General features: G+C 44.1%; 53 protein-coding genes, 1 tRNA gene and 2 pseudogenes (1 of these 56 running past the window's edge). 29 read left to right on the forward strand and 27 right to left on the reverse strand.

The window, feature by feature from the left end:
• The 3 genes from HGH47_RS10605 to HGH47_RS10615 all read left to right on the forward strand — a co-directional run.
• A partial coding sequence (locus tag HGH47_RS10605; RefSeq protein WP_432912278.1) for a hypothetical protein occupies positions 1–182 on the forward strand: 182 nt, incomplete at its 5' end.
• A gap of 71 nt (positions 183–253) precedes the next feature.
• Positions 254–2,347 carry a methyl-accepting chemotaxis protein gene (locus tag HGH47_RS10610; protein ID WP_432912281.1) on the forward strand — a complete coding sequence of 698 codons (2,094 nt, stop codon included), beginning with the start codon at positions 254–256 and terminating at the stop codon, positions 2,345–2,347.
• 67 nt (positions 2,348–2,414) lie between these two features.
• Positions 2,415–3,152, forward strand: a complete 738-nt coding sequence (locus tag HGH47_RS10615) for a rhodanese-like domain-containing protein (protein WP_212565741.1) — start codon at positions 2,415–2,417, stop codon at positions 3,150–3,152.
• 244 nt (positions 3,153–3,396) lie between these two features.
• Here HGH47_RS10615 and map read toward each other — a convergent pair whose 3' ends face one another.
• The 3 genes from map to HGH47_RS10630 form a co-directional block, all read right to left on the reverse strand.
• Positions 3,397–4,161, reverse strand: coding sequence for a type I methionyl aminopeptidase (gene map, locus HGH47_RS10620; protein WP_212565740.1), 765 nt, complete (start codon positions 4,159–4,161; stop codon positions 3,397–3,399).
• A 77-nt stretch (positions 4,162–4,238) separates the two neighbouring features.
• A complete protein-coding gene (locus HGH47_RS10625) occupies positions 4,239–5,159 on the reverse strand; it encodes a J domain-containing protein (RefSeq protein ID WP_212565739.1) in 921 nt (306 codons plus the stop codon).
• Positions 5,128–5,538: a hypothetical protein gene (locus tag HGH47_RS10630; RefSeq protein ID WP_212565738.1), complete on the reverse strand. Its 411-nt coding sequence runs from the start codon at positions 5,536–5,538 to the stop codon at positions 5,128–5,130. Before HGH47_RS10630 ends, HGH47_RS10625 begins: the two co-directional genes overlap by 32 nt.
• A gap of 337 nt (positions 5,539–5,875) precedes the next feature.
• Here HGH47_RS10630 and HGH47_RS10635 point away from each other — a divergent pair, with 337 nt between their 5' ends.
• From HGH47_RS10635 to HGH47_RS10660, 6 genes are all read left to right on the forward strand, one after another.
• Positions 5,876–9,103, forward strand: coding sequence for an adenylate/guanylate cyclase domain-containing protein (locus HGH47_RS10635; RefSeq protein WP_212565737.1), 3,228 nt, complete (start codon positions 5,876–5,878; stop codon positions 9,101–9,103).
• 131 nt (positions 9,104–9,234) lie between these two features.
• Positions 9,235–9,783, forward strand: a complete 549-nt coding sequence (locus HGH47_RS10640) for a glutathione peroxidase (protein ID WP_212566501.1) — start codon at positions 9,235–9,237, stop codon at positions 9,781–9,783.
• A gap of 21 nt (positions 9,784–9,804) precedes the next feature.
• Positions 9,805–10,014 carry an N-6 DNA methylase gene (locus tag HGH47_RS10645; RefSeq protein WP_432912286.1) on the forward strand — a complete coding sequence of 70 codons (210 nt, stop codon included), beginning with the start codon at positions 9,805–9,807 and terminating at the stop codon, positions 10,012–10,014.
• A gap of 305 nt (positions 10,015–10,319) precedes the next feature.
• On the forward strand, positions 10,320–11,798 hold the full coding sequence (locus tag HGH47_RS10650) for a C69 family dipeptidase (RefSeq protein ID WP_212565736.1): 1,479 nt from the start codon (positions 10,320–10,322) through the stop codon (positions 11,796–11,798).
• Between the two features lie 447 nt (positions 11,799–12,245).
• Positions 12,246–12,458 carry a GNAT family N-acetyltransferase gene (locus tag HGH47_RS10655; RefSeq protein ID WP_230974523.1) on the forward strand — a complete coding sequence of 71 codons (213 nt, stop codon included), beginning with the start codon at positions 12,246–12,248 and terminating at the stop codon, positions 12,456–12,458.
• 511 nt (positions 12,459–12,969) lie between these two features.
• Positions 12,970–13,434, forward strand: a complete 465-nt coding sequence (locus tag HGH47_RS10660; RefSeq protein ID WP_212565735.1) for a hypothetical protein — start codon at positions 12,970–12,972, stop codon at positions 13,432–13,434.
• Between the two features lie 111 nt (positions 13,435–13,545).
• Here HGH47_RS10660 and HGH47_RS10665 read toward each other — a convergent pair whose 3' ends face one another.
• The 10 genes and pseudogenes from HGH47_RS10665 to HGH47_RS10710 all read right to left on the reverse strand — a co-directional run bounded on the left by HGH47_RS10665 (position 13,546) and on the right by HGH47_RS10710 (position 19,548).
• Positions 13,546–14,172, reverse strand: coding sequence for an endonuclease (locus HGH47_RS10665; protein WP_230974522.1), 627 nt, complete (start codon positions 14,170–14,172; stop codon positions 13,546–13,548).
• 96 nt (positions 14,173–14,268) lie between these two features.
• Entirely contained in the window at positions 14,269–14,520 is a 252-nt protein-coding gene (locus HGH47_RS10670; RefSeq protein ID WP_212565734.1) for a BrnA antitoxin family protein, read from the reverse strand.
• The gene (locus HGH47_RS10675) at positions 14,501–14,773 is read right to left on the reverse strand and encodes a BrnT family toxin (protein WP_212565733.1); all 273 of its coding nucleotides are present in this window, start codon (positions 14,771–14,773) and stop codon (positions 14,501–14,503) included. Before HGH47_RS10675 ends, HGH47_RS10670 begins: the two co-directional genes overlap by 20 nt.
• A 423-nt stretch (positions 14,774–15,196) precedes the next feature.
• A complete protein-coding gene (locus tag HGH47_RS10680; protein WP_212565732.1) occupies positions 15,197–15,769 on the reverse strand; it encodes an SAP domain-containing protein in 573 nt (190 codons plus the stop codon).
• Entirely contained in the window at positions 15,766–15,873 is a 108-nt protein-coding gene (locus tag HGH47_RS10685; RefSeq protein WP_212566499.1) for a DUF3781 domain-containing protein, read from the reverse strand. Before HGH47_RS10685 ends, HGH47_RS10680 begins: the two co-directional genes overlap by 4 nt.
• 2 nt (positions 15,874–15,875) lie before the next feature.
• Positions 15,876–16,373 (reverse strand): annotated as a pseudogene (locus HGH47_RS10690) (SPL family radical SAM protein); the annotation flags it as partial.
• A 156-nt stretch (positions 16,374–16,529) separates the two neighbouring features.
• Positions 16,530–17,420 carry an Rpn family recombination-promoting nuclease/putative transposase gene (locus HGH47_RS10695; protein WP_212565731.1) on the reverse strand — a complete coding sequence of 297 codons (891 nt, stop codon included), beginning with the start codon at positions 17,418–17,420 and terminating at the stop codon, positions 16,530–16,532.
• A 216-nt stretch (positions 17,421–17,636) separates the two neighbouring features.
• Entirely contained in the window at positions 17,637–17,837 is a 201-nt protein-coding gene (locus HGH47_RS10700; RefSeq protein ID WP_212565730.1) for a hypothetical protein, read from the reverse strand.
• A 37-nt stretch (positions 17,838–17,874) separates the two neighbouring features.
• Positions 17,875–19,098: an ATP-binding protein gene (locus HGH47_RS10705; RefSeq protein ID WP_212565729.1), complete on the reverse strand. Its 1,224-nt coding sequence runs from the start codon at positions 19,096–19,098 to the stop codon at positions 17,875–17,877.
• Positions 19,099–19,326: 228 nt separating this feature from the next.
• Positions 19,327–19,548 (reverse strand): adenine-specific methyltransferase EcoRI family protein, encoded by a 222-nt coding sequence (locus HGH47_RS10710; RefSeq protein WP_212565728.1) that lies wholly within the window; start codon positions 19,546–19,548, stop codon positions 19,327–19,329.
• 274 nt (positions 19,549–19,822) lie between these two features.
• Here HGH47_RS10710 and HGH47_RS10715 point away from each other — a divergent pair, with 274 nt between their 5' ends.
• From HGH47_RS10715 to HGH47_RS10730, 4 genes and pseudogenes are all read left to right on the forward strand, one after another.
• Positions 19,823–20,194, forward strand: a complete 372-nt coding sequence (locus HGH47_RS10715; protein WP_016522542.1) for an ArsR/SmtB family transcription factor — start codon at positions 19,823–19,825, stop codon at positions 20,192–20,194.
• 165 nt (positions 20,195–20,359) lie between these two features.
• Complete coding sequence (locus tag HGH47_RS10720; RefSeq protein WP_432912296.1) at positions 20,360–22,669, forward strand: heavy metal translocating P-type ATPase; 2,310 nt, start codon at positions 20,360–20,362, stop codon at positions 22,667–22,669.
• A 223-nt stretch (positions 22,670–22,892) separates the two neighbouring features.
• The gene (locus HGH47_RS10725; protein WP_432912299.1) at positions 22,893–23,948 is read left to right on the forward strand and encodes a hypothetical protein; all 1,056 of its coding nucleotides are present in this window, start codon (positions 22,893–22,895) and stop codon (positions 23,946–23,948) included.
• Between the two features lie 268 nt (positions 23,949–24,216).
• A pseudogene (locus HGH47_RS10730) lies at positions 24,217–24,710 on the forward strand (AAA family ATPase); the annotation flags it as partial.
• A gap of 41 nt (positions 24,711–24,751) precedes the next feature.
• On the opposite strand, the gene HGH47_RS10735 reads toward HGH47_RS10730, so the two are convergent.
• The 7 genes from HGH47_RS10735 to HGH47_RS10765 form a co-directional block, all read right to left on the reverse strand.
• Positions 24,752–25,621 (reverse strand): 1-acyl-sn-glycerol-3-phosphate acyltransferase, encoded by an 870-nt coding sequence (locus HGH47_RS10735; protein WP_212566498.1) that lies wholly within the window; start codon positions 25,619–25,621, stop codon positions 24,752–24,754.
• Between the two features lie 93 nt (positions 25,622–25,714).
• The gene (locus HGH47_RS10740; protein ID WP_212565727.1) at positions 25,715–26,368 is read right to left on the reverse strand and encodes an HAD-IA family hydrolase; all 654 of its coding nucleotides are present in this window, start codon (positions 26,366–26,368) and stop codon (positions 25,715–25,717) included.
• A 24-nt stretch (positions 26,369–26,392) separates the two neighbouring features.
• Positions 26,393–27,460: a hypothetical protein gene (locus HGH47_RS10745; RefSeq protein ID WP_212565726.1), complete on the reverse strand. Its 1,068-nt coding sequence runs from the start codon at positions 27,458–27,460 to the stop codon at positions 26,393–26,395.
• A gap of 18 nt (positions 27,461–27,478) precedes the next feature.
• Complete coding sequence (locus HGH47_RS10750; RefSeq protein ID WP_256478592.1) at positions 27,479–27,613, reverse strand: hypothetical protein; 135 nt, start codon at positions 27,611–27,613, stop codon at positions 27,479–27,481.
• Entirely contained in the window at positions 27,613–28,932 is a 1,320-nt protein-coding gene (locus tag HGH47_RS10755; protein ID WP_212565725.1) for a threonine synthase, read from the reverse strand. The genes HGH47_RS10750 and HGH47_RS10755 overlap by 1 nt, the downstream gene beginning before the upstream one ends.
• A gap of 4 nt (positions 28,933–28,936) precedes the next feature.
• The gene (locus tag HGH47_RS10760) at positions 28,937–29,827 is read right to left on the reverse strand and encodes a DUF2156 domain-containing protein (RefSeq protein WP_212565724.1); all 891 of its coding nucleotides are present in this window, start codon (positions 29,825–29,827) and stop codon (positions 28,937–28,939) included.
• 197 nt (positions 29,828–30,024) lie between these two features.
• On the reverse strand, positions 30,025–30,414 hold the full coding sequence (locus tag HGH47_RS10765) for a hypothetical protein (RefSeq protein WP_212565723.1): 390 nt from the start codon (positions 30,412–30,414) through the stop codon (positions 30,025–30,027).
• Positions 30,415–30,595: 181 nt separating this feature from the next.
• Here HGH47_RS10765 and HGH47_RS10770 point away from each other — a divergent pair, with 181 nt between their 5' ends.
• Complete coding sequence (locus tag HGH47_RS10770) at positions 30,596–31,270, forward strand: B3/B4 domain-containing protein (protein WP_212565722.1); 675 nt, start codon at positions 30,596–30,598, stop codon at positions 31,268–31,270.
• Positions 31,271–31,341: 71 nt separating this feature from the next.
• On the opposite strand, the gene HGH47_RS10775 is transcribed toward HGH47_RS10770, so the two are convergent.
• Positions 31,342–33,597 carry an MFS transporter gene (locus HGH47_RS10775; protein ID WP_432912353.1) on the reverse strand — a complete coding sequence of 752 codons (2,256 nt, stop codon included), beginning with the start codon at positions 33,595–33,597 and terminating at the stop codon, positions 31,342–31,344.
• Between the two features lie 23 nt (positions 33,598–33,620).
• Here HGH47_RS10775 and pepF point away from each other — a divergent pair, with 23 nt between their 5' ends.
• The 4 genes from pepF to HGH47_RS10795 all read left to right on the forward strand — a co-directional run bounded on the left by pepF (position 33,621) and on the right by HGH47_RS10795 (position 38,137).
• Positions 33,621–35,453, forward strand: a complete 1,833-nt coding sequence (pepF, locus tag HGH47_RS10780; RefSeq protein WP_432912310.1) for an oligoendopeptidase F — start codon at positions 33,621–33,623, stop codon at positions 35,451–35,453.
• 18 nt (positions 35,454–35,471) lie between these two features.
• Positions 35,472–36,455, forward strand: a complete 984-nt coding sequence (locus HGH47_RS10785; protein WP_432912312.1) for a M28 family peptidase — start codon at positions 35,472–35,474, stop codon at positions 36,453–36,455.
• A 437-nt stretch (positions 36,456–36,892) separates the two neighbouring features.
• Positions 36,893–36,981 (forward strand) — tRNA-Sec (locus tag HGH47_RS10790).
• A 22-nt stretch (positions 36,982–37,003) separates the two neighbouring features.
• Positions 37,004–38,137, forward strand: a complete 1,134-nt coding sequence (locus HGH47_RS10795) for a sigma 54-interacting transcriptional regulator (RefSeq protein WP_212565719.1) — start codon at positions 37,004–37,006, stop codon at positions 38,135–38,137.
• Here the strand turns inward: HGH47_RS10795 and HGH47_RS10800 are convergent.
• Complete coding sequence (locus HGH47_RS10800; protein ID WP_212565718.1) at positions 38,064–38,864, reverse strand: RNA methyltransferase; 801 nt, start codon at positions 38,862–38,864, stop codon at positions 38,064–38,066. The two genes, HGH47_RS10795 and HGH47_RS10800, sit on opposite strands and share 74 nt — an antisense overlap.
• 107 nt (positions 38,865–38,971) lie before the next feature.
• Here HGH47_RS10800 and HGH47_RS10805 point away from each other — a divergent pair, with 107 nt between their 5' ends.
• The 3 genes from HGH47_RS10805 (at position 38,972) to HGH47_RS10815 (ending at position 42,147) form a co-directional block, all read left to right on the forward strand.
• Positions 38,972–39,688, forward strand: a complete 717-nt coding sequence (locus tag HGH47_RS10805; protein WP_212565717.1) for an SDR family NAD(P)-dependent oxidoreductase — start codon at positions 38,972–38,974, stop codon at positions 39,686–39,688.
• 82 nt (positions 39,689–39,770) lie between these two features.
• Complete coding sequence (locus HGH47_RS10810) at positions 39,771–40,328, forward strand: STAS domain-containing protein (RefSeq protein ID WP_212565716.1); 558 nt, start codon at positions 39,771–39,773, stop codon at positions 40,326–40,328.
• Positions 40,329–40,641: 313 nt separating this feature from the next.
• The gene (locus HGH47_RS10815) at positions 40,642–42,147 is read left to right on the forward strand and encodes an IMP dehydrogenase (protein WP_432912318.1); all 1,506 of its coding nucleotides are present in this window, start codon (positions 40,642–40,644) and stop codon (positions 42,145–42,147) included.
• Positions 42,148–42,228: 81 nt separating this feature from the next.
• On the opposite strand, the gene HGH47_RS10820 is transcribed toward HGH47_RS10815, so the two are convergent.
• Positions 42,229–43,599 carry an ATP-dependent 6-phosphofructokinase gene (locus HGH47_RS10820; RefSeq protein ID WP_253675911.1) on the reverse strand — a complete coding sequence of 457 codons (1,371 nt, stop codon included), beginning with the start codon at positions 43,597–43,599 and terminating at the stop codon, positions 42,229–42,231.
• A gap of 179 nt (positions 43,600–43,778) precedes the next feature.
• On the opposite strand from HGH47_RS10820, the gene HGH47_RS10825 reads away from it, so the two are divergent.
• The 4 genes from HGH47_RS10825 to HGH47_RS10840 all read left to right on the forward strand — a co-directional run bounded on the left by HGH47_RS10825 (position 43,779) and on the right by HGH47_RS10840 (position 48,234).
• Entirely contained in the window at positions 43,779–45,314 is a 1,536-nt protein-coding gene (locus HGH47_RS10825) for a DUF5312 family protein (RefSeq protein ID WP_432912321.1), read from the forward strand.
• A gap of 60 nt (positions 45,315–45,374) precedes the next feature.
• A complete protein-coding gene (locus tag HGH47_RS10830; RefSeq protein ID WP_212565714.1) occupies positions 45,375–46,913 on the forward strand; it encodes an NAD(P)H-hydrate dehydratase in 1,539 nt (512 codons plus the stop codon).
• 37 nt (positions 46,914–46,950) lie between these two features.
• Positions 46,951–47,412, forward strand: a complete 462-nt coding sequence (locus HGH47_RS10835; protein WP_212565713.1) for a hypothetical protein — start codon at positions 46,951–46,953, stop codon at positions 47,410–47,412.
• 63 nt (positions 47,413–47,475) lie between these two features.
• Positions 47,476–48,234, forward strand: a complete 759-nt coding sequence (locus tag HGH47_RS10840; RefSeq protein WP_212565712.1) for a glycerophosphodiester phosphodiesterase — start codon at positions 47,476–47,478, stop codon at positions 48,232–48,234.
• Here HGH47_RS10840 and HGH47_RS10845 read toward each other — a convergent pair.
• From HGH47_RS10845 to gltX, 3 genes are all read right to left on the reverse strand, one after another.
• Positions 48,191–49,213 carry a CDP-alcohol phosphatidyltransferase family protein gene (locus HGH47_RS10845; protein WP_212565711.1) on the reverse strand — a complete coding sequence of 341 codons (1,023 nt, stop codon included), beginning with the start codon at positions 49,211–49,213 and terminating at the stop codon, positions 48,191–48,193. The two genes, HGH47_RS10840 and HGH47_RS10845, sit on opposite strands and share 44 nt — an antisense overlap.
• 97 nt (positions 49,214–49,310) lie before the next feature.
• Entirely contained in the window at positions 49,311–50,663 is a 1,353-nt protein-coding gene (locus tag HGH47_RS10850) for a glycine--tRNA ligase (RefSeq protein ID WP_432912327.1), read from the reverse strand.
• Between the two features lie 19 nt (positions 50,664–50,682).
• Positions 50,683–52,206: a glutamate--tRNA ligase gene (gltX, locus tag HGH47_RS10855; protein WP_212565709.1), complete on the reverse strand. Its 1,524-nt coding sequence runs from the start codon at positions 52,204–52,206 to the stop codon at positions 50,683–50,685.
• Between the two features lie 320 nt (positions 52,207–52,526).
• Between gltX and coaD the strand changes: the two genes are divergently transcribed.
• From coaD to brnQ, 3 genes are all read left to right on the forward strand, one after another.
• Positions 52,527–53,012, forward strand: a complete 486-nt coding sequence (coaD, locus tag HGH47_RS10860; RefSeq protein WP_212565708.1) for a pantetheine-phosphate adenylyltransferase — start codon at positions 52,527–52,529, stop codon at positions 53,010–53,012.
• A 252-nt stretch (positions 53,013–53,264) separates the two neighbouring features.
• Positions 53,265–54,929 carry a formate--tetrahydrofolate ligase gene (locus tag HGH47_RS10865; protein WP_212566496.1) on the forward strand — a complete coding sequence of 555 codons (1,665 nt, stop codon included), beginning with the start codon at positions 53,265–53,267 and terminating at the stop codon, positions 54,927–54,929.
• A 22-nt stretch (positions 54,930–54,951) separates the two neighbouring features.
• Positions 54,952–56,292, forward strand: coding sequence for a branched-chain amino acid transport system II carrier protein (gene brnQ / locus HGH47_RS10870; RefSeq protein WP_212565707.1), 1,341 nt, complete (start codon positions 54,952–54,954; stop codon positions 56,290–56,292).
• A 91-nt stretch (positions 56,293–56,383) separates the two neighbouring features.
• Here the strand turns inward: brnQ and HGH47_RS10875 are convergent, their stop codons facing one another.
• The gene (locus HGH47_RS10875; RefSeq protein ID WP_212566495.1) at positions 56,384–56,806 is read right to left on the reverse strand and encodes an ATP-binding protein; all 423 of its coding nucleotides are present in this window, start codon (positions 56,804–56,806) and stop codon (positions 56,384–56,386) included.
• Positions 56,807–57,052: 246 nt separating this feature from the next.
• On the opposite strand from HGH47_RS10875, the gene HGH47_RS10880 reads away from it, so the two are divergent.
• Positions 57,053–57,671, forward strand: the 5' portion of a protein-coding gene (locus HGH47_RS10880) for a peptidoglycan DD-metalloendopeptidase family protein (protein WP_212565706.1). The gene runs 539 nt beyond the window's last position; only the first 619 of its 1,158 coding nucleotides appear in the window; its start codon is at positions 57,053–57,055; its stop codon lies off the right edge, out of view.

Genomic DNA, 57,671 nt, shown 5'->3' on the forward strand with positions numbered 1-57,671 from the left:
AAAAAAAAAAAAAAAAAAAAAAAAAAAAAAAAAAAAAAAAACCCCCCCCCCCCCCCCCCCCCCCCGCACCTACCTACCGTTTAATTGGTAATACTGGATGGGTGATTGGTAATCGAAATTCCTACAAAATAATCTACTCTTTAGATTCCTTCTCTGGGAAAGAATTTTATATGCGTTTGTAAGGTTACCGCAACTAATACCCTGTATCATCATCTCAAATTACTATATCCATTATTTTATTGGGAGGTTTACAATGAAAAAACGTTTTTCGTTAAAAAAGAAATTCATTCTTATTTTTGGTATTCTCATTGCTGCAGCAGGAGTTATTGAAATTGTCTTAGCAGTTATGATTGCCAGAAGGGCAGTCACCGAAAAAATAGAGGATCATCTTATTGATAAGGCAAATGATACCGCCGAAATCATTAACGGAAGGGTTACAGCCCTGTTGCAATTTATCGAAGGTATTTCCCGAATGCCGGTTTTGCGAGATGCAACCGCTTCATCCACTGCACGATTAGCGTTCCTTGCAAATGAAGTTTCTTTTAATGAAACAATAATCGAATTGAATATGACTGATGCACAAGGGCAGTGTATGCTTGCTAATGGAAGCGTATTATCCGTTGTGAACAGAGATTGGTTTCATTCCGCCATTAGTGGGAAATCCTTTTTTTCGGAGCCATACATCTCTCGTGCAAATGGACAATTAATAAACACCCTTGCTGTCCCTATCTATGATGATAACAAAACTATTGTAGGAGTGTTATCTGCCGATATCCCCGGTTTGCTGTTATCCCAAAATATTGCTGATATCGTCGTAGGAGAAACCGGCAACTGTTATATTATGGGGGCAACGGGAATTATCATTGCAGATAGGGATACCGATTTAGTACAAAGTCAAGATAATATCATTGAACAAGCAAAAACAGATCCTTCACTCACATCGACCGCAGCCTTTTTACAGTATGTGCTTGATACTGACGAAGGAGAAGTCTGCTACTATGACTATCATGGCATTGAATATATTGCATCATTCGCAGCGGTTAAAACTACTAATTGGTCGATTATCATTCGAGCGCCTGTCAACGAATTCATGGGAACGGTCAACACACTTCGCAGCACAATGATTGGAATTGGTATTAGTGTACTAATTGGAGCGCTGATTATTGTCTATTTTGTTGCCCGTACAATGATAAAACCAATTCAAACGACGGTTTCGGCTTTACAAAATATTTCACAAGGTGATGGCGACTTAACAGTCCGGCTGCCGGTATACGGTAATGATGAAATCACCGATATGGCAAAGTATTTTAATGAAACAATCGCTAAAATCGGCGCTTCAATACAAGCGGTTGGAACAAGCAGCAGCGAAATGGAAGAAATCGGTAATGAACTTGCGTCGAATATGACCGAAACGGCAAGCTCCGTCAACCAAATTAGTGCAAACATTGATGGTGTTAAACAGCAAGCCTTAACTCAGGCTGCCAGCGTTACCGAAACTGCAGCAACTATTGAAGAAATTGTTCGGACTATTAAGCAACTAAATGCCAGTATTGAAACGCAAGCTGCAAGTGTCGCACAATCTTCATCTTCCGTAGAAGAGATGGTTGCAAATATTGCATCTATCGGTCAAACACTCGGTAAAACCGATGACGTAATTAAAAGCCTTACAACAGCAACCGGCGACGGTAAAGCAACGCTTGTTACTTCTAACACGGTAACACAGAAAATCGCAGAAGAATCCGGTTCCTTGATGGAAGCCAGCAGTGTTATTCAGCATATTGCTTCACAAACGAACCTGCTCGCAATGAATGCTGCAATAGAAGCGGCTCATGCGGGAGAAGCAGGTAAGGGCTTTGCTGTTGTTGCAGATGAAATTCGCAAGCTCGCAGAAGAATCTTCGATGCAAGGGAAAACCATCACCACTACATTGAAAGCGCTCAGTGGTGAAATTGAAACACTCTCTACTTCATCCAAAACGGTGGAAGAAAAATTTAATACAATCTTCAGCCTTGCAGAGAAGGTAAAAGAAATGAGCACCAGTGTTACCGAATCGATGCGAGAGCAGGAAAACGGCAGCAAGGAAGTTCTAGCGGCGATAAAAAGCATCAACATGGTAACCGTAGAAGTGCAGGCGGGTTCGGAAGAAATGCTAAAAGGTGGAGAGAGTGTTGCACAGGAAATGCATACATTGGACGACCTTACGCGCATTATTACGGAAAGTATGAACGAGATGGCTGCGGGTGCGGTGCAGATTAACAATGCCGTGCAGGAAGTGAGCGAGATTACGCAGAAAAATAAACGGAGTATTGAGCGTTTGGCGGAAGAGGTCTCAAAGTTTAAAGTTTAATAGGTAAAACATAAGCATACAGTAGCTCCTAATTGTTTTACTATATCCCAACGGGGAGGAGTTGAAAATGTATAGTCGGAAAATTGATCCTAAAAGGATCAGCATCCTTATCAGTGCACTAATTTTGATTGCATTGTTGGGAAATGCCTGCACAACGCAGAAAAAAAAGAATGATATACAAGGCGCGGACATCGTGGATATGAAAGGCTCCGAGCTTGATAGTATTATGAACGATAAGGCAGAAAAAGAGCAGTATCTGGTTATCGATGTGCGTGAAAAACACGAGTATGAGGCGGACCACGTCCGCTATGCAATCAATATCAGCCTCAACGATATCGAAAACAGGCTGAGCGATATTGCCGATTTCAAGGATAAAAATATTATCGTTATTTGCAGAAGCGGACGCAGGAGCCGCGCAGCTGCGGAAATCTTACAAAAAAATGGGTTCAAAAAACTGTTCAATGCGGATGGAGTCGGACGTTATTCTTATAAGTCGCTTACCAAAGTGACAAATGTACGCGGAAAACAGATGCAGGAGCTCGCGAATACAGGGAACTACTCCGTTGTCGATGCCCGAGAACCCGCTGATTATGCCGCTTCGCATTTAAAAGGTGCAATATCGGGGAATGCGGATGCTATTGCTGAGTTACTGCCCAAATTACCTAAGAATAAACCGGTACTAACCTACTGCTATTCCGGTAACCGCTCTTTTGCCGTTGCGGAAAAACTAGCGGATGCAGGATACACGGTGATAAACAGTTTAGATGGAACCAACGAATACTCAGCCTTTGAATTGGTAAAATAACAAAACTATCCTTAAATAGCCGCTAAAAATTTAACCTTTTAGCGGCCTTTCTTGGGCACCTCTAAAAACTCGGTTAGATTTTTAGAGGTGCCCGTCGAGTTTTTAATAAGTCTATAAATATAAATGACTTATTAAAAACATCGCAAATTAAAATCAAGGAAAACCTCTAAAAAACTGAAGTTTTTAGAGGTTCCCCTTCTGTTTAACTTATAATTAACGTATGATAACTATGCGCCGCGTTTACTTACGCTTCTCCGGGATTCAGCTGCGTTAAAATTTCGGTGTGGTCTTCAAAGATGGCAACCGTGTGTTCCATGTGACAGGAACAGGACTTGTCGGCGCTAACAACCGTCCATCCGTCGGCGCGGGTTTTAACATCTGCCGTACCGAGGTTAATCATCGGTTCAATCGCAATCACCATACCGGGTACTAGCCGCGGGTTTGGTGCGCCCCGCTCCGGTACATTCGGAATATTCGGTTCTTCATGTACTTTAAGCCCGACCCCATGACCGCAGTATTCATATACGACACCGTATTTATACTGCCGCGCCAAGTCGTACACCGCGCGGGATATTGCATTTACACGCTTACCTGCCTGACAGGCGGCGATTCCCGCATAGAGGCAGTCGGTGGTAACCTTTAAAAGTTGTGCGCGTTCGGGGCTTACCTTTCCAACCGGCACCGTTACGCACGAATCGCTGATGTATCCGTTAAGGTCAATACCGATATCCAGCGATACGAGGTCTCCTTCCTGTACGATTTTCTTTTTACTGGGGATACCATGTATAACTTCCTCATTGATGGAGATACAGGCTGCCCCCGGAAAATTTTCCGCATACCATGCGGGAACGCCGCCGATGCTCTTAATGTACTCAACACAAAAGTCATCCAGTTCTTTCGTGGTTACGCCCGGCTTCACCCGCGGCGTTAATTGCTTAAAGAGCCGCGCCAATGCTTTACATGATAGGCGGATACCGTCTATCTGTTCCTTTGTCTTAATTCGTATCATATATTCCTTACCCTTTGCGCAGCCTTATCGTCTTAGGATTTGCCGGTTATCTTATGTTAAGGATAACCGGAGCACCTTTAACGCCAAAGCTGCTCCTGATAGTTTTTTTTCAACTTCGTTATGCCGCGGATGCGGGGATTCATTCGCATGGACGCCTCCGCACATCCGTCGCCGGTAGTAAAATCACCCATCCGGTAATAAATTTCCGCCATCTTTTTTAATATTTCTGCATTATCCGCTTTACTTAGCCCAAAATCCAGCGCGGCTTCGCAACAATCAAGCAGTAAATCGTCTGCAAGATTGTAGATGAGTTTTTCGCGGATAAGCTTGCGGGCTAGAATAAGCACTTCGGGAAAAAAATGGCGGAAATATGCCTGCTTCTGCTCTTCGCTGATAATTTGGTCAAGCAGCAAAAAAGACTCATAATAGTGATCACGGAAATAGAGTTCCTCTGCAAGCACAAATCCGCAATCCATAAAGTCTCCCCTGCTAAAGTACCGGCGAAGCGAAAACGAAGGCTGTACCGAGCGGAGCCGTAAAAATTCCTGTACCGCTTCGTCCTCAGCATTATGGAAAAGGTCAAAAAAAATTAGCGTCGCCCTGCTTTCGGGATCCGTCCGCTCTTTTAGCCATGTACGGTAATCAAAACTTTCACCTTTTTTCGCGGTCTTATTATAGAAAAAATCAAACTCCGCCCGGCGCTTCGCATCAAGCAAGGCTTCATAGGCACGGATAAGCCTCATCATCGCCTGCTCATTAGCCTTTTTGCCGTCGGTATTCCGAACATTATGGGGAATATCGGGATGCAGTTCTTTGGCTTTTTTTCGGAATGCCCGTTTGATTTCGGAAGTAGAAGCGGAAGGAGAAACACTTAAAATCTTATAATAATCTTCTATTATTATGGATTGATGTGTTGAACGATCTCCGCGTCCTTCTTCGCTATCCTGCCGTCCGCTTTCCGCCTTGCTACCCAATATTTGCCCCCGCGCGGCGAGCATCCGCTACATTCCGCAAAGTATCGAAGTAGTCGATCATAAAACCGCAGCTTTCTAATGTATTCATCAGATTTCGAATAAATTTACCCGAAAACAGCCCACGGTTTACGGTAAGAACGCAGCCTTTACAACCCTCTTTAAGGCCGTGATCTCTGAGGATTGTTACGACGGCAGGATTTGGTTTTGATGTAAAAAACGGTTTTTCGGCGCAGAAAATAGCAATATATCCGTACATATTAAGCCGATCCGTATCGGTCAACGTATGCCCATTCAAAATACGAATATCATCGCACCGATTATGGGCGCCTTCTTTTAGGGCTGCCAGAAAAAGCTGTGTTTGTGCTTTTTTCCCTTTATCAAAATACACCAATGCGGTTGTCATGGGGATATAATAGAAAAAATAAATCTCTTATGCAAGCGGACGCCTAGTTAGGAAAGGTTGATCCAAGTCTGTAAAGGAATGAGCAATACAATAATTGGTTTCAAATTGCCAATTATTGCATGTCGTTACGGGAACCTTTTCCTCGTCGTACCTTTTGCGGGAAGCTTGTATGAGGTACGGCTTTTCGGTGCTTTAATAACGTGAGTTCTTTTACGGTAACTATGGTTCTTTGTGGTAAAATATATGGTTTTTTCACTTCGATAGTGTATACTGTGTTAACGAATAAGCCTATCGGCTTGTAGTTTTTACACGTTCCTGTTAAATCCTTGAGGTACTTATGTTAAAAAAATGCTTTTTTGTACTTGTACTTACACTTATGGCAATTTTTCCACTCGCAGCGGAGATATCATTTAACAGTCTTGCAGGCTCTGTCCAGACTTTCTGGTCGGATACGAACGGGTTACCTTCAAATAGAATATTGGACGTTTTGCAGGATGGAACGGGTTATATTTGGCTTGCCTCCTATGACGGCCTTATCAGGTTTGACGGAGAAACGTTTACCGAGTTTACCGAAGCCGAACACGGGTTTACCGGCATAGCGCCGCGTGTTCTATGCGAAGATGCATACAGTACGCTCTGGATAGGAACCAATTCCACCGGTTTATACGCCTATCAAAACAAGATATTTAAGCGCTATGCCGAAGAAGATGGTCTGCCGAATCTTTCAATTAGAGCGATAAAATTTGATAAAGACAATGTGCTGTGGGTCGGAACGGCAGACGGACTCGCGCGGTTGGAAAAAAGCGGCCGTTTTGTCCCTATCCTTGATGAACGCAATAAAAGTTTAGGGATTATTACGTTTATCCTTCCGGTAAAGGACAGGATATATGTCGGTTCAAATCTGCAGGGGATTACAGTCATTCAAAATAAAAAAGTAGCCCGGCTCCCGTATTTGGATGCCATACAGGATTATACTTTTTCGGCTGCATATTTTGATTCCGATAACATACTGTGGCTCGGTACAAAAAACGGAAAAATCATCAAGATAAAAGAAGAAAAAGACATTGAATTTATTGACGCAGAATATCTGAAAGGGATGAGTATTAACGAATTTTTGCGTACTGTGAACGGAACGCTGTATGCGGCGACCAATAGAGGTATTGTTACGATCAAAAAGGGTAAGCCGGAAATATTTTCGGAAGAGAACGGCTTGCCGAATAATATCGTTTCATGTCTCTGTCAAGACTTTGAGGAAAACCTTTGGGTAGGTATGGAACGCGGCGGCGTCGGGAAATTCAGTAAAGGAAAATTTCTTGATTTAACCAGCGCAGAGTCCCTGCCACCAACCGCGGCAAATTCCGTATTGGAAGATTTGGATAAAAACATTTGGATTGCAAAAGATGACGGCATTGTGTGCTTAAAAAGTTCGGCGCTCTCTCCTACAAGAGCAAGGCAAATTGATGCCCTTATCGAAAAGCTGCATGCCGTCCGTGTCCGGCAAATCAGAGAAGAAGCGGACGGAACATTATTTTTTGCTACCTATTCCGATAACGGCCTTTTGATTTTTAGGAAAGACGGAAGCATGCAAGCGCTATCAAAAAAAGACGGACTACCGAACAACCGTGTACGTTTTTCGTACCGCAGCTCGGATAATCTCCTGTGGATCGGCACAACGGCAGGACCCGCCGTCTATTTTGACGGTACGATAACAACAATTACGCAGGAAGACGGACTCCCTAATTTATTTATTCTTTGTGCGGAAGAAAGCCGCAGCGGAAAGATATGGCTTGGTACGGACGGCGGCGGGGCGGTCGTTTTAACGGTGTCGGGTTTTTCTGACGGCAGACCGGTTATCAAGGTGGAACACGTTTTTACCAAAGATGATGGACTGCACGGCAATATTATCCTTAGAATTATTGAAGATACGGAAAATAATATTTGGTTATGCACAAGCGAGGGGCTAACACTGTATAAAAACGGCGGATTCTATTATGCCAATAAAGCATTCGGTGCAGGAGCTATCAGTGTGTTTAACATCGTACAAGACACAATGGGAAACCTCTGGATTGTAACGGCAAAAGATTTGCTGCTGGTAAAAACGGATGTTTTTGTAAAGGCAGTGCTGAACGGTCTCCCAGCTGAATTTCTTGTCCGCTACAACCGGCTTGACGGCCTAACAGGTCAATTAGCGGCGAATGCATGGGCGCATGTTACCGCCGAAAATACATTGTTTCTGCCTACGCTTAAGGGAGTTGCCGTCTGCGCTCCTTCTTATTATGTTACCAATAAACATGCTCCACCGGTTGTTATCGAGAGCATTGTTTTAGACGGCAAAAACTATGATGTAACGGAAGAAAGACTGAAGGTCGCGGCCGGAATAAAGCGTATTCTGTTTAAATTTACCGCTTTAAGTTTTACCATTCCGCAACGGGTTCAGTTTGAATATAAACTTGAAGGATATGATAAAGAGTGGCGTAGCTGCGGAACTACGCGGGAGATTGCCTATACGAACCTCAACCCCGGTAATTACGTGTTTAAGGTAAGAGCTGCGAACAATGACGGCATTGTAAACAAGAGCGGTTCCAGCGCCGCTATCTATAAGAAGCCGTTTTTTTATCAGACTATCTGGTTCTATCTTTTACTTGTATGCTGTATCGGAAGCGGTATTTTCTTTGCCGTCCAACTCCGTTTTAGAAATTTACAGCGGAGGGCAGATGAACTTGACCGGAAGGTAAAAGAAAAAACAAAAGAACTCGCCGGCGAAAAAGAAAAGAGCGACAAACTTTTACGCAATACTCTGCCGCCCTCCGTTATCGACGAACTTATCAGTACGGGAGCGTCAAAGCCTAAAGTGTATCCTGCGGTAACGGTACTGTTTGCAGATTTAGTCAGCTTTACCGAATGGTCGGGTGGTACGGCGCCGGAGCATGTTATTAGGCAATTAAATACGATGTTTACTCAATTTGACGGTATTATGGATGTTTTCGGCTGTGAGCGGATAAAAACACTTGGAGACGGATACTTAGCATGCTGCGGCCTTAGAGGGGAAAAAGACCATGCACTCAGGCTTACCGGCGCCGCTGTCGAAATGCTACGAAGCTTTGAAACAATTAATAAAGATAATAACAGCCATTTTAGAATAAAAATAGGCATCGATTCGGGAGCAATCACCGGAGGTATCGTCGGCGTGCATAAATATATTTTCGATATCTTTGGTGACACGGTTAATATGGCTTTCCGCCTTGAATCGGTAACTGCTCCGATGGCGTGCACCGTTTCGATGAAAACAGCGGCGCTCATTTCCGGCAGCTATCGGCTCTATAAACGCCCTCCACATCTTTTAAAGGGAAAAGGAAAGGTGCCATGCTATTATATAAATTATCAGGATGTCGACTATACGATGGAATTCGAAGAAATAAAAGAATGTTATGATCAACTGACCAGAGCATTTAAAGAAAACCGACTCTCCGAATGCCGTGCCCTTATCAACAGGTTGGAGCCGACGCTATTGGAGCCTGAGATGGCAAAAGGAATTTCTATTATAGAAAAAAACATGTGCAGGTAGCATGGGGATGCTCTGCAGCGGGGAATAGATTGCATCTTTCAAATAATTATCTTAAAATCGAATGACCTAAGAGACGTTTCTTAGAACTAACGTTTTCAGAGATGGTTTCTATTTTTTTTCGGAGGTAAATGATGACTATCTATGATTATTCGGTGCAAGATGCGCAAGGAAACGATGTTCCGCTCAAGCAATACAAAGGCAAAGTCTTGTTGATTGTTAATACGGCGACGGCTTGCGGATTTACACCGCAGTATAAAGAGTTGGAAGAACTATACGAAAAATATCACGATAACGGTTTTGAAATAATCGATGTGCCGTGCAATCAATTCGGCGAGCAGGCTCCCGGAACCGATGCGGAAATTCACCAATTCTGCACACTCCGTTATCACACAACATTCCCTCAGATGAAAAAGTCTGATGTAAAGGGTGAACACGCGCTTCCGCTTTTTACCTATCTAAAATCTCAGAAAAAATTCGAGGGTTTCGGCACAGGGAAGATGGCGGAAACGCTAAGTGATTTTATTCAAAAAATAGACAGCAATTATAAAAATAATCCTGAAATTAAATGGAATTTTACCAAATTCGTTATTGCCCGGGACGGCACTGTTGTTGCCCGCTTTGAACCGCCCGCTCCTATGGCTGATGTTGCGGCATGTGTGGAAAAGTGTGTAGTGGGGTAAAGTAACTCAAAAAAAGGAGCCGTGCCCCCGGCAGGCAATGCGAACTACGCTTGGATCCAGCACATGATACACCATCTTTCTGCAAACGGTAAAATCGGACTTGTGCTTGCCAATGGCGTATCCGCTTTACTTAGCCCAAAATCCAGCGCGGCTTCTCGAATAAATTTACCCGAAAACAGCCCACGGTTTACGGTAAGAACGCAACCTTTACAACCCTCTTTAAGGTCGTGATCTCTGAGGATTGTTACGACGGCAGGATTTGGTTTTGATGTAAAAAACGGTTTTTCGGCGCAGAAAATAGCAATATATCCGTACATATTAAGCCGATCCGTATCGGTCAACGTATGCCCATTCAAAATACGAATATCATCGCACCTAAAGCCACAATGGAACAACAAAATAGTACGAAATGCACATTTATTTTGACAAGTACTGAATCGCATGATATAATCCTTTTTATATTTATTGCCTTTTTTAAGGTAAGTGTGATTTTATTCGGTAGTGTTTGCCGGATTATTTTTAACAGGGAGTACATTATGAAAAAAATGTGTCTGTTTTTATTGGTTGCCGTGGCCGGCGTATGGACAGGAATGTCTAATGCTTTTGGCTGTACGGGGTTTGTTGCAGGAAAGGATGCAACAGCCGACGGCTTTCGTATCATTGCGCGTACGGAAGATTTGAGTGGCGCCCATAACAAAACCTTTAAGGTATATCCGCATAAGAAAAACAGAAAGCCGGTACAGTTTACCGACTCAATCGGCTTTAAAATCGAATTACCGAAAGAGAGCTATCGGTATACCGCTATTTGCGATGCCGAACAATCCGAAGGCATCTACGACGAAGTAGGTTTTAACGAGCACGGCGTTGCGATGAGCGCAACCGTTTCTGCCTCTCCGGGAAAAGCTGCAGAAGAAGCTGACCCGCTTGTTGAAAACGGACTTTCGGAAGCATCTATGACAACGGTTGTGTTGCCGTATATTACCACAGCCCGGGAAGGCGTTGAACGGATTGCAAAGATTGTAGATACCTACGGTTCGGCAGAAGGCAACATCATTTTTATCGCAGACGATAAAGAAAGCTGGTACATGGAAATTTATACCGGCCATCAGTATGCAGCGGTTAATGTCCCGGATGATATGTATGCGGTAGTACCTAATTGCTTCTTGCTCGGTTATGTCGATACGACAAGTAAAGATGTTATCGCATCAAAAGATTTAATCAATTTGCCTAAGTCGAAAGGCTTTTATAAAGAAGTTGACGGTAAATTCCATGCAGCGCTTACTTATGGAGAAGAAATGAGCGACTACAACCGTGTACGGCTTTGGGGAGGACAAAATAAACTCTCACCGTCCGCTAAGGTTGCGTATGACACGAAGCTATTCTCTTTGTGGAGAAAGGCTGATAAGAAAATCGCCCTTGAAGATGTAATGGAATTGCAGCGCTATCGCTATGAAGATACCGATAAAAATGCAAATTTACCGGAAAACGCAGGAGTTCGCGCAATCGGTACACCGACTTCTATGGAATGCCATATCATTCAGATGAAAGACACCTTACCGAAAGCTGTCGGCGGTGTGATGTGGATGGCGATGGCAAATGCAGAACATTCGGTGTATCTGCCCTTCTACGGCAACATTACGGACACCTACTCTGCGTATAAAGTAGACAATGAAATGTATACTCCCGATTCGTTTTACTGGCTGATGCGGACAATCAATGTCTTTTCAGCATTAAACAGGGATATGTACGGAAAGAATGTCCGCAGCTATTGGAAAGCGTATGAGCAAAAGCTGATTAAAGAGCAGAAAGACAAAGATGCTGAAATTGCACGGCTCTATACCAAAAAAGGTGAATCCGCCGCAGCAAAATATGCAACCAAATTAGGAAACGACCAAGCAGCCGATGTGTTTGAAAAAGCACAGAAAATATACCCGGAACTGGTAGGTTTTGCAGCAAAGAACGAAGGCAGAACTCCTAAAAAAGCCTTTGAACCGTCAGTAGCAAAAGAAAAATAAAAGTTTATTTTAAGCAACTTAAATATCGCCGCTTAAAAACACACCGAGTTTGCCGTCCGGTAAACATCGCTTATTGACGTGTGCGCTTTTCGCGCACTAATGCAACAGTTTCCAAAGTGCATACTTTGTTCAACTGTTGCATTTTAAGGAAATCAACACCCCCGACGCAAGCGTCGGGGTATGTTGTTCTCATAAGGTGGTTGCAGTCGGCTTTAATACCCTTTGTTACGACGCAAGCGTCGGGGTATTAAACCCTCCGCACGAATAAAATTTCGCACATTTTTCCAGCAAGGGGTAAATGCATCAGGCAAAGTAGATATAAATCGCGGAAAAATTGAGACTGTGAGACCATTTGAACCGCGAAGAGGTTCAACTCTGGTCGAATAGTTTCAATTTTTCCGCGGGGATATAAAAAAATCAGACTGATGCGTTTACCATGGTGCCATATTGGCAGGAAATGACGGAAGGCGAGGTTACATATACCATACTGCTGTACATCCGAAATGGCGGAGACAAAGGGTTGCTTCCCAATTGATCACCACGGCGTTGAATGCTTTAAAACATATTGGTATTCACAAAACCGCATTAGTTGTATTCACTAAAAATAAAGACGGTAATGCCTTTTGGGAAAACGAAGGTATAACTTCGGCAACCAAATAAGGCTGCCTCGTTAACCGATGAGTTTGCCACAAGGCAAACTCACTTATTGACGTGTGCGCTACCGCGCACGAATTGAACAACTTCCAAAGTTGATACTTTGTTCAGTTGTTCAATTTTAAGGAAGGTTTTTCCGCTAGAGACGATTTAGTTTATCGCAATAAAGCCCTTACAGAATTAAAAAGAATAGACACCTAGCAGAAATTTAAACCACAAATCAGCTTGACCGATTAATCGACTTTGAGAACTAAGGTATGTATTTCCTCTATAATAAATATTTTTTTTAATTCAAGCCAATCCTATAGCCTAAAGTAAACTGGATTTTATTGCATCCCGCATACGGAATATAGAATCGCAACCGCTGCTTACGGATAAAGATAAAGAACTATATTTTTTTAACAGTATATGTAATTCAGAAGCACTCGGTAAATACGTACCATTCTGTGAAGCATGGTATATAGCTGCACTAAAGTATCTTGACTGGGTTCAAAATAGCGATAATTTGACGGATGTTATGACCGCATACGAAAACGTCCTCCTACTTGGTACAAATATTTCCAAAGAAGATCTCAAACACATATTTGAGCATTTACTTTATCTTTCGTTTTGCTATTTTAATACGACAAATGATACTGAAAAAGTTTTAGAAATTTATAATCAAAGACATAAATATCTTACTAACGATGAGTATACGAATACGTATCAACTGATGGTCAAGTTTAATTTTTCTACGGAGGAATTGAATCCTATAAAATATATCTGCGAACTATGGAATGAACATTTCAATGTTCAAGCTGTTGGAAGTATTATTGGCTTAGATATTCTGGAAACTCAAGCACTTTTACAAAAAAACAGAAAATATTTACAAAGACAAGACGGAGATGATCTTGATTATGATTGGGAAGAACAGCTTGAAATGGTTGACTGGTGTTGTTCATATATTTATTTGCGGGATATACCGATAGGCTTACCGTTTTAGAGGCTCAAGAAACCGTTCTCCAGTCAGCTGCTTTTGAATAAATGCACATCGGAATTATGCAATTACCAATCAAAATTAACATCTCCCGATGCAGAGTATCACGCCCACATTTCACTTTCTCTTACTTTTTATTCCCGCATAATACGCAACCGCTGCGAACAGCACAAGTATTGAAAGATAATCTACCGCGAACAAAACATAGCCTCTGTCAAAATCGAAGAAGAAAAACTGCTGCTGCAGGAACATATATTGTACAAGACCGCGGGAGATAAACGCATACACACCGTAAGCGGAAATCAGCAGAACGAGCACCCTCAAAATCCGCAGGGTACGGGGCTTTGCTTTAAGTCGGGAGGCAATCATATTTGCGTGCATTCTTAAATGGAAGCACATAAAAAGATAATACCAGTGCGAAGCGATAAGATGAGCAATCCGTGCAAAGCCGAGCATATCGCCCACGGCTTCCGGCGGAACAAACCACGCCATCATAAGACCGCTCATCATCAGAAAAAGTGCGCAGAGCAATATCCCCATATTTACCGCAATTTGCATGATTCTGTGTGCAGAATATTTCCCGCGAAATAATGCCCCGTACCATCTGCGGTTCAGCACGATGTGAACCGCCCATAGTACGAGCAGCGGCATTCCTAAAATCTGGTGAATCTTATCGTCAGGGAAAAGTACCGTGCCTCCCATCAGGATTATAGAAAGCACGGTCATCATCATATCAAGCGGCATTCTGATTTCGTTTAGTTTTATTATTGTATTATTCCTTAAACTCTTTTTCCATTATAGATATTACTATATAAGTTTCCCATACTCGTAAATATATGCTTAACCATTTACAGCATAATGCTTTGCATATTGAGAAAGTACTTCATTCATCATAGTCTGATATTTTGTATGATTTTTCTTTGCTTCTGTTTTAAAAAAATTAATACAATCAGAATCTATTGAAATGGTTATTTTTTCTTTTGCTGGTTTCTTTACAAGCTCTGCCGGTGAAGGAAGAAAATCCGTCACTAATACGGCAGAATCCAATGCTTCCATTACTGATTTTTCGGGGTTACTGTAAATGCTCTTCATAGAGTTTCTTTCCTTGACGCCAATATCCTGCGCCGAAAATCCTAATATTTTGACCACGTATTGTAAAACGCACGGTCAAAATTCCTTTATCTGTTTTTCCAATACAAAAATAACGTTTTTCTGAAATGGAATGCTTTACATCTTCTAAAATCATACGGTTTACGTCAAAAAAAGCATCCTGCGCCTTTTCAAAAGAGACCTTATGCTTCCCTATGTTTTCAGAGTTTTTATTTTCATCCCATTCAAATGTCATATACCTCCATATTATACATACTATTTTATGTATTCGTCAACATACAAAATATTTTATTGAAAAAACTAACAGCACGCTCATAACCTCCGTCCCCGATTTTCATCATTTTACCGCAACTCCGCTCTTATTAAGCCATTTTGTCACATATTTGCCAAGGGATGAGCCGCCCGAATAATGAACCGACAGCCCTTCACCGAGTTTAGCATTCGGGGCAAGCAGAGGGATTGCAATCCCCCTGGAATAATCGGAAAGATTAATGATTATAAACGAGAGCTGTTAACATGGATTTTCGGTTTTGCTGCAGTATAAAGCGGCGGCAAAGTTGACGCGAAGGCTGCCTAAAAAAGGGAGATGCACCGGCATCGACGCCTCAAACAACTTTCGTGATAAAACAAACGTCAGGTTAAAGTGGGTCAAAATTTTCTATGTATGTTTATTCTTTTTCCACGTTATATAATCTTTTTTTATCTTCATATTTTTTAGTTTATTCCATTCTTCCAAAGCATCTTCTCTTATCGCATCTTTTTCATTTGCTAAATAATCACTTATAAAGTTATTAAATTTGCAGGATGGAATTTGCGGAAGTTTTCCTTCGGTTTTATTTAAACGAATATATTCACAAATGACATCATTATAAGTTATTTTTTCATCATGAGAAAGTTTATTTTCAATCCATCGATTAAGCCAATATTTTGCCCCTGATTTCGGTTTTAGTCCCGGAACTCGGCTATTCATTTGACTATGTATGAATTCCCATGTTTCTTTTTTATTGCTAAAATTTTCAACATAACTGCTATTATTCAAAATTTCTATATTCCGGCTTTTGCTCCTAAAACTATTCTTTTTATTCACCGTCCCGGTTTCCAAAAATTGAATAATCATTTCTTCAAGCTGATCCTTTCGTATTTTTGAATGAAAAGGAATTTCAAGCGATTTTGCCAATGCTTTGAGTTCACTCATATACCAATATTTATTTTCAAATTCTTTTATCGTCATATAGTCTTTTGCTTATGTGCGGTGATTATTGTATAACTGTATGCATTAATGGTGATAATAACATCATCAATACTTACATACCAATTTTTTACTTTTTTGATTATTGTGGAATGCCCGCATCGTGCAGCGTTTTAAGCACCGCAAAACGCTCACTCGTAACGGCAACATTCGGTTCAAGTATTTTGCAGAGCTTATCGTTATATGTGGTGAGCGTCATCTGCACAACACACTTTGCTTTTTTGTTCACCGCCTGCAAAAGTTCAAGGTCGCGCAAAATCAGCGGCGATTTTGTTATCACGGTAAAGCCGAACCCATACCGGTACACGTTTTCTATCGCTTTGCGCGTCATACCGATTTTTTCTTCAAGCGGCATATACGGATCGGTCATAGAACCGGTGCCGATCATGCACTTATTTCGTTTCCGCCGCAAAGCAGTTTCGAGCAGTTCTATTGCATTCTCTTTTATTTCTATATCTTCGAACGTATGCTTTATTTGATAGCAATCGCTCCGCGAGTCGCAGTAGATGCACCCATGAGTACAGCCTCGGTACAGGTTCATTCCGTTTTTAGCCGATAAAATTCCTTTTGCTTGAACAAAGTGCATACGAATACGACTATTTCTCTCGCCACTTTTTCAGCGCCTTTTTAATATCCTTGATTGTCCAATCGTAATGGCTCGATGTTAAAGCCGATAGGCGATTCTGTCAGTGCATTTTAATTTAATATTTGTAAGGAGAATATCCGGCGCCGCTAAACCGAATTACAGTTTTTCAATTTCTTCAACGGAAAGACCGGTTCCTTCAGCTATCTTGTCAATGTCAAAACCGAAACGTTTAAAAGCCTTAGCTGTTTCAAGCTTTGCTTGGCGCGATCCGTTGGAAAAGCCTTGTTCAATACCTTGTTCAATACCTTCGGCAAAGGCAATTTCTCGTTCTTCAGCACGTTGTACGGCTATATCGGTTTCATAATCATATTCAGCTAATAGCATATTAACGACCTCCTTACTCTTGCGTTTTAGATATTCACGCAAAATATTGTTCTCTATACATTCTTCAACGGCTTTTTCAAAACCGTTTTGAGGGTCTATTTCTTTCCATTTTCGCACTGTTTCCACAAATATACTGTATTCCTGTATCGTTTTACAGTTTTCCAATACAGGATGGCGGTTTTGGCGGTTTATGTTTATTACTTTAACGGTCAACTCAAGATTAGGTTCCGCTGCCTTTTCTATGAAGGCCTCCGAGAGTTTAAGAGTCTTATCACAAGGATAGTCTTCTTCTCCATTGTAAAAAACATAGAATTCAGGACTCGGAATTTTCAGTAGTTTACGGCTATATTTTTCTTTTGATTCAAAGAGGGTTTCATACAAGCGGCTGATGTATTCAAGGCAGCGTAAAGGCATATTCGGGTTGATTGTTGACTGGTGTTCTGCAAGCACTATTATTTTGTTATCTACAAGGTAGGATACATCGTTATAGAATGTCATGTACAAGACTTGATCAAGGCGGATATTTTTCAAAAGCTCTATAGCCGTAAGTTTGGTATTATGCAAGGCGTTATACAGTGACAAAAAGTTTTCTTTTGCTTTTTCGTCTTCACTGAATAAATCGACAAAGACAGAATCTTTATATTTTCTGTTTGAAGTGCTCATATCACAACTCCTTAACATACAATTATACCACATTTACCGCCGTTTTGTAAGAATACCGTGACGTATACCGCACGTATATACACAAAAAAACGCCTCAAGCCAGAGATATCTCCGACGTGAGAGCGGATAGTTTAGTTGACTGTGTTATTACCTATTAATCGGACTACTCTGCAACAAACCTATCGGCCTGTGTTCCCATGTCATCGGCATTGAACATCAGTCTTCAATATCATTTTCCAGCTGTTTTATCACCTTTGCGGGAACACCGGCGGCTACGCAGTTATCGGGAATATCTTTTGTTACCACCGCACCCGCCGCGATGATGACATTGTTGCCGTTGGTTACGTCCGGCAAAATCATACAGTTACAGCCGATCCATACATCGCTTCCAATAATAACGAGTTTTGAGTTCGCCATTTTTATTTCATATAAATAGTTGTTCACTCTACAAATTTCAAATCACCCAAACCGGCACGATGTAGTTTTCCCTATCAATTGCTGAAAGCTCCGGTTTCATGCAGATGACCGCGCCTTTAGAACGCGGAATAGAAGCGTTATCCAGTAAGCTGAATACTTTGACAAGCTCGGAACCCGGATTTGCGGATTTCTTAATTTCTATCGGATTAAGTACGCCGTCATGCTCTAATACGATATCGATTTCTTTCGCGTCTTTGTCCCGATAGTAATACATAAAGGGCGCTTTACCGTTATTGAGATATGTTTTCATTATTTCGGAAACAACATAATTTTCAAGTATGGCTCCGTTCATAGCGCCGCTTTCCAGCGTTTCCGCACTGCTCCACTTTGTCAGATAGCAGACTAATCCCGTATCATAAAAATACAGCTTGGGAGTTTTTACGAGGCGCTTTAACATATTATTTGAATAAGGGTGTAAGTAAAAAATAATTCCTAACGTTTCAAGAATACCCAGCCAGCCCTTCACCTGCTTTTGATTAATATCCGCGTCGCGTGCTATGTCGGCGATATTGAGCAGCTGTCCGCACCGTGCGGCAACGGCAGTTATAAACCGCAAAAATTTTAAAGAGTCAATCGAATCCGAAAGCGCTCTTACATCTCTTTCAATATATGTTGTTACATAACTGCTGTAAAAAATGTGAGTGTTTTTATTTTGACCGCTTATGACCGCAGGCATGGAGCCGTTATAAATTCTGTTAAAAATTTCTTTGATATTCGCAGGTTTTCGTTCTCTGCTCCGTGCGGAAAGTTTTTTCATATCGAGCACAAACGGCTCAAGTCTATTTCCGTAAATCTCTGCTTGCGATAAAGATGTTAATGAGAGCACCGCTACTCTTCCTGCCAATGACTCTTGCATTCCCTGCATCAGCTTAAAAGCTTGAGAACCGGTAAGCCAGAAATCACCTTTGCTGCGCTTTTTATCCGCATATATTTTTATGTAGGTGAATAATTCAGGCGCATATTGAACTTCATCGATCAGTATGGGCGGTTTATGCAGCTGCAAAAACAGTTCCGGATCGGTCTTTGCAAGAGCTCTCTCATGCAAATCATCGAGCGACACATAACCTCTGTCTGTGCCCTCCATAAGTTTTTGCAGCATGGTAGTTTTCCCAACCTGTCTTGGGCCTGTTACCAATACTACCGGATATTCTTTTGTTACCTCTAAGACTATCTTTTCCAAACTTCTGGAAATATAACTCATACAGCATCCTTTCGGCTAATATGTATTGTGATTACATTTTAGCCGAAGGCTATAGACCTGGCAAGTACAAGGCCTCCCATACGGAACAACACTCGAATTGACAGCCCAATATATGCGAATTATTGCGTTAGGTGCAGTCTTTCAGCTTTTAGCCACCGGTCTTATACCTTTTATCCGCAATAGGAAGCAAATATTTTCTCTTGCTGTTTTTGTACAAAATAGTGTACATTATAAGTAAATAGGAGTTCTTAATCCTAAAAGATTAAAATTTTGAATAAAGTATTTAGAAAAATTTGATGTAAAAGGATTATCACAATTGCAAAGAACTGTTTTATTCTTAAATTGACCGATATAATGAGAAAGTTCGTTTTCTACAGTTTCATAAGTTGTATAAAACTCATCATCTTTAAATCGCTTTGCTTTATGTAAATTTGTATTTTTATTAGCCATTTTCCCTTCACACCTTGGTTAATAATTAATAATAATAGCACATTTTACAAAAAATTTATAGAGGGCGGTCGTTAATTTTTTAATATTTATATAACAATGCTAAAATACAAAGTTTAAAAGCCACTCTTGACACTGTTTTTAATTGTACATATAATCAAATAAACATCTGAACATTTGTTCATATATTGACAGATAAAACAATCCTGCTGTTTTGAGAAGACGAATGACCAAGGTGGGCAGGCATGATAATCAGAATACGTAAGGAGGCAGCATAATGGAAAACCAAGAAGAACCGATGAGTGACGAAGCGGCGGAGTATTTTAACCCCGATGCCGTGGCTCATGCACGCTCAAAGATCCCCGACGAGGACACGATGACCGCATTGAGTGATTTTTTTAAGAACTTTGGCGATTCAACCCGTATCAAGATTGTATCCGCGTTAATGGCGGGTGAGCTGTGCGTTGCCGACATTGCGGAGGTACTTGAAATCTCCGCTTCGGCAATTTCTCATCAACTGCGTATCCTCAGACAGGCAAAAATAGTGCGTTCGCGGCGGGTGGGAAAACAAATCTATTATTCCATAGAGGACAATCATGTCGGCATCTTATATAGCGTCGGCATGGAGCATATTCTGGAAGGCCGCTAGACCAAAGGAGGAGAGATGACAAAAAGCGCTGTCTAAAATATCGCCAGCGCTTTTTGTCTCAAGTTTGCGCTGCAAACTTGATTATTTACGTGTGCGCGCAACGCGCACGACTAAAAACTTTTTCGGATGTTTAAACATCCTGCAAAAGTTTTTATAGGAGGTAATATGGCTTGTAGTTGTATGGCATGTAATCATATACACGAAACGCATAATCATGATGAACATCATCATGACAGTTTGTGGAATAAACACGATATTATCCGTTTTAGCGTAGCGGCGGTGTTTTTTATCGCCGGGATTGTATTGAAAATTGCTTCCGAACCTTTCAAAATAACCGTTCAGTTCAACGGCGCTTCTTACTCCATTGCACTTTCATCACTGCTTTTTGTCGGTTCGTGGCTTGCTGCGGGACTGGAAGTTATCCAAACCTTGCTGAAGACCATCGGTAAAGGAAGTATTTTTGACGAAAACTTTTTGATGACCTTTGCGACACTCGGTGCATTCATACTCGGAGAGTGGTCGGAAGGCGCCGCGGTTATGCTGTTTTACAACTTGGGTGAGCTGCTGCAAGCCGCCGCCGTTCAGCAATCCCGCCGTTCCATTACCAACTTGATGGATTTGCGCCCCGAATTTGTCCGGCTCTATCATAATCCTGCCGACTCCGAATCGGGACACAGCGATGCACATAGTTGTTGCGGTCATGAACATGAAGATGATGACCACCATCACAGCCATGAGCACATTCACGCCGAGATGTGCAAATGCGGGTATGAACACGGTGAACATCACCATACCCATTCGGAAAACTGCGAGTGTGGACACGAACATAGCCATGAACATCATCACGCATATGAAGAATGCGAGTGCGAGCATGAACACGAACATACGCATAATCATGCCGAAGAGTGCTGCTGCGGGCATCATCATGAAGGGGATGACCCTGACATTGTAGCCCCGGAAGATGTTCCTATCGGTACGCTGATCCTCGTAAAACCGGGAGAGAAGGTTCCGCTTGACGGGATACTGGTCGAAGGGGCGTGTTCTTTTGATACCTCTTCAATGACGGGAGAGAGTGTTCCGCGTTTTATTGAAGCAGGCGGTACGGTACTTGCAGGATTCGTCAATACGGACGGGCTTGCGGTGATTAAAACCACCGTAGCGGCGGAAAATACCGCTGCGGCAAAAATGCTACAGTTGGTGGAACATGCGCAAGACCGCAAGGCAAAAACGGAGCGGCTTATTTCGAGCTTCGCACGAGTATACACTCCGATTGTAACGATCGGTGCAGTCGTGCTGGCGCTCCTTCCGCCGCTTGTACTTTCAGCTGTACATGGCAGCCCGCTTTCGTGGAACGCCTTTGTTCCGTGGATTTCGCGCGGATTGGTATTCCTCGTCATCTCTTGCCCATGCGCCTTTGTTATCTCCGTTCCGCTCGGCTACTTCGGCGGACTCGGCGGGGCGGCAAAAAAAGGTATATTGATAAAAGGAGCGGATTTTATCGACTCGCTTGCCAAAACGGACAGCGTTGTATTCGACAAAACCGGCACACTGACCGCCGGTGTTTTAACGGTACAGCATATTCTTCCTGCCGAACAATTCAGCACGGAGGAGTTGCTTGAGCTTGCCTATATCGCCGAGTATCATTCCGGCCATCCGATTGCCGTTGCGATAAAAGGCGCTATTCAAGGGCAGCTCGGTAAAGAGAAAATAGCCGTGTTTGAAAAAGAAGCTGCCGAACTCCGGCAATACACGGAAAAAGCCGGTTCCGGCGTTAAAATGCTGCGGAACGAACAGGAGCTTGCGGCCGGTTCCGCGCTGTTCATCTTCGGCGATGCGGAAAAGCAGCCTGCTTCCATCGCTCAAATCGAAGGAACAAAGGTATTCCTTTCCTACGGCGGGCGTTATGCCGGCTGTATTATTTGCAGCGACAGCATTAAACCGCAATCCGCACAAGCGATACGGGAACTGCGCGGCGTCGGCGTCGGATACCTTGAGATGCTGACCGGCGATACGAAGCGTACAGGCGAAAAAATAGCCGCCGAATTGCAGCTTGACCGCTGCAGCAGCGAACTTTTGCCGCATGAAAAGGTCGCCCGCTTTGAAGCTATCAGCGACGAACGGAAGAAAGGCAACGCCCGCGCCGTCTGCGTGTTTGTCGGAGACGGAATTAACGATGCGCCCGCTCTCGCCCGTGCGGATGTGGGTATCGCGATGGGCGGAATCGGCAGCGACGCCGCAATCGAAGCCGCCGACGTCGTTCTTATGACCGACAACCCGCAACTTATTCCGCAGGCAATCAAGTCGGCACGTTTTACACGGCAAATCGTCAAACAAAATATCGTTATGTCGTTTGTTGTTAAAATCGCCTTTTTGGCAGGCGGCGCCTTGGGCATTATCGGATTATGGGCAGCGGTGTTTGCCGATGTCGGCGTCGCACTTCTTGCCGTGTGCAACTCGCTGCGCGCACGGAGATAGGAAGTTCCTAAAAGATACAACAGTGCGGGAATATATTCAGCTTTTACTTTTAAGTCCGCAAGATCGATTTTGATAAAATCTTGCGGATAATCAGCGTCTTTATATTTAATGTCAGACCTCCTAAAAAACAGCAAAATTATTTTCTTTTCTCTTAAATTCTTAGCCAAAAAGCCGCGCGTGTCGCATATAGAAGGTAGCTTACAAATACTTAGGAGACGAACCGATGAAAAAACTCTTTTTTGTTATGCCGGTTATCTGTGCGCTATGCGGAGCAGGGTGTGCAGGTTTTTCTCAACAGCCGATTTTTACCGATATTCTCGGAGGAGAAGCTGAACCCATTAAAATAGTAAAAACCGTACGGATGGAAACCAATACTATACAGATATACTTTGCCGGTACGGCGGAATTTCTTTCAGCGGAAATTTTTATCCCCGAAACGGGAGAAACGCAAACGTGCAGCGCCGAGCCGATGGATATCCCCGACAATTTTACCGATTCCGACGAACAATCCGGCAAGGCTGATACCTACACCGCCTTTGCGCTTAGCCCAACTGCCACGATCGGTATCGGAGTTCCTTTTGTATTGCGCGGTTCCGTGTCGGACACAAAGCACAGCGTTCTTGATTTTGCGCTGCCGTTTGAGGGAGCCAATACGCACCCTGCAAAACTGCGGATAACCGAAATCCGTCCGCTATACAGCAGCAAACCGAAAAGCGAATTTATCGAGTTTATTGTAATGGAAAGCGGCAACCTTTCCGGCATCACCATCACGAATGTCGGAGATAAGCAAAACCCGCACTATCGGTTCCCCGCCGCAGAAGTTTCCGCAGGCGAGACTATTGTATACCATTGGCGTTCCGTCGAAGAGGGTATCCGCGATGAAACAACCGTTAAAATTATTTCCGGCGGAACACAAGCTTGTGCGGCTGCGCGGGATTTTTGGGGACCGTATACGAGCATTCCCAAAAGAAACGCCAATGTCATTCTGATAAAAGCCGGAGTGGACGGCGATATTCAGGATGCCATTCTCTACTGTACCGAAAAAGAATGTGCTAAACGGGGCGCAGCTCCTGCATGGAATGACGAAGAGCTGGTACGGGAAGCGGAAGCCGCCGTTGCAAGCGGTGCATGGCGAGGAGGCGCCGTCTTAAAGTCAGCGGTTATCGCGCCGATAACCGCCTCAAAATCGCTGGTACGCGATGCAAAAACCGCTATTAATAAAGCAGAAAGCTGGACACTCCGCGATTCAAAAAAGGTTACTATGGGGAAACCGTATTAACACCAGCTTTTAAGAATATGCGGAGCATCTACGTTGTCGCATCTAAATTTAAAGGAACTGTTCAAAAACTGTTACGCAATCCGCTTTAGCGGATATGATAAATTATTTCCTTACAGAAAAGGCCGATAGGCTTTCAGTTTTTGGACAGCCCCTTGTCGTTAAGCGGTGTATACGAATGTACATTTCAGAACCGCCACGGATGGCGGTGGTTCCAAGCAGTAACCGGTTTGCTTGCAAACCGGCGCTGGCTTACAAGCGAGGATTTGACTATCTGCAAGCGATAGCAGCATTAAAACAATGGTATGACGCTACCTGTTCCATCCGGCAGGGGAAGGAATGTACAATCCATTCAGTCTATTAAATGCTTTTGATAATAAAGAAATTAAAAGCTACTGGTTCGGGACGGGAACACCGACCTTTTTGGTGAATTATCTGAAAGAAGCTCATTTTTTTATCCCTGACTTGGATGGGAATATTGAATTGAATGAAACCGGATTGGAAACATACAGGGCTGTAGCGCAAGATGCCTTACCTATTCTGTTTCAATCCGGTTATTTAACCATTAAGAAATACGTTACAGAAGAGCGGATGTACCGGCTTGGTTTTCCGAATGATGAAGTGCGGTACGGGTTTTTAGAAAATTTGATGCCTGCATATACTACAATACCGTTTACAGACACGGGAAAATCAGTATGGAGCTTTGTAGAAGATATCCGTAAAAGCAATGTAGACAGCTTTATGGAACGGATGCGGTTGTTATTACAGCTGATATTGAGGTATGTTAATGGAAGCCCGAAAACAGCCTATACATTTCGGTTGTGCATAATCTCCAGTTCTTCCATAACGAGATCGACGACGGCCTGTTTTTTGTCATCTCCGTCACGGCAGCGTTGTTTCGCACGCTCGCGGAATTCGTTACAGTCGATAACCGGACTCATTTCCATTACAACCTTGTCTTGGCACACAATGTCTCCCAGCATATTGGATGGGTCGTCCGAAATGCGCAAACAGTTACCGTTAATAGACACCAACAGCATCACATCGGAGGTTCGGATGTATGAGTCGATTTCGCGGACACCCCGTTTTGTTTCGGGCTTTCCCGGGCGGTAGCGGGTACCTGCCGGATATACGATAACGGCTTTTCCTTCTTTTCGCACTTCTTCCAACGTCCGCATCGAGGCGATATTGATGCTGCGGCTCCGTTTTTTCTCTTCTTCCAGTTGTACGGGGTCGGTAATGCCGGCAAGTGTTCTGCTCGGATAAATGACAATGCGCTCATAGCCTTCGGTGAGAGCGGCTATCAGCGGATCCTCTTCGGTAAGCTTCATCCCTGCCATTGCAATCGAACGATGAGCAAGCTCTTCTCCTGCCGGTCCTGTTTGTTCCATTAAATATAAAAAAATCGGTAAATCGAGGTTGCTGTAGTGCTCGGAGAGGATAATGCCCTTCTTTCCGGCTTTAATTGCCGTTAAAAATTCGGCAATGTGTTTTTCCGGGTAGAGTTTTGAACCTTCCAACAAGAGTTTTTTTACGGCCGATTCTAAGATTGATCGAATTTGAGGATTTTCCAGTTTGTGTACATTTTCTTCGGTGATAACATTATCCTTGCTTGCGTATTGTTCGAATAATGGCCTCAAGTTTTCAAGCATATTTTTTAGTACAAGACCGTCAATTTTTTTCTCTTCCATAATGCGCTCCTCAAAATAATACAATTGTCTCGTCGACCTATTCGAAAACGAAAGTTTCAGAATAGGTCTAATATACTCCTATATGGAAAGACGTTCCAACAGCGGCGGCAGCTCATAAATTGATTTGATCGACGGGATACCGGACGCTTTGGTAAAATCCGTACATCGTTCTTTTTCGTCGATCAGTACGCTCCTGCCGCCAATTTTGACAAAACCCTCAACGTAAGCGGGGCAATCATCCAGAAACAACGTTTCTTCAACCGTTTTATGCACAGCGGCAAGCGGCTTGGTAAAGGCTTCCGGTTGCGGCTTCCCTCTCCCTTGGTTATAGGAAATGTCAAAAACAGCGAGGAATAAATCACTGATATTAAAGAAGTTCAAAACCCGTTCGGCATGTGCCATCGGTGCATTGGTCAAAACCGTCATCGGCATCTGTAACGAAAGTAAAAAATTCCGCAAATTCGGATCCGGTTGTAATTCGGCAATTTCCGAAGCGGGATGCACTGCTTCAAAATACGTGTCTCTGTCATTAAAATGATATTCACATTCAAGCCATTCGAGCGTCGTACCGTAATTGTGCCGCCGTGCACGTTGCAGTTTTATAGCCTCTTCCAACGGAAGCGATAAGAAATCGGCAATAAATTGAAACATCCGTTCGGAGATTCTCCGTTCCATCAGATTGGATGCAGAATAAAGCGTATTATCAATATCAAAAAGTAAATGCCCTATCATCTCTGTTGCAGTATAGCACAAAAACTAAAAAAGTCCATTAAAATAGGCTTGCTCTGCGCTATACGCAGCGCTGTTAACTGTTAGGCTGACAATGGTAAAGCTGCCGTCTTTATTTTTAATGCATCGTTTTATGTCTTTTGAAATCTTTTTTGATTCGATGTCGTATACGGATTGCTTGAGCGTAAAGGCTGTTTGCTTCCCTTCGACAGTCGTATACGGCAGCAGTGTTTTGGCATAAGGACTTGAAGCTGTTAGCAATCGAAGCAAGCGTTCGGGTACGGATAACGGATTCCCATTTTCTGCCGACGGTATATTGACCGTACTTACCGTTAAAAAGGCGGTATCCTCGCAAAGAAATGAATTATCTGCAATTTTTTTCCACTGGCTATCCAAATGGAGCTGCACACCTGATACGGTTACCGTTTCTTTCTTTGCCGCTTTATCGACGGTAAATACGTTTGTGTTTTGCTGAGGTTCTGCCGGACCATAACCATAGAATACCGATTCCCCGTTGCCATTAATGGAGCCTATTTCGGTTAATTCCAAAACCGGTTCTTTTTTTGCGCCGGTTATCGCTTTAAGGTGAAAGAGGGGCACAAAAGATTGAAAGTCCAGTGTAACTGCTCCGCCGAATTCTTCCATTTGCTTGCGTACCGTTGCCGTGCCGAACGGCGCTTTTCCTGCACGAGGGAAAGTTTTAATTTCATAGAGCTTGGGTAAAAGCTCCATCAGATAATTAACGCCGAATGTATCATCCTGCGTAATAGAAGAGATAATTTGCTGACCGGTCAGGACTAACCGCCCCTTTTCAACTTGAGCGCTGAATAGGATGGATACGGTACGGGAATTTCCCTGCTCATCGGTACGGATAAAAGCACCGTAGGTTTCATCGTTATAATACAAAAAGCCTATCCATGTAGGGATTTTCCATGAATAATCACGGTAAATAACGTAATCACCGGAAAAAGTACCTTGCGCAGATTCTTTTGTAGGTTTTTGCGTTGCAAAAAGAAGTGTGGGAACAAATACCGACATACAGCATACGATAAACCATGCTGCACTTCGCTTGAGGAAGGCGTGATAATAATCCATTATAATCTCCCCAAAAAATTAACTTTTTTCTGCGTTTTCTTCTGCATATTTTTTGAATTCTTCTTCGCTCATTTTATCGGCATAGAGCGGATAGAGCGCTTCGACTAAATCTTCCAACGTAGGGAATTTTGCACCGTCTAATTTGTATGGCATTATTGTACCTCGCTTACTTTATTGAGAATTTTGATGAGTTCTTCTTTTGTTCCGTTGATGAGCGGTACGTTCGGAATAGGGGTATCGATATCGCGGAGATATTCGGGTATTATCGGAGACTCGCCGCATATCCGGGTAAGAATTTTGCTTTCAAAGGCAGGATGATCCTTCGAGACCAACACGAGAGATTCTCCGCCGCTCCTTTGGCATATATTCCGGTTTTGTGCTGCTGAGTATGCATGAGCGGTCGCCATATCGAACATAATACCGTAACGCCGATAGGAATCGCTGATGAGCATTTCCGCTTCGGCATCCGAGACCCATGCAGGGAAAATAATCGATTTCATAATCGCAGGGCTGAGTGTAAAAATTTGTTCAAGTCGTTCGATGCTGGAAGGTACGGCAGGATCGGCGGGGCCGCGTTCCGAAAGTGGGATGGACGAATTAACGCAGCGGCAGCTACCGGTTTCGTCACAGTTCAGTGCATCCGTTGCGTCCGTGATAAAACCGTTTACCGGCAAGCAAAACTTCCATGCGTATAAGCCTGCCGTAAGATTACCGTAGTTTCCCGACGGCACTGCATAGAATATCTCCCCTGCCGTTCTTGTTTTTATGCGGGTAAAAGCAAACATATAGAAAAACACCTGCGGCAAAATGCGCCCGATGTTGACCGTATTTGCCAATGTCAGGTTATAATCTTTTACGAGCTGCCGCTCTTGATAAATAGACCGGATGAGATTCTCGACTGTGACAGTGTCTCCTTTAACCTCTACGGGATAGACGGAGCCGCCGTTCTGAAACAAATGCTCCGGTTTTAGCCCCTTTGCATAGCCTTTCGGATATAAGATAATCAATTTAAGATGTTTTTTATTTCCGAATGCTGCCGCCATACTTCTGCCGCCGACTCCGGTACTGGGGGCGATGACAATGGCTTTCTTCTCATCTATTGTTAAAAGGTGTTCCAGCGCGGAAGCAAGCCATAGAAAGCCGAAATCTCGATGATTGCCGGTCGGCCCGTGGAACAGCTCCAGCAAAAAGAGGCGGTCATCAAGCTGGCGAAGCCGCGGGCTATAGGATTGAAACGCCGTTGCTGCAATCCGCTCGGAAATAACCGGACTAATCTCTTCTTTGAGCAGTGCAGATGTTAGCGAGCCTGCTATGGTCGAAAAGGTTGTCTGCTCATTCATATGCAATATCCACGAGCGTAAATCGTGTTCGGAGTACGGAACATATAAACCGCCGTCGGCAGGCATACAATCAAAGATCGCATGTTTAAAGGAAACAGCGAGATTGCTGTTTCGAGTGCTGACTAACTTCATAGTTTCAAAGCGCTCCTTTATCAAGTCGGTATTTTTTAACAAAACCTTCCGGCTTGTAGCTCATTTTTGCATGGCGCAGCCCCTCGTCGCCCAAGTCTTGCTCACGGTTGATGTAGATAACCTGTTCGGGAAGCGATTGGGCAAAGGCATAGTTGATGTATTGATAGCTGCCTCGAAAATCGGTTCGTGCTTTTTCAAAATGGACAACGGCGATAGTTCCCTGACCGGCCAATTCAGCTAAACACCATGCAACCGGCACACCTTGTACATACAGGATAAGGCTGAGAAAATTCGCTATTTCCGGCAATGCCAAGGCTTGTTGTGCAGCCTCGTAGTCGGTTTCTTGGATGTTGGTTTGCTCCGTCGCCCAGATGTCTAAAATTTTAGATGCGTCTTTTTTGGTATCCGTATCAAGCTTTTTCAACGTAAAATCAGGATAATTGCTTAAAAAGCCATTCACATGGTTTTTCTTTTTATGTAATTGCTTACCGGAAAGCGTACTCAACGAGAGGCGGGTGTAGAGGTAATCGAAATTATCCCTATCTTCGGTAGGAGACTCTTTAAAGTTTTGGAAAAAAGCTGCATTATCGGTTAAATATGATTCTGAGATCAACTTCCAGTAAGCACAATCGTTGTACAGTTCTTTAAGTGTTGCAAGCGGAAGCGGGTCTCCTATGGAGAAAAAAAACGCTTTTTTCTGTTCTTCCCCTAAAAAGATCAGGGTGCGCTCATTAAATCTGCTTATTTTATATTTATACGTATTTCTAAAAAAATACAAACTTCCGAAGGTTAACTCCGACATACCGTCTTTCAGCGGCTGTAAATCGGATTGAATCGCTTGTACAGCTTCAAGAGATAGCGGAGAAAATTCAGGATACCGCGCAATGACGTCCATGGCCGCTATGTTACTCTTTTATCAAAAAAATCGCAAGTTCTTTAGCAAATATAAAGGGTAGCGGATATGCAAGTTTTCGATAAAAAACTTAGTAATTCAGCACCGCCACGGATGGCGGTGGTTATAACAGAAGCGATATTTTGGCTTTGCCAAAATTCGCAATCAAGTGATGAACAAGGACGTTCATCACTTGATGATTAAGCCGTCAGATCCAACAGATATGCCGATTCCGGTAAGGAAGAAGCATACCCGATGCTTTTTGAAAGCGCTATTTCCGTATGGATTTTATTGTTGACATATTCAATCATCGTGTCCAGCGTTTTTTCATCGGAAGTGCCCGTTAATAGCTTGTTTTCCCGTTCGTTTTCGCGCATTCTCACCAGCTGATCGATGAGCGTATTTAAAATCTTGAGCTTTCCGATACTGACGCCGTTTTGATCTTTGGTTCGCGGCACCCCGGAAACATATTGAAAATGAGAATAAACAACTTGTTTGGTATCGACCGGAAGATATGCACGCCCTCCGGCCGAAATGCTCGTCATTGCCGCATAAGACAATGATGACAACGGTACATAATTCGATACCATACCGATCCCTCCACTATTCTAATAATCGGTATTTTTTTTTTGTACTTTAGAGGAATTTTATAACGAAGGTTATCTTTTAGCCGTAATGACACAAAACAATATCGGATTCTTTAAAAATTTTAAAGTCAATGGTATAATCAATATACTTATACTGAATAAAATAGTATGGAGGCTCTCTGCTATGAAATTTATTATGGATGAAAGTATTGCCGCGCTTGGGATTAAAAGCATTGTGATCGGCATTGCAAAAAATGTAGACCCGCAAGCTCCCTTATCAGAGGCTTTTTTAAAGAAGCAAAAAGAGATGGAAGAATGGGCATTGAAATGCGATGTTGATGAAGTATTCAATCATCCGGTCATTCAGGGATACACTGATATGCTGCAAAGCGTGGGGCGCAGTATCAAAAAATATATGCCGACCGTTCCGGCTCTTATCCGAAACATTCAGCACCGCGGCTCTATTCCGCACATTAATAGCGTTATCGATATTTATAACGTCGAGTCGTTACGTTCGCTTTTGGCAATAGGCGGACATGACCTTGCTAAAGTAGACGGGCAGATAGAGTTTACCGTCAATAAAGAAGAAGGCGTTTTCCTTCCCATCCTATCCACGGAAAAGCATGTCGCTAAAACCGATTACGTGTACCGCGATTCAAAAGGTATTATGGCATGGCTGGATGTCCGGGATGGGGAACATTATAAATTTGATGACGGGACAAAAAATGCAATCTTTATCATTCAGGGAAATGCCAATACGTCCGTCGATATGCGTGTAGACGCGCTCAAACGGATTCAAAGTGATTTAGCGGAATGTATGCCTCGGTTGGAATTTGAGATACAGATTATCGAGGGGTAATTTATAATGAGAAATTGAGCTTCTCCGTTTCCTGTACGGTTAAGCTGAATTTCAGAAATCGAAGGAGAGTTCTACCGTTCCGCAAGTTCCGGTTTTTTGAATAAGGAGATAGCCCAAAACGACAAAAAGAAGCGGAACGCTTCCCGATGAATTAAGCCGATATCAAGGGCAACGGCGACCAGAAGAGCCGACCGTATGCCCAATTTGTTTTTGCCGAATCCGATGAGCCAGCGTACAAAGGCTTCATCGTATTGGTAGTCTTGAATAAAATCGATGACGGTCTTTTTCAGTACAGGATCGCTCGTTTTTTTTGTTTCAAAGATTTCATCGAGTATATCGATGAAAAGAATAGACGGCGATTGTTTTTCGTTCCGGTATTTTTCAAACATATAATAAAAGTCGTTTTGGATACCCATTAACGATGCGAGTGCAAGCAGCGCTTCGTTTTCGATATAGGGCGGAACGGTGTCCCTGCGGAGAATATCCAGAATAAACATAGGGGAATTATCTGCATTAAAAAGCTCCAGCGCACGTATTCCTTTCAGTATCAGCGCGGGGTTTTCCGCTTGGGAAAGAATGGTGCCGATTTTAGGCTGGCTATAACTGTCGTTTAGCCGTGCAAGGGCGACCATCGCTTCTCCGGCAAGATAGTAGTCGTCGCTGTCGAGCGCTGCCCGTAACGGGGTAACCGCTTGCTGCACATTGAATTTGGCGAGTATCCGTGCGGCGAGCGGCGCGGTAGTAAACGCCCCTTGTTCAAGCTCTTTCAACACCACATCGCGCACTTTCGAATTGATGGTATTCATCGAATAGAGCGCCCGTAATGCGTTCATCCGAATTGTAAACCGCGGAGATTCAAGGTAGTGCAGCAGCTGATCGCAGGATACCGATGAAGCAATTTCGCCGAGTTCGTTGAGGATTTTCTCTTCGGTTTCGATAGTCTCGCTTCGGTCTAATTTGTGCAGAAGGTTGAGTGCCTTCATATCGCGGGGAGAAAAGAGCACGGCAAGTGTTTCAAACACGCGGTAACTGCCGAGGTTCAAGAGCTTGCGCTGAAATACGATACCGATTGCGATAATGGCGATAACTATCAAGAAAAATATTTGATACGATTGCAGGTAGGAAAAACCTTGCACCCGCAAAAGGTCGAGTATCGTTCCGCCGAGGATGGAACCAGCGCCGCCGGTAATCGCAAGGATAAAGTAATAGAGCATACTTAAATCCATCAGCGCCTCTTCCGGCACCATCGCGAAGAAATATGCTTGCGACGAATTATCCTGCCCGACAAAACCGGTATTGCTTATCATCGTAAATAAGATGAGAAAAACGGTACTGAGTATACCGGCGCTTGCAAGTCCCGGCGCAAAGAAAGCCGGTATTAACGAAAGGGCGCTGATTGCGCTGAAAATAATAAAGATCGGTTTAGCGCCGATGCGGTCGATAATCAGATGCATTAAAAGCCCGACGCTGAGGGCGCCTACAAGTGAGTACACGGATAAGATGGTCGCAGCGCTGTCGCGTCTACTGTAAACTTCTTTTGCATACACGATGATAAACGGACGGATCATCGCAATACCGAGACTGATAATAAAGAACGCCAATACGAACCGTCTAAAGTTTGCATCTTTAAAGGCATCCCGAATATGCCTCAAGAAAGTGGAACCTTGGCGCGGGGTTGTGCTGTCTTTCCGCTTTTGACGGTTCGGCTTTGCGGACTGAGGTTCCGGTATTCTAAACAGCAGGATAGAGGCGATAAAGCCGAGCAGTATACCGATCATACTCGCGAGGTTATAACTGCGTACCGAAGAATCCATCCGTAAAAGCCACGCCAGCAAAACAGTGGCGAGTAATGCCGCAAGGTTGTTGATTAAGGAAAGGCGTACGATATACGAGCTGCGGTCTTTCCCGGGTGCAAGGATTCTGATAACGGGATTATTGGCAATCATCCCGGCGCCGCGGAAAAAATTGAACAGCCCTACCGCAAGCAATAGGCAATAGAGCGCATACTGATCGTGTCCTGCAGAGACAAGAAACGGGATGGCAAGCAGCGGCAAGAGCGAGGCGGTACGCAAAAGCCATGTACTGCCGAATGTCTGCATAATGCTGAAACGCATAACCATCAATTTGCCAAGCGGAATGGCAAAAAAAGAAAGGTACATAAATGCGGTCAGTAAACCGACTACCGTTGTGTTGGCTTTTAAAAACAGCGCATAAAGGGTAACCGTATTACCGGTAACAAGCGCAAAAGAAAAAGAATTGAAGATATTGTAAATGTCGTAGATTCGCCGCCCTTGTTTAATTTTATAGGCCGACAGTTGCTCATTCATCGGCCATATTGTATAGTGAACGTATGAAAAACTCAACGGTACCCCTCCGCTCGGAGGTCGCAAAAAGCGATCAATGGGATTTAAGCAAACTTTTTACAAATGATGCAGGCTGGAATGCCTCACTGAAAGACATTACCGCCGCAAAAGACCGCGTATTAACCTACAAAACCGCCTTTGCCGCACCTGAAAAACTGACTGCCGAAACGGTACTCGGCTGTTTACAGGCGGTGGAAGCGGCGTCCCGTATTTCGGAAAAGACAAGCCATTATGCCTTTTTGATGAAGTCGGTGGATGAAAGCGATCCTAAAAACATCGAACGGGTCTCGCTCGCGATGATGGCGGACACGGAACTTTCTTCCGAAACAAGCTGGTTTATTCCCGCTTTGCTGGAGATTCCCGAACAGACTATCCGCGGCTGGATCGATCCTGCCGGAAAGACCGGCGCTGCTTTTGCTCCGTACAAAATCTTTATCGAAAAACTGATTAGATTGAAGGCTCATACATTGAGCGAGAAAGAAGAAAAGCTTCTGTCGCTTTTAGCCGAATCGCAGGATGTCGAACGCCGCAGCTTCTCGACGCTTACGAATGTAGACTTCCGTTTCGGCTCGATTGAAACTCCCGACGGAGCGAAAGAGCTTACGCAATCTTCATATTCACAGTTCTTAATCAATCCCGACCGGAATATCCGTAAGCAAGCGTATATGCAATTTTACGGCACGTTCGACACGTACAAAAATACGATAGCGTCTTTGTACACCGGTCAAGTGCAGCAAAATATCGCGCTTGCCCGTATCCGCGGATATGGCTCCGCCCGTGAACAGGCGCTCTATCCCGATAAGGTTCCGACGGAAGTATACGACAATCTTATCAGCACAATCCGGAAAAACTTGGAGCCGCTGCATCATTTTTATGCGCTTATGCAAAAATCGCTCAAACTTGATGAGCTGCGGCACTACGATGTGTATGTTCCGTTGGTGGGCGAAGTGCGGCGCCACACTCCGTACAACGAAGCCGTTGATATGATTACCGAAGCGTTACAGCCGCTCAGCGATGAATATGTTACCACGCTGCGGAACGGGTTACTCGGCGGCTGGGTTGACCGGTACGAAAACAAGGGCAAGCGTTCCGGCGCTTTTTCGTGGGGCTGCTTTGAAGGCGATCCGTATATCATGGTCAACTATAAAGAAGACGTTATCCGGGATGTATTCACCCTTGTGCACGAAGGCGGGCATTCCATGCACTCGTGGTATGCAGTGCGGAACAATCCGTTTTTAAGCTACAACTACACGATTTTTGAAGCGGAGGTAGCGTCAACCTTTAATGAAGAGCTGTTGTTCCGTTCCATGCTGAAAAACACGAGCGATCCCAAAATGCGGGCATACCTTCTGAGTATTCGTGTAAGCGATATTCTCGCAACGCTGTACCGCCAGACGATGTTTGCCGAATACGAACATATCACGCATAAACTTGTTGAAGAGGGAACGCCGCTTACCATCGAGAACCTCCGCAGTGAGTACCGCAAACTGCTGACCGCTTACTTCGGCCCCGCGATGCACTTTGAGGAATACAGTGATCTTGAAGGCTTACGTATTCCGCATTTTTACAATTCGTTCTATGTGTACAAATATGCAACCGGTGTTTCCGCATCGCTTGCCCTTGCCGAACGGGTATGCTCGGGCGGAAAAACAGAGCGGGAGGATTACTTTAAGTTTTTAACCTCCGGCGGTTCCCGCTATCCCATCGAGTCGCTGCGGATTGCCGGTGTCGATATGGCTTCTCCCGAACCGGTTGAAGCAGCCTGTAAGCACTTTGCCCACTTAGTAAGCGAGCTTGAAAAAGCCTTAGCCGCTCTATAACCCGATTGCTCTGCCGCCGTGACTCTTGAACAAGCTCAAGCGATTATCGCTTCGCCTCTTTTCAACGCTTTTTTAAAACCGGCGGCAGACCGGCGCGCCTTTATAACGGAATGGTTGGCGGCGCAAGGAATTCCCTACCGTACCGTTACCCTTCAAGATAAAACTCACATTGTTATTACCTACCGGCAATCCTCGTACAATCCCCGCTTTAAGATGAAAACGCTGATAGCGCACTATGACCGTGCCGCCGGTACACAGGGCGCAAATGATAATTCCGCCGCCTGTATACAGCTGCTGCTGTTTGCCCAAACGCTGCTGCAGAAACGGGATGCGCATAACATCCGCATTATCTTTACCGACGGCGAAGAAGCGGGCGCGGATGGTATTAAAAACCAAGGCGCGTACCGTTTGGGGCAAGGATTGCGTGCGCTTTCAATGCAGCAGGATGACATCTTTGTGTTTGATATGTGCGGCAGCGGGGATACGCTCATCCTTTCCGAGTCGGGGATATACGGCAGGGATACACGGAAAACGGCGGCGCTTACGGCTCTGCATCGGCGCTGCCGTATCTATGCCGACGCCGCGTGCAGGGGGCGCTGGCTTTCGCTGCCGACCGCCTACAGCGACAACGCAGGGCTTATTTCTGCCGGATTAACCGCGCAGGTCATCACCGTATTGCCGAGGGCGGAAGCGGAGCTGCTGATACGGTATATGCCGCACTCGGCTGGAACTCCCCTATCGGGTAACGTGCATTCCGCCGGATGTCATAGGTCGGCCGGTGCGGAAATATCCGCCAACGAAAGCGCCGCTCAAGCGCTTCAACGGTGCATCATCACCAATGCACACGTTCCGCCTGATTCGCCGCTTGCCGCCGTCATTCCGCAGACATGGCAACGGATGCACACCCCGCAGGATAGGCTCGAAACACTGACACCGCAAGCCTTTATCCTAGTAGATAAAATGCTTCGGTATCTGGCGGGTGTGAAAGAACCGGCCGGATAAAAAAACTCTAATACGCCGACTTTTGGTAATGAATCTTAGGTGATCATTTCCGGGGCGGTTTTTCAATACACAATATCGAAATAATCCAAACATTGCTTCATTACATCCTGTACGGATAGGTATGTTATCTTGCTCATTGGTACTATTTTAACATAGTATCGGCAATATATAAACAATCTTTGTATGCTTAAATTTGATTATATTTGGCCGTTCATCACTCAAGTTTATTCATGCGGCGATTCTAATATCCCTTTGCGGGGAGTGAAATATTTGTCATGTTTAAGACGGAACACTAGAGATCAAATAAGTAAAGCATAATAATCCTAAAAAGATAAAAAACCGGAAAATTTTCCTCTTGATAGCGTTAAAATTAAAAGCAGTAGGGTTGCTTAAAAGAAACTTTCACTTTATACTAAATCATAATTTCTCTTATTAATGGAAGCTGATGGGATCTGGTGGTCTTCGCGGTCTTCAAAACCGTTGGTTGCATAATTCGCAACGGCAGGTTCGATTCCTGCCTCTTCCGGTTTTCTGTTGTAGGTGTGGCTGTGCTAAGTGTTTTGTTTGTTGCAGCATTTTCGACAGATGCCGAAAAACTCGCTTGTGTGTCTAAAAAAGTTTGGTCTATAGACTATATATTGGACAATCGGGCTGTCCTACCTTGCTTAGAAGAAAAAGCCTACGATTTTCTGTTATTTGATTTTGAAGCAGGGGGCGAGTATCCGCCGAATATACTCAAAGAAATTTACGGGCAATATCCCATTTTACCTATCTTTTTATTATCACATCAGCATTGTAATTTTGTAGAAAAGGCCGCTTTTGCAACAAATATGATATTAGGATGTTTTTCTATTCCTTATGAATTCAATATATTACACAATACTATTCAAAATACGCTTGAAGGAAAAATTATCCGAATAATCGATATGTACGATATAGATCCGGTAACGGCTCCGCTCTATACGAAATTGCAGGGGCAGAGTATCGAAATTCAAATGATACGGAACTTTATTTTACAGACAGCACAGCAAAATTCTCATGTATTGCTGTACGGAGAAAGCGGTTCAGGTAAAGAAGTCGTTGCTTCGCTCATTCATTACTATTCTAAAAATCGTCCCGGTAGATATTTACCGATAAATACTACTTGCATTGCGGAAGATCTCGCAGAGAGTTTATTGTTTGGTTCGTGTAAAGGAGCTTATACCGGAGCAATCGATAAGGAAGGTCTCTTTTCAGAGGCAGATCAAGGAACCTTATTTTTTGATGAAATAGAAAATCTTACACTGAATTTGCAAGCAAAACTCTTACGGGTTCTTGAAACACACGAGTATTATAAACTGGGAGGCACTCAAAAGTACTCTTCTGATTTTAGATTGATTTGTGCGACAAATTGTGATCTGCAAGAAATGGTAGATCAGGGACTCTTCCGATTAGATCTTTTTTATCGTCTTGATGTTGCCCATCTTATCGTTCCCCCGCTGCGTCAGCATAAAGAAGATATCGGAGTGCTGGCATATAATTATTTAAAACAAACGAGAAAACACTTATCACGGGAGGCTCTGTCTCTGCTGTGTAAGTATAATTGGCCGGGGAATGTCCGTGAACTTTTTAATTGTTTGGAACGGGCGGTGTTTGCAGCAAAGGCATCTCCTGTACTGTTCCCTCAGCATTTCGACATTTAACATAGCATAGCTTTTGAAAAAGTTCTTCCAAATACTGCGCTTCCCGGGCGGATAATCCCGCTCTTGCAATTATCTCCTGAAAAAAACGAATGTTATCTTCTTTCCCTGCATGTTTAAAAAGACCCATTTTACATAAACAGTCGTTGATATGTTCTGAGGTTGAGGTAACCCGCGTATAAGGGATACGCTCATAGCCGTATTTTCGGGGACTATAGGCGCGGAATAGCGTATAGCAGACGATTTGCACGGCATGCGAAAGGTTAAGCGATGGAAAATCGGGGGCTGAAGGGATATTGATGGCAACCGAGCAAACATTTAATTCCTCATCGGTAAGCCCGGTTCGTTCATTGCCGAATACAAGGCCGGTAAGTCCTTCTGCCGTATTGAAAGAAAACGAAGCGAAATCCTCCGGTGTCATGCCCCATGATTTGCGTTTTTCGCCTACTCGTCGTGTTGTTCCGGCGACAATACCGCAATCAGCAACAGCTGCTTTTAATCCGGTGATCGAGGGTTCAAAAAAGCATGCGTTTTGCCAAAGCGCCCCCGCATGAATTGCCAAACGGAGGATTTCATTTTCGTCGTAATCCGCTCTATTGCCTACAATGCGTAAATCAGTACAATTATTGTTAGCCATCGCTCTGCAAACGGCGCCGATGTTACGGCTTATTTCAGGGTGGCAGAGAATAACCGCAACCGGAAGCCGTTCTTGAGAGGTTGAAGTATCCATAGCAATTATTTTGTAGAGAACGCTTGCTATGTCAAGTGCTTCGGAGTATAATGGAAGAGACATAAGCGTGGAGACTATCTAATAAACCGTATAAGAAGGAATACGCTATGGATAATGTGCTGCAAGGTAAAAGTGCGTTGGTCGTCGGCGGTACAAGCGGAATTGGGTACTGCTTAGCGCAAGCTCTTTTAGAGGAATCTGCTTCTGTCGTGATGCAGGGGCGGAGCAATTCAAACCATGTTACAAGTCTTTGCAGCCAAGGAAATGTAGCCTGTTTTATCTGCGATTTGCAAGAAGTCTCCTATGTGGAAGAACTGTGTAAATATGCCAATGCTGCCGATATCCTGTGCATTGTTTATGGTCCGTTTTTGCAAAAGCCGCTTGATATGACTACTGCGAAGGAGTGGAACACAACCGTATATGCGAACTTTACCCTGCCGGGAATACTGGTTTCATCAGCTTTAGCCGGTATGAAAGCGCGGAATTGGGGGCGTATTTTGTTATTCGGTGGTACGGAAACGCATATTTTACGCGGTTTTCGGACAAATGCCGTATACGGAGCGGCAAAAACAGGGATTATGTCTCTTGTAAAATCCGTGAGTATGGAATATGCTCAATATGGTATTACGGCCAATGCCGTTTGCCCCGGGTTCACCGATAGCGGCTTGTTACCTGAAGAGACGCGGGTTCTATGGGCAAAAAAAAATCCGGACGGTAAACTGGTTAATCCGTCTGCAATTACAGATGCTGCGCTTTTTTTGTTAAAAGATAGCGCTTATAATGGGGTTATAATGCCGGTTGACAAAGGATGGTCGTCGTTTTAAATCTAAACCCCTTGAATAGGGATATGAATACAGGTATAATTTTTATTTAAGAACATAACAGACTGATATAAAGGATTGTCATATGAATGATGCAGAAATAATTCAGAGTTTCGACAACGAAAAAGACAAAAGCCTCAAGATACAACTTCAAAAGGTAGAAGGGCTTGAAAAATGTATCGTGATTATTCTGTCGGGATATATCGATACATACAATTCAACATTCTTTCAAAAAAGAGTTACAACCCTTATTGATGCGGGTTATGTTCAGCTTATTTTCAATTGTTCCCATTTAGATTATGTTTCGTCCACAGGTATCGGCTCGTTTACCGCATTTTTAAAAGCTGTTAAAGGAAGAGGCGGTGATATCGTTCTGCTAAGCCTTCAGCCGAAAGTCTATGAAGTGTTTCAATTACTCGGGTTCGCTAATTTCTTTACGATTCACGATTCTTTAGAAACCTCTATCGACTTCTTTAAAAACAAAGGGTCAAAGGCTGCTCCTCAGACCAATCTTTTCCCTAAAATTTTCTCGTGTCCTATCTGTGCAAAAAAACTAAAAGCGCCTCGCGCAGGTCGCTTCCGCTGTTCCGAATGTAAGACTATTCTGGCGGTTGATAATAATGCACAGGTTTCACTCGGTTAATATTATATAACAGTATTACTTGTGTAGAAGTTGTGGATATCTTATAAGCCACATATCTGCGATTTTTGTTTTTTGTTATATCGCCTATATCGTTTCTATTATGTAAAGTGTTATGTGTAAAGATTTTACCCTCTTTTAATATAAAATGAATTCTATTTATATCAGTTAAAAAAGAGAGAAAGCAATAGAACCGTATTGATAATAACTTGTGGATAATTTGTCATATCGGTGAGTAAGCTGTGAATAATCGATGTCGAATGAAATATTGATAAAAAACGCTTCCTAAAATATGATGTAAACGTGAGGAGAAATTATGGCGTACTATTATGAAGAACCGTCGCATACTTTTAATGAGTATCTGTTAATTCCGCGTTATACCGGCGTTGAACATAGCCCTCAAAATATTGACCTGCATACGCCGCTTACTCGTTTTGCTACCGGAGAAAAACCGCTCTATACGCTCAATATTCCATTGGTTTCGGCAATTATGCAATCGGTTTCCAATGACAGTATGGCGATTTCTCTTGCAAAAGAGGGCGGTTTATCCTTTATTTTCTGTTCACAGAGTATAGAAAAACAAGCTGCCATGGTGGCTGCCGTTAAAGACTATAAAGCCGGTTTTGTAGAAAGTGATTCAAACTTAAAACCTGAGAATACTTTGGAAGACGTGTTGCGTTTAAAAGAAAAAACAGGGCATACGACGGTCGCTGTTACCGATGACGGTACTGCACATGGTAAACTACTCGGTGTTATTACCGGTCGTGATTATCGTCCAAGTAGGATGGCGCGGGATTTAACCGTTTCAAAATTTATGACGCCGATTGAAAAGGTTCATTATGCCGGTGAAGGCGTTACCTTAAAGGAAGCAAATGATATTATTTGGGAATATAAGCTCAATTCTCTTCCCGTTCTTGATTCCGAAGGAAAACTTGTAGCGTTTGTATTTCGCAAAGACTATGAAAGCAAAAAAGAGCATCCGAACGAACTGCTTGACGAAAAGAAGCGGTACTTGGTGGGGGCGGGGCTGAATACCCGCGATTATGAGCAGCGGGTTCCTGCGTTGATTGCCGCCGGCGTCGATGTTTTGTGTATTGACTCCTCAGACGGCTTTTCGGAATGGCAGAAACGTACTATTAAGTTTGTAAAAAAGCAATATGGTGAAAAAATTCCCATTGGGGCAGGAAATGTTGTTGACGAAGACGGTTTTATCTTTTTGGCGGAAGCAGGAGCTGATTTTATCAAAGTAGGGATTGGCGGCGGCTCCATCTGTATTACCCGCGAAACCAAGGGCATCGGGCGTGGGCAGGCAACGGCGCTTATTGAAGTCGCCAAAGCCCGCGATGCTTACTTTAAAAAAACAGGGATTTATATCCCCATCTGTTCCGACGGCGGTATTGTGTATGATCATCATATTACAATGGCGCTTGCAATGGGCAGCGACTTCTGTATGTTGGGGCGTTACTTTGCTCGCTTTGATGAAAGCCCGACAAACAAAATATTGGTAAACGGCAGTTATATGAAAGAATATTGGGGCGAAGGTTCGTCGCGGGCGCGGAACTGGCAGCGTTATGATTCCGGTGGCGACAGTAAGCTTGCGTTTGAAGAGGGCGTTGATTCCTATGTCCCTTACGCTGGCTCATTACATGACGGTGTTAAGACAACGCTCTATAAAGTACGCTCAACAATGTGCAACTGCGGTGTGCTAACCATTCCGGAACTGCAAACGAATGCAAAAATAACATTGGTCTCACCTTCCAGCATTGTAGAAGGCGGCTCTCACGATGTTGTGCTGAAGGACGTGCGTTCCTCTATACGCTAAAAAAATTGCCGCCCTCTTCTATAGAAGGCGGCAATCCACCGCATATCTGTGCTTTACGCACGATAATAGGCGATATGGTGTTTACTTATGTGCGGAATGATGCTCAGTATGGTCTTCGTGAATCTTATTTTTCATCAATGGAGGCTGACCGGTTGCATCAAGGGCATCGCGCCAGAGGGAGCCGTCCGGTTCAACATAGTTGCGCGAACGGACAACGACACTAATTGGTAAGTGAACAAACTTGTTATACATCAACCCTACAATCAGTTTAGTCTTACCTGCCATAGCAGCATGAACCGCATTGTTTCCGAGCCGTTCGCAGTAAATAGAGTCAACCGGCGCTGCCGGTGCAGAACGGATTTGGTAGCTCGGATCGATATACTTTAAATTGATATGGATGGATTTTGACTTAAAGTATGTTTCAATTTGTTCTTTTAAAAATACGCCGATATCCGACAGGCGCTTATTCCCCGAATCATCGGTTTCATTTTTGCTCTGCATTAAGTCTTGGCCTGCCCCTTCCGCAACGACAATGACCGTGTAATGGCTTTGCTCCAAACGGTCTTCCAAATGCTTTAAAAAGCCGTTTTCGCCCCGCATATCGAAAGGAATTTCGGGAATGAGGACAAAGTCAACCTCATGGCTCGCAATAGCCGTGTGCGTTGCAATAAAGCCCGATTCCCGTCCCATCAGCTTAACTAATCCGATACCGTTAATCTGAGATTGTGCTTCCATACGGGCGGCGGCGACAGCCTCAGAAGCTTTTACGACTGCCGTGTCGAAGCCGAATGATTTTTGAATGAATGACAAATCATTGTCAACGGTTTTCGGAATGCCGACAACGGAGATACAAAGATTACGCCGTTCAATCTCCTTTGCAATTTCCAAAGCGCCTTTTTGCGTTCCATCTCCTCCGATAACGAAAAGGATGTTCAAGTTAAGGCGTTCTATTCCATCAACAATTTCGACGACACGGGTGCCGCCGCCGCGCGAGGTGCCGAGAATGGTTCCTCCCGTTTTATGGCATGCATCGACAACCGTCGGATTTAAGGGCATAACGTCAAAATGGTAATCCGGCAGGAGTCCTTTAAAACCGAAGCGGATTCCGCTAATCCGTTTAACACCGTAGCGTCTCCATAAGCAGCGTACGACAGAACGGATAACGTCGTTAAGGCCGGGGCATAATCCTCCGCAGGTGATAATGCCTGCATGGACATGGCTCGGATTAAAAAATATTTTTTCCCGCGGGCCTGCTTTTTCGATCAGCTGTTCACGTTTGAAGGGGCCGTACTGCTCTCCTACTTTAGATTCCAGCCGAAAGCGAATAAAATCTTCATTGGTAACGTAATTAGCGATACGGTCTCCGATTACGTTTGAAAGGTGAATGGGAGACGGTATTTTACAGGCGCCGAGTGTTTCAATGGTAAAATCGAATTCTTCATCATGCCGCATAATGAACCTCCGTTATATCGAAAGTATCAAGCTCCAAATCAAGGGGGCCGTATTTTTATCTTTCTATAATTATTGATGATAACCAATATCACAGTATCATAAATTTGCGGGGCAGAAAAGAGAGAAAAAGCTTTTTTTGATTGACAGATTTCTCAATTTTCTTCATTATAAGGATACCTATGGCACAGAAAACAGAATCTTTCCTTACACGCATATTACAGCTTTTTTTTCCGCGGGATGATGCAGAGGCGATAAAGAAACGGCATTTAAAGACGTTGGCAAAGGAAATTTCAAAAAGTAAATTCGGAAAGTGGTATAAACCCTCTTCTGAAGAGCTTCAACAGCAGATGGCTCGTTTCTTTTTTGAACTGTATAAGATTGTCGGTCCTGCACGAGCGCTTCTTGCAAGTGCAGCCTCTTCAAAGGTTCTCAAGTCTATCACCGTAGAACAAAACTTATCAAAGCATCAGCATCAACTGCGAGAAAAATTAACACCCGAAGCGATTAAAGAGCGAGCAAAAACAACAAATCCCAAAGAGCTGAGTCTTCAGGTGCAGAAGGAATTTGATGTTTTTATGCGTGAACTTGACGGTAAGAAGATAGATGAAATCGATACACTGTACCGGCAGCTTAATGAATTTATCCACTTTGTACTGTTTGACTATTATTTCTTTTTAAAAAAATTTGATCCTGCTTTACCGGAAGATAAATTTTCTTATACGCCGAACTTTTCGAATGTGAACGGCGAGTATCTTAAAGATGAATTAAACGATTTTATCGTTGTGCTCAACGGGCTTTCCCTTGATGCAAATTGGGAAAAGCTTTTTGCAATTATTACCGCATACAAGAATGTACAGCCGGTTAACGCCCCTCAGTGGAAAAAACACCTCGGTCTTTTAAATGACGTGCGCCGTACTCATATTCTGGAAAAAATCATTCAGCACATTACAAAAAATCCAACCTACACGGTGGAAATCAGTCCTTTCACCGAAAAGGTTACCGACGACTATCTTAAACAAATAGAGAGATCTATTGATAATACGTTAAAAGACATTGTTGAGGAACAAAAGAATTCTCAAGTAGCAGTGCTAGTGCAGCGTGTATTCGGGAATACCATTCCTTCAGGTACTAAAAACTATAATCCGCGCTCCAATGCGGCATTTGAAAAACGGGGACTTGACGGTTATATCTATGCCGATGCAATGAACTACCTTAAATCATTTTTAGTTGAATACTTTAAGAGTGACGTCAGGGCGCTCTCCGATTTAATTTTAGTACGCGGACAATGGACACAGCAGGTTCTGTCTGCCGAATATTCCGAAAGCTATCATAATTTAATGCATATTTCGACCAAACTTTTAGAATTTGACGAAAAACTTTCAGAAGTTTCCGAAATGGGAGTAAAATTCCGTACGTTGTTGTCTCGAATGGAGCGAGAAAAAGAAGCCGGTCGGCAGGTGCAAAAGCATTTGAATGATGTTAACGAAGCGGCATTTAAATTGCTTAAAGTTGCTATTAAAAATATTATGACGCTTGGAAATGCCATAAAGAACTGTATTGCCGATTATGATAAGCCGCATCGTGATTTACTACAAAACTGGAAAGAAATCGAACAACATTCGGACAGACCGATACGGGAATGGATGACTGCCGTTTATACGAAGATTTATAATTTTATTATGCTGGAACAGGTTGTTCTAAAGAAAGAAGAATAGCTGACGCTCGGAATTACAGTGTTTATCTAATTGAGGGTATCTTTCTGAAAGGACTTTTTGATGGAAAAGATATTTGACTCGGTACGGGAGCTTGATAAGCGGGCGGAAGATGCCTTTAGTCTAAAAAACGGCGTACTGATGGAGAATGCTGCCCGAGGTATGGCCGAACGTATCCGAAGCGTTCTTTCGCCATGGTTATCATACTCGCAACATATACAGGGTGATGCAGGGGCGGAACCTATTTGGAATCTGCGGTATCCGCATAGAGCGCTATCGACTCCGCAAAGCGTGTTGCCGCATCCGCAGGTAGAACCGCCGCTTGTACAGGTTGTCTGCGGTTCCGGTGATAACGGCGGCGACGGGTTCGCACTTGCGCGGATGCTTGCCGATTTTTGTACCGTTCGTGTCATTTCCGTAAAGGAACCAAAATCACCATTATGCAAACTGCAACGGGAGCGGCTTCGTCTGCTCGGTATTCCGGTAGCTGCTGAATTGCAGGAACGCTGCGATGTACTTGTCGATGCGCTGTTCGGTACGGGTATCCGCGGCAGCCTCGATAGCGAAATGTGTGCGGCGATTGATCGGATGAATGCCGTACAAGGTTATAAGGTTGCCTGCGATATTCCGAGCGGTTTAAATGAATTCGGTATACCGTCGACTGTTGCGTTCCGCGCCGATGAAACTTGTACGATGGGAGCCCTTAAAATCGCTCTCTATGCCGATGCCGCAAAGGATTATACCGGCGTCATTCATGTGTGTAATCTTGGGCTGCCGCGGCGCTGCTACGAAGGTGAGACCGACACCTTTCTCCTGTCCGTAGAGGATATGAAGTTGCCTCATCGCGCCGTACAAAATACCCACAAGATGAGCTACGGACACGGTGTGTTTTTCTGCGGCGAAAAGACCGGCGCTTGTATGCTAGCTGCCTCTGCAGCGCTCCATTTTGGTATCGGTTTGGTTACCGTGTTCGGAGCGCCTATGCCTGCTGCCCCGTTCGATTTTATGTATGCGGCAGAGTTGCCCGAAAACTTTTCCGCCGCGATGATCGGCTCCGGATTAGGGCGAAGTTCCGATGCACAGGCACGGGCGCTCGATTTCCTTTCACAAGAGCACGTTCGGGAACATCCTCTCATTCTTGACGCCGACATACTGCATAACCCCAAGCTGCCTGAACTGCTGCCGCTTTTAAAAACGCCTATTCTAACGCCGCATCCTAAGGAGTTCCAAAGTCTGCTTGCAAATAGCGGCCTTGCGCAGGTAAGTGTTGCCGAAATACAGGATCACCGATTTGAATATTTGAGACTGTTTTGCGGCGCTTTCCCGCAGGCAGTCATAGTATTGAAAGGCGCTTATCCGCTTATCGGCTGCGGAAGCCGCGTATTTGTAAATTCGCTCGGAAGCAATGCGCTTGCCAAAGCGGGTACGGGCGATGTTTTGAGTGGGATGATTACCGCATTAGCAGCTCAAGGTTATTCTCCCGTTGAGGCTGCGTATACTGCAAGCCTTGCCCATGCGGAAGCGGCAAAACTACTGCATACTTCCGACTACGGTTTAACGGCAAGCGCACTTGCGGAAGCTGTCGGCAGGTTTGGATGCTAAAGGATTGAAAGCATATATAGTCCATTAGAAGTATATTATGAGTGAAAATGAAACTGTAGAAAAGAAAAAGCAGACACTGCAAGACATTGACATACCGAAATATATCCGAATTGCCAGTGTTATTTTTATTGCTCTTTCTATTATTGCTGCAGCACTTAATTTAGTTATTGATATTTTAACGCAGGGGCATGCGACATTAAAGCAATTAGCATATCTCTTATTCAATTTTCGAACAAAAGCCGTATTTTTTCGTGGTGTTACAATTTATTGCTCAAATGATCAGTTCAATCAAAGTAATATTCGGCGCATTGATTGTCAGCCTTATCGGTTTTTTTATCGTTCTACACTTTCGCCGTCTGTACGGAATGTTACGAAGAATGGTATAACGCAACTTGCACGGATAAAAGCCGCCGGTGCAATTCTGATTAAAGCTGCTCCCCTTTATTTAGGTGAACAAATTCCTATACAAACTTCACCGGGAAGTGCAACTGACGGCTAAGTTTGGAACGCATTGGAAATCCCTTCCGTGTACATCATTGTCCATCTGTGCTATAATTCTTGCATGCTAAAAAAAACAATGCTCAATATTGCACATAGGGGATTTCGCAGCCGGTACCCTGAAAACACCATGCTCGCCTTTCGGAAAGCGGTGGAAGCAGGCTGTGACGGCATCGAGTTTGATGTCCATCTTTCGAAAGATGGAGAAGCGGTCATTATTCACGATGAAACGGTTGACCGGACAACGGACGGTACGGGTTTGGTCGGAGAGAAAACATACCGTGAACTAAAATCGCTGAATGCTGCAAAACCGCATCCCGAAACAATAGATTTTGCAGCCATTCCTTCGTTGCGGGAATACTTTGAATACATTGCAGCGCAGCCTAATATCATTTCGAACATCGAATTAAAAACAGGTGTGTTTATCTATGATGGAATTGAAGAAGTTGTATATCAGCTGATGAAGGAATACAAATTGATTAGCCGCTGTATCATATCTTCTTTTAATCACGAAAGCGTATTGCGGATGAAGAAGATCGACCCTACAGTGGTATGTGGGCTATTGGTAGACAGTTGGCAAATCCATCCCGAACAGTATGTGCGAAACCTCGGTATCGAGTGTTATCATCCGTCAGCTTATTGTGTAACACCTGAACTGGTTGCCGCTTTACATAACACGGGTATTCGCATCAATCCGTGGTTTGGCAGCATCCAATGCGATTATCGGCAGCTGCTCGAAATGGGAGTAGACAGCCTTATTACCGACTACCCCGATCAGATTACCGCGTTGTTGAAAGACCTTCGCTCGGCGGCGGTGGATTAATCCAATACCAGTACCGTCGGTTTATTTTGACAAAAGCGGCAAATTTTATTCCAACCCGTATTGCCAAATATACAATTTGTAAATGCTGAATAAGCGAGGTATAATTCGGAATCAAAAAGAATAATACGAATGAAAGAGGAATGATAATGTCCGGCAAGCATTCACGGCTACCAAGGTTTGTCGCTGCTAAAAGCGAAGCAAGAAAGAATACGTTGTAGAAACTTACTACACCTGTGATATACACCATATTACTATTCCCAAAGAGATAGGCAGCGGTATAGGTAACGGTAAACGATAGTATTAAATGTGTAATGAGCCGTGATGAAATTGCACGGGAACGAACAATTGAATGAATTGCGGAGATAGCTGTTCCCGTCATAATAATGATAATCAGCGCTTCACCACCCGTTATATTGAAGATAAGCACCGCGTCTGCTGCCGTGTGAATTGACGGTATTGACATAAGCCACGATGTCAGACCGATAGCAATAATTCCTTCATTGGATCCGAGCTTCCCAAAGCACATTACTCGCCGCTTATAGCGTTCCCAGAAACTTCCAATCTGCCCCGCATATAGATTAAAGAAACCTATTGTAATAAGAGCCGGTTTTGTTACTCGGAAAGAAATCATCAGAATACCCATCAAAAGACCGGTTACAAAACAGTCCAAAAAATGATCAAAGTATTCGCCGAGCGGTGAACCGGTTCCTGTTTTCCGAGCCTGCTTTCCATCGGCACAATCGCCGGTCAGATAAATCAGTGCAAGTAATGGAATAAGCCACCAATGCTCGTACCTTCCGATATAATACCCATGTACTGAAATACAAAAAGCAATGATAATAGAAAGAAAGGAAAAGAATGTAATAAAGTTTGCCGGTAGACGGTATGGTAAAATTTTTACCAAAGGATTAACAAAAAACTTATACAATACCGGTGATAAAATGGATTGATCGTCTGCGCTATATGAATATTCGGTCATTAAAAAACTCCGCGTAAGAAGTGATGAACTCTTCCCGCACAATGCCGGTGCCGCTTGTTATGCGGTGCTGCCTGCCATTATACGGGAAAATACAGCCTTACGCTCTGGTGTAATTTTTTATTTCGGTTCTGATTCGGTTTGCAAGCTCTGCACGGGGAACGCGTACTTGCTCCATAGAATCGCGGAATCGTAAAGTTACGGTTCCATCTTCTTTGCTGTCATAATCGACGGTAACACAGAACGGAGTTCCCGCTTCATCCTGACGGCGATACCGTTTACCGATTGCGCCGGATTGGTCGTAGTCGGTACGGAAGTCTTCACGTAATTCCGCTTGAATTTCCTGTGCCAGTTCCGCAAGTCCGTCTTTCTTCATCAAAGGTAGCACCGCTACGGTAATCGGCGCAATAACAGGGTGAAAATGCAGCACGGTTCGCCAATCGTCATCATTGCCTTTGTCGGCAACTTTTTGCTCTTCGTATGCATCGCAGAGGAACATCAAAAGGTTGCGCGTTAAACCGGCGGAGGTTTCGATGATATACGGAATATACCGCTCGTTGCCGTTATCTTGATCGATATACTGCATATCTTTACCGGAATATTCGGTATGGCGGGTTAGGTCAAAATTCGTGCGGTTGTGTACGCCTTCAAGCTCTTTAAAGCCCATCGGGAATTCGTATTCAATATCGTAGGCGTCTTTTGCATAGTGAGCAAGTTCATCCGGGCCATGCCGGTGCCAGCGCAGCTTATCCATGCGGACACCGTGCTTTTTGTAGAACGCCCACCGCTGCTCGCGCCAGTAGTTGAACCACTCGTCATCGGTACCGGGCTTTACAAAAAACTGCATTTCCATCTGCTCAAACTCGCAGGTACGGAAGATAAAGTTCTTGGTTACAATTTCATTGCGGAAGGCTTTACCGATCTGCGCGATACCGAAGGGAATTTTCATACGGTTGGACTGCGCGACGTTTTTATAGTTCACATAGATACCCTGCGCGGTTTCGGGACGTAAGTAGATGAGGCTGCTGTTATCGTCTGTTGGTCCGATATGGGTTTTAAACATCAGGTTGAACTTCCGTACATCGGTGAGTTCACCGCCGCAATCGGGACATTCCTTTTTGGCTAACTTGTTTTGATCAATCTGATCGGCGCGGAAGCGCGCTTTACACTTTTTACAGTCAACTAACGGGTCGGTAAAGTTTTCCACATGACCGGAAGCCTCCCACACGCGCGGGTGCATCAAAATTGATGCGTCAATACCGACAATCGAGTTGTGCAGTTGGGTCATCTCTTTCCACCATGCGCGGGCGATGTTATTTTTTAATTCAATCCCGAGCGGGCCGTAATCCCATGCCCCGTTCTGCCCTCCGTAAATTTCAGAAGACTGAAATACAAATCCGCGCCTTTTACATAGGCTGACAATTTTTTCCATTGAAATTGCATGATCTTCCATACTGAAACTCCTTTTTTCGTTATGCGAACCGTTCTTTTATTGTTTTTTCGATCCGGGCAATAGAGCGATCGATGCCCAATATCTGGATGGAACCGATAAGGGGCGGGCTTACACGGCTGCCGGTAACTGCCATACGCATCGGCATCATAAAGTCTCCAAGCTTAACGCCCATAGCCTCTGCTTCCGCACGGAACAGGTCGCTTGCTGCGTGTTCATCCATATTTGCAATAGAAGGCAACACGGTCTTTGCTTTTTCGAGTACCGCCTTTGTTTTTTCCGCATCCAATTTCTTGGGGATAATCTCTTCCGCAGGCGGGACAGCAGGCTCTTCAAAGAGGAAGCGTACCATTTGCGGTGCTTCCGTCAAAAAGTGCAGCCGTTCCTTAATAAGCGGCATAACCCTCATCAGCATTGCCTTTTGCTCGTCGGTTGGTTTGAGTAAGGTCTGGTCTGCAAAGCGTAAGCCGACAGCATCTCGTGCCTTTTGATCCTGCTCTCCGAATATACCGGAGTTCGCAATAAACGGCCAAGTCAACTCAAAGAGTTCTTCATCGGTTTTAAGCCGCATGTACTGCCCGTTAAACCATTCCAACTTTTTATAGTCGAAAATTGCCGGAGCTTTGTTGATGTGTTCGGGATTAAACCGTTCACCCAATTCTTGGAGCGAGAACATATCCCGTCCTTCTTCATAAGAACAGCCGAGCATCGCGACATAGTTGATAATCGCTTCTTTTAAATAGCCGTTATTGCGGAATTCATTACAGCTGGTCGCGCCGTGCCGCTTGGAAAGTTTATGGCCGTCATTTCCCATTACCATCGGCAAATGGCAAAAATTAGGATGCTCCCACCCGAATGCCTTGTACATCAGCACATGCATTGGTGTCGAGGGTATCCATTCCTGAGCGCGCATAACATGCGTAATCTTCATTAAATGATCGTCCACGACATTCGCTAAGTGATAGGTGGGGAAGCCGTCGCTTTTTAACAAAACGGGATCGGGGTTGATGTCTTCGTTTTTCCACTCGATAGTACCCAGCAGCACATCCTTAAAAACCGTTGTACCTTCAAGCGGCACCTTGAGGCGGATAACATAAGGTTTCCCCGCTGCGATATTCGCCTCGATTTCTTCCTGCGTTAAATTGCGGCAGTGCCGGTCATATCCCGGTGGCATCTTATTCATCGTCTGGATTTTTCTAATGCGTTCAAGCCGCTCTTCATCGCAAAAGCAATAATAGGCATGACCGCTTTTGACGAGTTTGTCCGCATATTCGCGGTATAATTCTGAACGCTGGGATTGAATATAGGGCGCATACGGACCGCCGCGGGGACCGCCTTCATCCCAGTCAATTCCAAGCCAGTCAAGGGTATCGTAAAGGTTTGTTTCGTATTCCGCCGCATAGCGGGTTTGATCGGTGTCTTCTATACGCAAGATAAATTTTCCACCGGTTGCGCGGGAAAAAAGATAATTAAATAACGCAGTGCGTACTCCGCCAATGTGCTGAAATCCTGTCGGAGACGGGGCATAACGGCTTCGAGTTTCCATAGTGTGCTCCTAACCATTTTTTAAGAAAATGACAGTCTATAATTATAGAAACTTTTATCCTTTTGAGCAAGAGTATGGATTCGTACAGCATAGAGCGTTCAGCAATATCTCAAAAGTTGGTTACTTTTTTCGACATCTCTGCGATGTTTAAATCTAAAGATCAAAACCGCCGCCATCCGTATCGATAAAAAACGGCGGGTAAAAAACTATTTGCGGTTTAGTCTTTTGTACGGTACAATAGACACTATCGGGCACCGGTAAAAATCGGCGTTGAGCTTTTAGCGGCGCTCTATCGTATAAAATAAGGAATATGCTGCATTATGGTAAAAGCTGTCTTTGCGGGTTCATTTGATCCTCCCACGTTCGGCCATTTGAATATTATTGAACGGACACAAAAGCTCTTTTCAGAAATACACGTTGTCATTGCCGTAAATAAAAACAAGAGTTATTGCTTTTCCGGCGAGGAGAGGCTGGAGGTTATACAACAATTGGTTTCCCGTTGGAATAATGTTTCAGTACATCTGTGGGATTCGCTGATTGTCGATTATGCGAAGAAAATTAAAGCGGACGTTCTTATCCGCGGCGTTCGGAATGATAACGATTTTTTATATGAATTCGATTTAGCGATGATGAACAAAAGTTTGAATCCGCAGATCGAAACGTTGTTCTTGGTACCCGACCCTAAGTTTTTTGTACTGCGCTCCAGTTCAATTAAAGAACTCGCTGCCTTCGGCGGTGATGTGTCGACTATGGTTCCCCCCATCGTTGAAGCGATGCTGAAAAAGAAGTTTTCACCCAAAAAATAGCAGTAATACCTTTACCTTACTTCTGTGCGAAATTTTACCTAAAATTTCGCACCTCTATTTTTTCTAGTAGACAGGCAAACGCATTAGACAAAGTAAAATAAAAAGCGCAGAATAAGTGAGGCTATGAGACCATTTGAACTGCAAAGCGGTTCAACTCTGGTCGAATAGACTCTCTTATTCTGTGAGGAGTTTTAAAAGGAGTCTGATGCCTTTACCTTGTTTTTTTCATACGATTATTGTACACTCGCCCGCATGAAAACCGATATCCAGATAGCGCGTGAGACACCTCTTAAACCGATACAAGAAATTGCAGCGGAACTGCATATAGATGCTTTCTCCGTAATTCCATACGGGTTTTATACGGCGAAAATCCCATATACAGCTATCATTCCGGTCCGGATAAAAGAGCATAAACTCATCCTCGTTACCTCTATGACGCCGACAAAAGCGGGAATTGGCAAGACGACGGTTTCCATCGGGCTTGCGCTCGGTTTGCAGAAAATCGGTAAAAATGCGGTATTGGCGCTGCGCGAGCCTTCGCTCGGTCCCTGCTTCGGGATGAAAGGCGGGGCGGCGGGCGGCGGTTATGCACAAGTGCTTCCGATGGAAGATATCAATTTACACTTTACCGGCGATTTCCACGCCATTACTTCCGCACACAATATGATCAGCGCGCTGCTGGATAACTATGTGTTTAGGATGCAACATACGCCGCAGGGTTTAAAAAAGGTGATTTGGAAACGGGTACTCGATGTGAACGATCGCGCACTCCGTTCAATTGTTACCGGCCTCGGCGAAGGAAACGGCGTTCCTGCCGAATCGGGGTTTGACATAACCGCCGCTTCGGAGATTATGGCGGTTTTATGCCTCGCTTCCGACATCGACGATTTACGCCGCCGCATAGAAAAGATTATACTCGGCTATCGGCCGGACAACACGCCGTTTACGGTTAAAGACCTCGGCGCCGCCGGAGCAATTACCGTACTGCTTAAAAATGCGATTAATCCGAATTTGGTGCAGACTACCGAAAATACCCCCGCATTTGTACACGGCGGTCCGTTTGCAAATATTGCGCACGGCTGTAATTCCATTATCGCGACCAAAACAGCCCTTACCTACGGCGACTACGTTATTACCGAAGCAGGATTCGGAGCGGATTTAGGCGCCGAAAAATTCTTTGATATTAAATGCCGCAAAGCGGGGCTTACCCCTGCCTTAACCGTGCTTGTCGTTACCACCGGCGGATTGAAATTGCACGGCGGCGTTCCGGAATCGGAACTGTCTAAGCCCAATAAGGATGCGCTTACCCACGGGTTTAAGAATATGGATAGGCATGTTGAAAACCTGCGTAAATTCGGACAGACGGTATTGGTGGTGTTGAATAAATACGGCTACGATACGGAGGAAGAAATCGAATGTCTCCGCACTTATTGCCGAAATACCGGTGTGCCATTTGCCGTAAACAGCGCTTTTTCCGACGGAGGGGCGGGCGCGACGGATTTTGCCCGTACCGTTTCCGGTTTGATTGAAACCGAGCCGTCAAAGCCGCTTGTGTTTACCTATCAGGATAGCGACGGCATCAAAACAAAAATCGAAAAAATATGCAAACAAGTGTACGGTGCAAAAAATGTTACTTACTCTGCCGATGCGGAAAAAATGCTGAAGCGGATAAGTACATGGGGCGTCGATTCCTATCCGGTATGCATCGCAAAAACGCAGTATTCTTTTTCCGACGATCCTAAAAAACTCGGCGTTCCCGAACAGTTTGACATGACTGTCCGCGAAATTATTGTAAATAACGGCGCCGAAATGATTGTTGCGGTTATGGGCGACATGATGCGGATGCCGGGGCTGCCGAAAGAACCTCAAGCGCTCCGTATAGACCTTGTAAACGGTTATATCGACGGATTAGCGTAAATTATATATCAGGGGACATCCTATGAAGAAAGGCTTTAGAGACTGTATTATTGTCGGCTTTGCGCTCTTTGCAATGTTTTTCGGCGCCGGGAATCTTATTTTTCCGCCGCTGCTTGGGTTTATGACCGGCAGCAAATGGTTTATTACGTTTATCGCGTTCTCTATTACCGGTATTTGTATTCCGATTTTGGGCATTTTTGCAATGGGGAAAGCGGGCGGCGATGTACAGCACTTTGCCGGCAAGGTTCATCCTGTGTTTGCCAATGTGTTCGGTACCGTTATTATGCTGGGTATCGGTCCGCTGTTAGCGCTGCCGCGGACTGCCGCAACCACGTATGAAATTGGAGTGCTCCCTTTCAGCGCGTCGATAAGTCCCATTGTCAGTTCTATCGTATTCTTTACTATTGTGTTGATCTTTTCTATTAAGCCGTCAAAGGTTATCGATACCATCGGTAAATATTTAACGCCGGTGCTTATCATCGTGCTTGCCGCTATCGTTATCCGTGCCTTTATCGCACCGCTCGGGCCGCTTGAGAATCCTCCTCCGCAGAACTTCTTTTTAAAAGGCTTTTTGGAAGGGTACCAGACGATGGATGCGCTGGCAGCTATGTTGTTTGCAACGATCATCATCAATAATATCAAAGAGCGTGGGTATTCCGACCGAAAATCGCTGTTAAAGATCAATCTTTCTGCCGGATTAATTGCTGCGGCAGGGCTGTTGCTGGTATACGGCGGCTTGCTCCATGCCGGCGCTTCGGCTTCGTTGGTGTTCCCTAAAGATATCAGCCGAACGGCGCTCCTCATCAATATTTGCGCGAGTTTATGGGGTAATGTCGGAACGGCTATTCTGTCGATTTCGATTGCCGTTGCTTGTATTACCACTGCAATCGGTTTGACGGCCACAGCCGGTCATTTTTTTAAAAAATTATTCCATAATAGGGTCTCTTATGAAGCGATTGTCATTGTCGTGTCGGTATTCAGCTGCTGGCTCGCCAACTATGGAGTAGAAAACATCATCCGCTATTCGGTACCGCTTTTGGAGGCGCTGTATCCGGTTTGTATTCTTTTAACGATTATGAATCTTTTGGATGATTATATTCCCAATCGCTATTATTACGTCGGCGGGGCTGTCGGTACGCTCTTAGTGAGCTGTTTGCAGGCCTTTGCTTCAACCGAAGGTATTGTAAACGATTTCCTCAGACTGTTCGGCACAAAGCCTGTCTCATTCGCAGGCTTGGCTGCACTGTTGCAAAAGCTTCCGCTTTCAAGCATCGGGGTTGCGTGGCTTGTTCCGGCAATCATCGGTGCATTCTTGTTCGGGCTACTCGGCGGGAAAGGCACGGCGGCAAAACAGACTGCGTAACACCGTACAAAGAATTGAGCGATGCCCTAATAAAGTTTTATATAACAAAAAGGCTATGAACGATAGTTTTGGGGCATCCTCATTTCAGCTTCTATTTCTCTTTCGAACTGATTTTTTCTGCAATCTTTTCTTTTGATAAATTAGGATTTTCTGAGATCGCCTCGAGAACCATTTTTACCGGCTCATTTAATTCGAACATCACCATAATATCGTTAGGATGAACTGTATATTCAGGTTCTGCAATTCCGTATTCTCTACAAAGTCTACAAATCTTTTCTACCCCACGCCCCCAGCTTTCTATAAAGCCGGCTCTAAAGAATGTGTTTGAAATATCGGGATTGTGTGGTAATGAACGGTGTTTCTGCATGAGAGTTTCAGCCGTCCAGCTGACTGGGAAAATGCAATCATTACTGATATAGAGTTTGTCTTTATAAACACTGATTTGAACTGGGACACCAACAGAAAAATCCTGATGAATAAGTAAACCTGTTCGGAAATCTCCGTTTCTGAACAGGTTACCTTAAAATGCGATGTTCTAAATCGTGCCATTTGTGCGATTTAGAACTCGTCGACCTATTCGAAAACGCAGTTATCGAATAGGTCTAGTGCATTGAAAACAGCTTCACGCACGGCGTCTTTAGGAAATGGAAAATGCTCAATTCTTGTAATGTTATCATAAGAGATTTCAGCAGTCAGATATTTTGTATAAAGTAAGTCTATTACTCTGTCAGAATTTCGTTTTTTTGCCGATAGTGTAACTATGAATATTATCACGTATCATGCATCCGATATGGATACGGTGCAAAATGATTCCGTGTCGTTTGCTGTTCAGCTAAAGCGTAAAAATGAATATACAGGCGGGCAGGCTCGACAAGCGGCGGTAGCCGCCGATATGCGCTTTTTTTCCGATTTTCAGAGTACAAATATACCGTATACAAAGAAACGGGTCGCTTTTAATCATACTATTCCATTGATGCGTTTGAACCCTTTGCCTTTTTTGCTGATTTTCAGTATTCTGTATGCGGTGTTGGCGGTTCCGCTATTGCGCAGCGGCGCCGGTTCTTATCCCATTCGGACAATGAGCTTTAACGAAGAGCCTTCGTTAAGCCGCGCGATTCATTCGTATATTTTTCCGGAACAGGAAAATTTCGCCGATCAAGAAGCGGCGCCTGTTGCGGAGGGGTATGTTTCGACGGTAACGTTTAAAGATTATACGGTGAGGAAAGGCGATACCATCAGCGGTATCGCTTCCCGGGCAGGATTGCGGAATTTTGGAACGCTGCTATCGGTTAACAATATCGATAACGCGCGCCGGATTAGCGCCGGACAGGTGCTGCGTATACCTTCGACGGATGGTCTTTTGTACACGGTGAAAAAGA

Source organism: Treponema sp. OMZ 805, from assembly GCF_050937395.1.
In the GTDB taxonomy this organism is placed as follows: Bacteria; Spirochaetota; Spirochaetia; order Treponematales; family Treponemataceae; genus Treponema.

Excerpts from the sequence above, each read along its gene's own strand:
- HGH47_RS10740 (WP_212565727.1), bottom strand. The coding sequence starts at position 26,368 with ATGATAGGGCATTTACTTTTTGATATTGATAATACGCTTTATTCTGCA.
- HGH47_RS10765 (WP_212565723.1), bottom strand. The coding sequence starts at position 30,414 with ATGGTATCGAATTATGTACCGTTGTCATCATTGTCTTATGCGGCAATG.
- HGH47_RS10810 (WP_212565716.1), top strand. The coding sequence starts at position 39,771 with ATGAATGATGCAGAAATAATTCAGAGTTTCGACAACGAAAAAGACAAA.
- HGH47_RS10615 (WP_212565741.1), top strand. The coding sequence starts at position 2,415 with ATGTATAGTCGGAAAATTGATCCTAAAAGGATCAGCATCCTTATCAGT.
- HGH47_RS10755 (WP_212565725.1), bottom strand. The coding sequence starts at position 28,932 with ATGAAGTTAGTCAGCACTCGAAACAGCAATCTCGCTGTTTCCTTTAAA.
- pepF (WP_432912310.1), top strand. The coding sequence starts at position 33,621 with ATGAAAAACTCAACGGTACCCCTCCGCTCGGAGGTCGCAAAAAGCGAT.
- HGH47_RS10675 (WP_212565733.1), bottom strand. The coding sequence starts at position 14,773 with ATGACATTTGAATGGGATGAAAATAAAAACTCTGAAAACATAGGGAAG.
- HGH47_RS10695 (WP_212565731.1), bottom strand. The coding sequence starts at position 17,420 with ATGAGCACTTCAAACAGAAAATATAAAGATTCTGTCTTTGTCGATTTA.
- HGH47_RS10625 (WP_212565739.1), bottom strand. The coding sequence starts at position 5,159 with ATGCTCGCCGCGCGGGGGCAAATATTGGGTAGCAAGGCGGAAAGCGGA.
- HGH47_RS10800 (WP_212565718.1), bottom strand. The coding sequence starts at position 38,864 with ATGGATACTTCAACCTCTCAAGAACGGCTTCCGGTTGCGGTTATTCTC.
- map (WP_212565740.1), bottom strand. The coding sequence starts at position 4,161 with ATGATACGAATTAAGACAAAGGAACAGATAGACGGTATCCGCCTATCA.
- HGH47_RS10680 (WP_212565732.1), bottom strand. The coding sequence starts at position 15,769 with ATGACGATAAAAGAATTTGAAAATAAATATTGGTATATGAGTGAACTC.
- HGH47_RS10705 (WP_212565729.1), bottom strand. The coding sequence starts at position 19,098 with ATGAGTTATATTTCCAGAAGTTTGGAAAAGATAGTCTTAGAGGTAACA.
- HGH47_RS10665 (WP_230974522.1), bottom strand. The coding sequence starts at position 14,172 with ATGCCGCTTGATATGATGATGACCGTGCTTTCTATAATCCTGATGGGA.
- HGH47_RS10640 (WP_212566501.1), top strand. The coding sequence starts at position 9,235 with ATGACTATCTATGATTATTCGGTGCAAGATGCGCAAGGAAACGATGTT.
- HGH47_RS10635 (WP_212565737.1), top strand. The coding sequence starts at position 5,876 with ATGTTAAAAAAATGCTTTTTTGTACTTGTACTTACACTTATGGCAATT.
- HGH47_RS10830 (WP_212565714.1), top strand. The coding sequence starts at position 45,375 with ATGGAAAAGATATTTGACTCGGTACGGGAGCTTGATAAGCGGGCGGAA.
- HGH47_RS10845 (WP_212565711.1), bottom strand. The coding sequence starts at position 49,213 with ATGACCGAATATTCATATAGCGCAGACGATCAATCCATTTTATCACCG.
- HGH47_RS10610 (WP_432912281.1), top strand. The coding sequence starts at position 254 with ATGAAAAAACGTTTTTCGTTAAAAAAGAAATTCATTCTTATTTTTGGT.
- HGH47_RS10710 (WP_212565728.1), bottom strand. The coding sequence starts at position 19,548 with ATGGCTAATAAAAATACAAATTTACATAAAGCAAAGCGATTTAAAGAT.
- HGH47_RS10805 (WP_212565717.1), top strand. The coding sequence starts at position 38,972 with ATGGATAATGTGCTGCAAGGTAAAAGTGCGTTGGTCGTCGGCGGTACA.
- HGH47_RS10715 (WP_016522542.1), top strand. The coding sequence starts at position 19,823 with ATGGAAAACCAAGAAGAACCGATGAGTGACGAAGCGGCGGAGTATTTT.
- HGH47_RS10745 (WP_212565726.1), bottom strand. The coding sequence starts at position 27,460 with ATGGATTATTATCACGCCTTCCTCAAGCGAAGTGCAGCATGGTTTATC.
- HGH47_RS10865 (WP_212566496.1), top strand. The coding sequence starts at position 53,265 with ATGAAAACCGATATCCAGATAGCGCGTGAGACACCTCTTAAACCGATA.
- HGH47_RS10850 (WP_432912327.1), bottom strand. The coding sequence starts at position 50,663 with ATGGAAGATCATGCAATTTCAATGGAAAAAATTGTCAGCCTATGTAAA.
- HGH47_RS10720 (WP_432912296.1), top strand. The coding sequence starts at position 20,360 with ATGGCTTGTAGTTGTATGGCATGTAATCATATACACGAAACGCATAAT.
- HGH47_RS10770 (WP_212565722.1), top strand. The coding sequence starts at position 30,596 with ATGAAATTTATTATGGATGAAAGTATTGCCGCGCTTGGGATTAAAAGC.
- HGH47_RS10835 (WP_212565713.1), top strand. The coding sequence starts at position 46,951 with ATGAGTGAAAATGAAACTGTAGAAAAGAAAAAGCAGACACTGCAAGAC.
- HGH47_RS10700 (WP_212565730.1), bottom strand. The coding sequence starts at position 17,837 with ATGGCGAACTCAAAACTCGTTATTATTGGAAGCGATGTATGGATCGGC.
- HGH47_RS10840 (WP_212565712.1), top strand. The coding sequence starts at position 47,476 with ATGCTAAAAAAAACAATGCTCAATATTGCACATAGGGGATTTCGCAGC.
- brnQ (WP_212565707.1), top strand. The coding sequence starts at position 54,952 with ATGAAGAAAGGCTTTAGAGACTGTATTATTGTCGGCTTTGCGCTCTTT.
- HGH47_RS10670 (WP_212565734.1), bottom strand. The coding sequence starts at position 14,520 with ATGAAGAGCATTTACAGTAACCCCGAAAAATCAGTAATGGAAGCATTG.
- HGH47_RS10825 (WP_432912321.1), top strand. The coding sequence starts at position 43,779 with ATGGCACAGAAAACAGAATCTTTCCTTACACGCATATTACAGCTTTTT.
- HGH47_RS10660 (WP_212565735.1), top strand. The coding sequence starts at position 12,970 with ATGACCGCATACGAAAACGTCCTCCTACTTGGTACAAATATTTCCAAA.
- HGH47_RS10630 (WP_212565738.1), bottom strand. The coding sequence starts at position 5,538 with ATGACAACCGCATTGGTGTATTTTGATAAAGGGAAAAAAGCACAAACA.
- gltX (WP_212565709.1), bottom strand. The coding sequence starts at position 52,206 with ATGGAAACTCGAAGCCGTTATGCCCCGTCTCCGACAGGATTTCAGCAC.
- HGH47_RS10815 (WP_432912318.1), top strand. The coding sequence starts at position 40,642 with ATGGCGTACTATTATGAAGAACCGTCGCATACTTTTAATGAGTATCTG.
- HGH47_RS10760 (WP_212565724.1), bottom strand. The coding sequence starts at position 29,827 with ATGGACGTCATTGCGCGGTATCCTGAATTTTCTCCGCTATCTCTTGAA.
- HGH47_RS10650 (WP_212565736.1), top strand. The coding sequence starts at position 10,320 with ATGAAAAAAATGTGTCTGTTTTTATTGGTTGCCGTGGCCGGCGTATGG.
- coaD (WP_212565708.1), top strand. The coding sequence starts at position 52,527 with ATGGTAAAAGCTGTCTTTGCGGGTTCATTTGATCCTCCCACGTTCGGC.
- HGH47_RS10820 (WP_253675911.1), bottom strand. The coding sequence starts at position 43,599 with ATGCGGCATGATGAAGAATTCGATTTTACCATTGAAACACTCGGCGCC.
- HGH47_RS10750 (WP_256478592.1), bottom strand. The coding sequence starts at position 27,613 with ATGCCATACAAATTAGACGGTGCAAAATTCCCTACGTTGGAAGATTTA.
- HGH47_RS10725 (WP_432912299.1), top strand. The coding sequence starts at position 22,893 with ATGAAAAAACTCTTTTTTGTTATGCCGGTTATCTGTGCGCTATGCGGA.
- HGH47_RS10775 (WP_432912353.1), bottom strand. The coding sequence starts at position 33,597 with ATGAATGAGCAACTGTCGGCCTATAAAATTAAACAAGGGCGGCGAATC.